Raw genomic sequence first — 57,671 nt, 5'->3', positions numbered from 1 at the left:
GTTTGCAGGAATGATTGAGTGCGTTCCGTCGTTTACTTCATTAGCTGTTTACTACAATGTATACGAAGTATGGAAGAGAAATGAGATAAGTGAAAGGTCATATGATTACGTTCGCCAGTATATAAAGGAGCTGTGTGATTCTTATAAAGAAGAAGTAAAACAGGATGTGAAACATATTTCTATACCAGTGTGCTACGGGGGAGAATATGGACCTGATTTAGAAGAGGTTGCACATTATAAAGGTTTACAAGTAGAAGATGTGATTCGAATACATAGTGAAACTACATATTTTGTATATATGTTAGGTTTTACACCAGGGTTCCCGTATTTAGGAGGACTATCAAAAGAATTAGAAACACCTAGAAAAGAAATACCGCGGTTACAAATCTCACCTGGTTCGGTAGGAATCGGCGGAAATCAAACAGGTATTTATCCACTTGAAACACCAGGTGGATGGAATATTATTGGTCGAACACCAATCTCCTTATTTAATCCGGAAGAAGAAACACCAACCTTTATTCAAAGCGGTATGTATTTACGATTTATCCCAATAACGAAGGAAGAGTACGTATCACTTGAGGGGGCTAAAGAATGGATGTAGAGGTTTTGCATGCAGGAATGTTTACAACAGTCCAAGATTTAGGGCGATCTCATTATCAACAATACGGTGTACCAGTTGGCGGGACTATGGATCAAAGTGCACTTCGGATGATCAATATGTTAGTTGGTAATGAGGAGAATGAAGCGGGACTCGAAATGACGATTATGGGACCTAAATTGTTAATAAAGAAAACGACTTTACTTGCGATTGGCGGAGCAGATATGGAACCGTTATTGAATGGAGAACGTATCCCGTTATGGCGTCCCATTTTAGCGGAAGAAGGTAGTATGCTTTGTTTTGGAAAAGTGAAAAGTGGTTGCAGAGCGTATGTAACTTTTGCGGGTGGTATACATATTGAGCGTACAATGGGAAGCAAAAGTACGTACATACTTGCTGCGATTGGTGGTATAGAAGGAAGAATGCTGAAAAAGGGTGACTACTTCCAAATTGGTGCACGACCAGAAATGGCGAATCGTTTCATTCAAGACTTACAAAAAGATGAGTGTATAAAAACGAAGTGGGCAATTAGCAACAGCGTACTACCAAAGTATAAGAAACATCCTAAGCTTCGTGTCATAGCTGACTTTGAATATAATCAATTTACAGAAGGAAGTAGAAAGGCATTTTTTACGAAAGAGTATAAGGTATCTAATTATGCTGACCGTATGGGCTATAGGGTTGAGGGAGAAGTTTTAAATAGGATTGAAGAAAAAGAGATTTTATCGAGTCCTGTTACATTTGGAACCATTCAAGTTCCTAATGGTGGACAGCCGATTATATTAATGGCAGATAGGCAAACGACAGGTGGCTATCCGAGAATGGGAAATATCATTTCAGTAGATTTACCTCTTCTTGCCCAGCTAAAGCCGGGGGACTATGTTTCTTTTGAGAAAATTACGCTTGAAGAAGCGGAACAATTGTACATAGAACAAGAAGTAAATATGAATCTATTAAAGAAATTCATCGCTTTACGAAGCTGAAATTAGGAGGAATACATTATGACTACAATCGATTTAAACTGTGATTTAGGAGAAAGTTTTGGCGCTTATAAAATGGGGAATGATGATGAAATTCTTCCGTTCGTTTCCTCTATAAACGTTGCTTGCGGTTTTCATGCGGGTGATCCGTCTATTATGCGTCAAACTGTTGAAAAAGCTTTGCAGCATAACGTAGCAGTAGGGGCGCATCCTGGATTTCCTGATTTAATTGGATTTGGTAGAAGAAACATGAATGTTTCAGCAAGTGAAGTATACGACTATGTTTTATATCAAACAGGCGCATTAGACGCATTTGTGAAAGCGGCAGGCGGGAAAATGCAGCATGTAAAGCCGCACGGTGCCTTATATAATATGGCGGCGTCTAATCCGGAAATTGCAGATGCAATTGCAAAGGCAATTTATCATATAAATCCAAGTCTATTACTTTATGGATTAGCAAATAGCGAGGCGTTTATACAGGCTGCAGAAAAATACAAAGTAACTCTTGTACAAGAGGCTTTTGCGGATCGTACATATAAGCAAGATGGTACATTAACGAGCCGTACAGAAGAAAATGCGCTTATAAAAGATGAAGACGAAGCGATAAAGCAAGTACTTCAAATGGTGAAAGAAGGCCATGTAAATGCGGTCAATGGAGAGAAAGTAGCAGTTCAGGCGCAAACAATTTGTTTACACGGTGATGGGGAAAAAGCAGTGCAATTTGCAGAAAGAATATACAGAACATTCAAACTTAATGATATTTCTATTTGTGCACCGAAATAAAAAATAGGGGGAAGTGCTGGGATGATTAAATTAATCGGAATACTACTTGTTGCAGTGGGCTTTTTATTTAGACTAAATACACTTTTAGTAGTTATGGTTGCAGGTATTGTTACTGGTATGGTTTCAGGATTAAGTTTTTATGATGTGATCAGCATGTTCGGTAAATTTTTCATAGAAAATAGATATATGTCTATGCCAATTATATTAACTTTACCGGTAATCGGAATTTTAGAGCGTTACGGTTTAAAAGAAAGAGCAGAAGCACTTATAACGAAATCAAAAGGAGCAACAACTGGAAGAGTATTAATGTCATATTTTACGATAAGAGAATCATCAGCAGCACTAGGGCTTAATATTGGTGGGCATGCGCAAACAGTAAGGCCGCTCGTTGCACCGATGGCAGAAGGGGCCGCGCAAGGTAAATACGGTAAACTTCCTGAAAAATTAAGAGAAAAGATTAAAGCAAACGCAGCAGCTGCTGAAAATACAGCTTGGTTTTTCGGAGAAGATATTTTCATCGCAACTGGAGCTATTTTATTAATGAAAGGATTCTTCGATTCAGTAGGTATGCATGTCGGAGTATGGGATATGGCACTTTGGGGCATTCCGACAGCAATATCTGCACTTATTGTAAGCTGGATTAGATTTAGAAGGTTTGATAAATATATAGAGAAAACAATGAAGGCAGAAGGAAAAGAAGAGAAGGAGGCAATTTAATATGAACATCATCACAATGGATACAATCTATTATGTATTAGGGATAATCGTTGCTTTTATCGCTGTTCGTATCGCATTCGATCGTGAACATCCAAACAGATTCGGTTCTAGTTTATTTTGGGCATTGTTTGCAGTTACATTTTTATTCGGAAATGTAATTCCTTCGTTTTACGTTGGCTGTATAGTGCTCGCTATGGTCGTTTTAGCTTCACTAAATAAAGTAACAAAATCAGAGGAAAAAGAAGTTCCAGTACAAGAACGTGTGAAACATGCTGAGAAATTAAAAAATAAAATTTTTATGCCTGCACTATTAATTCCTATTTTTACAATTATCGGTACGTTGACGTTAGGGAAAATTAAATGGGGAAATGTCTCTCTTGTTGATCCAGATAAAGTAACATTAGTTGCATTAGCGCTTGGTGCATTACTCGCATTCGTTGCGGCGATGCGTATTACAAAATCAAAAATAACAACGCCTGTACAAGAAGGAAGCAGACTATTACAAGCTGTCGGCTGGGCTGTTATTTTGCCACAAATGTTAGCAGCACTTGGCGGTATATTCGCGAAGTCTGGCGTTGGACAAGTTGTTTCAGACTTAGTTGGACAAGTGCTACCGACAGAGTATCCGTTCGTTGCTGTTATGGCGTACTGTTTAGGCATGATGCTATTTACAGTCGTAATGGGAAATGCATTCGCAGCGTTTGCTGTTATTACTGGCGGAATTGGCTTACCTTTAATAGTTCAAATGCACGGCGGAAACCCAGCAATTATGGCAGCACTCGGTATGTTTGCTGGATATTGCGGAACGCTGCTTACTCCAATGGCAGCAAACTTTAATATCGTACCTGCGATGCTTTTAGAGCTAAAGGATAAAAATGCGGTTATTAAAGCACAAGTACCAATTGCTCTTTCAACTTTTATCATAAATATGTTTATTATGTACGGCCTTGTATATCGTTTCTAATTAGGAGGATAAAACTATGAAAACAGTATTATTAACAGGGTTTGATCCGTTTGGCGGAGAAAATATCAATCCAGCTTGGGAAGTAGCAAAAGGTTTGCATGAAAAAACAATTGGAGAATACAAGATAATAAGCAAACAAGTACCAACTGTATTTCATAAATCAATAAGCATATTAAAAGAGTATATAGAAGAACTAGCGCCGGAAATTATTATATGTATCGGACAAGCTGGGGGCAGACCAGATATTACGATAGAACGTGTCGCAATTAATATTGATGATGCAAGAATTGCTGATAATGAAGGGAATCAGCCGGTAGATGTACCAGTTGTAGAAGAAGGAGTGATTGCATATTGGTCTACACTTCCGATGAAAGCAATCGTAAAAAAACTTCGCGAAGAGGGCATACCGTCATCTGTTTCACAGACGGCAGGCACATTCGTTTGTAATCACTTATTCTATGGACTTATGCATGAACTAGAGAAACATGATAAGAAAATAAAAGGTGGATTCATTCACATTCCGTTCTTACCAGAACAAGCGAGTAATTATCCAGGGCAACCGAGTATGTCACTTTCTACTATTCGTAAGGGGATAGAATTGGCAATCGAAGTAACGACGACAGTTGAAGTAGATATTGTAGAGGTTGGGGGCGCAACGCATTAAGTAAAATGAATTGTACAACACCTCCTGTAAACAACTGGTATAATAAGAATAGGAAAATACATAGAGGTGATTTTTGTGCAACAATTTGAAGAAGTACGTTCAATTTTAGAAAAAGCGAAGAAAATTACAGTATTAACAGGCGCTGGTGCAAGTACGGAAAGTGGTATTCCAGATTTTCGTTCAGCAAATGGGTTGTATGCTGATGCGAATGTGGAGATGTACTTATCAAGAGGGTACTATAACCGGAGTCCGAAAGAGTTTTGGAAGCATTATAAAGAAATCTTTCAAATTAATACGTTCCATCAATATAAACCAAATCGTGGCCATCGCTTTTTAGCTGAGCTAGAAGAACAAGGGAAAGATATTACGATTTTAACGCAAAATATTGACGGTTTACATCAATTAGGTGGCAGTAAGCATGTCATCGATTTACATGGAACACTTCAAACAGCACATTGTCCAAAATGTAAATCAGGCTATGATTTACAGTATATGATTAATCATGAAGTGCCGCGCTGTCAGAAGTGTAATTTCATTTTAAATCCAGACGTTGTTTTATACGGAGATACATTGCCGCAATATCAAAATGCAATCAAACGTTTATATGAAACAGATGTGCTTATCGTTATGGGAACGTCACTAAAAGTACAGCCTGTCGCTTCATTCCCGCAAATTGCAAAGAGGGAAGTAGGAGCAACAACTATTTTAGTAAATGAAGAGTTAACAGGACAGGAATATAACTTTGATTTTGTTTTTCAAAATAAGATTGGTGAGTTTGTTGAAGGGTTATCGTCGGTTAAATAAGTTATTATTTTTATGAAAAACTGAGGTGTATAGAGAACACCTCAGTTTTTTGTTTGAATAAAATTCATGTTATGACGTATGAAGGGGAATGGTAATAAATAGGTTATAAAATTAAAAAACTGAAAATTAAATCTTTTATTTCTTTAGTAATTAATATAAAATTCTATATATATCATATAAATAAATTTGATACATAATGATTTTGCGTAGAAATGTTAATAGAATGAAGCGAGGGAGCGAAATGAGACAGAAAAAGGAGCAGAAAAAACAATCGAAAAAGAAAAAGACTCATATTCCATTTCGGTTAAATGTACTATTTTTTATTGTCTTTCTTTTATTTTCAGCTATTATAATTCAATTAGGTAAAGTACAAATCATTGATGGAGAAACGTATAGAAATGAAGTAAATAAAAAGGAAGATGTAACGGTAAGTACTCCCGTTCCTAGAGGGAAAATGTTTGATCGACAAGGTCACGTTATTGTAAATAATAAACCATTACGAACCGTTACATATACGAAAATGAGAGGAGTGGACTCGAAAGAAGTTTTACAAGTAGCAAGAGATTTAGCTAAGCTAATTGAAATGTCGCAAGAGGACATGGATAAGTTAACAGAGACAGATAAAAAAGATTTTTGGATGCAGTTAAATGAAAAGCGGGCAGCAGCGAGAGTAACGAAAGAAGATGAGAGTAAATTTAGAAAGCAAGAAATAGAAGGAAAAGAGTTAGATAAAAAAGTAGAAGAACTGCGCCGGGAAAGAATTACACAAGAAGAATTAAATGAGCTTTCAAAGGAAGATATAGAAGTATTAGTAATTAAAAGCAAAATGAATGCGGGATATAAAATGACTCCGCAAATCGTTAAAAAAGACGTAAGTGAAAATGAATATGCTGTCGTTAGTGAAAGGTTGGCAAGTTTACCGGGAGTGGATACAACAGTAGATTGGGAACGTGAATACCCAAATGATAAAATACTGCGCTCTATACTAGGTAGCGTTTCTAATGAAAATGAAGGGTTGCCAAGAGAACAATTAGATTATTATTTAGTTCGTGATTATAATCGAAACGACCGTATTGGTAAAAGTTACATCGAAAAACAATACGAAGATGCACTACATGGAACGAAAGAACAGTCTAAAAATATTATGGATAAAGCAGGGAAGATTGTTCGAACAGAAAAAGTGACTGAAGGAAAAAGTGGAAATAACTTGATGTTAACAGTCGATATGGATTTACAGAAAAGAGTAGAGGGAAGCCTTGAAAAGAATTTACGAGCCTTTCATGCTGCAGAGCCGATGATGGATCGTGCGTTCGTAGTAATGATGAATCCGAAAAACGGTCAAATTTTATCAATGGCAGGAAAGAAAATTGTAAATAAAGATGGCGGTATGCAAATAGAAGATTATGCATTAGGAACGATGACAAGTTCTTATGAGTTAGGGTCAACTGTAAAAGGGGCTACTTTATTAACTGGATATCAAACAGAAGCGATTAAGCCGTATACACACTTCTTTGATGCGCCAATGTATTTTAAAGGAAGTTCTAAGCCGAAGAAATCGTGGAAAGAATTTGGGGATATTGATGATTTAAGAGCTTTGCAAGTGTCATCGAACGTTTATATGTTTAATACAGCTTTAAAAATGGCAGGCATTAATTATGTTCCAAACAATCCATTAGATATTAAACAAGAAACATTTAATAAAATGCGCTACTATTTTAGACAATTTGGCCTAGGTGTGTCGACTGGTATTGACCTGCCAAATGAATCAATCGGTCAAATAGGTAGAACTGATAACATACCCGGATTTTTACTTGATTACGCGATTGGACAGTATGATACATATACGCCGCTTCAGCTTGCGCAATATATTTCAACCATTGCAAATGGCGGTTACCGAATGAAACCACAAATTGTACAAGAAGTTAGAGAGCAACCGAATAGACCAGAGGATGCAGGAAAAGTCGTTCGGTCGATTGAACCAGTTGTATTAAATAGAGTGGATATGGAAACTTCGTACATTAATCATGTAAAAGAAGGATTTAGAAGAGTTTTTCAAGAAGCTGACGGAACCGGAACCGGAACATTTAAAGGTCTACCATATAAACCAGCGGGAAAAACAGGAACAGCTGAGACAGTATATGGTGGAGAAAGTGATATTGGAAGAGATGAGAACAACAACCGAAAAAAATGTTATAATTTAACTCTTGCCGGTTATGCACCATATGATGCGGATCCGGAAGTAGCTTTTTCAGTTGTTGTACCATGGGTGAATGATGATAAATCAGGAATTAATTCTGCGATTGGTAAAGAGATTTTGGATGCGTATTTTGAATTAAAAACAAATAGATCAAATACAAATTCAATTCCAGTAGAACAACCGAACAAGGCACAGTAAAAATAGTATCACTGCATGGAAACATATTGTGCAGTGATATATTTTTTGAGTTAAAAAGCGCTTTATAAGGTGGGAATGGATATGAAAAAGGAGATTAAGAGAGGCTGGGGAAAGTACATACTATTTATATTGGTGATAGTCATAGGCTACCATTCTTTTACTTTATGTAAGGTGGAAGGGGAATCGATGCAGCCGACTTTATATGAAGAAGACTACGTATTTGTAAATAAAGCGGTAGTACGTCTTTCTAATTTACAACACGGAGAAATTGTCATTATAAAAGAAGAGGATGAATCGAAATATTATGTGAAACGTGTAATAGGGCTTCCTGGTGATGTAATTAACATAACGAACGGAAAGGTATATGTGAACGATAAAAAGCAAGAAGAACCATATACGAACAAAGATTTATTTAACAACACACAAGTGTTTTATAACTTTCAAAAGACAAAAATTCCGCCAAATAAGTTATTTGTAATGGGAGATAACCGCGAAGTAAGTAGAGATAGTCGCAATGGCTTAGGATATATTGAAGAAGATAACATAATTGGCAAGGTGGAATTTGTATATTATCCTTTTTCAAAAATGAAAATGATAGAATAAGTGGGGGATGAGCAAAACCCCACTTATTAAAGTTTCACTTTATTTTCTTTAAAAAACCTTTTGGATTAAATGATATGAAAAATTTATGTTTAGACTCGTCGATTATGAAGTTATTGTTTTTAGTTAAAAACTCTTCCACAGCTTCCATTGGGCCAGGACCCCAATCGGGAAGAAGCGGATTTCCGTTAATGGAGGTATCTTCTACAATTATATAACTGCCAGTAGTGACGATAGATTTATATAGCAAGAGTTCTTTGGAAACATGCTCTTTACTATGATCAGAATCTAAAATAACTAAAATCACATCATCAGGTTTGCGCATACTTACTATTGTTTGGATGGCCTGCACAGAAACAGAAGATGCTGTTAAATACGTAATCCGATTATGTGATGGCCGATTTGGCTGCGGAGTTATATCGATAGTAAGTACGTGACCTTTTCCAATTAAATCTAACATAGAAGCTAAATACAGTGCACTACCACCGTGAAAAGTCCCGCATTCAATAATTAAATCGGGCTTTAATTCATAAATGATTTCTTGATACAAAAAGAGATCAGAGGGAAGTTTACAGATTGGAACTCCAAACCATTGTGTATCGTTTAACCACACGAGGCTGTCGTAATATTGTTTTAGAAATTCATTGCTTATAGTATCGATTTTAAATTCTCCTTTCTAAAAAGGATTCTCTCGTTTGACGTAAAGTGTTTACGCATGAAAGTTGTACTATATATTATGTAGTAAGGAATTGTAAGGCGAGTGTTTTTACTTGAAAATAAGCCAAATAACTCATGTGGAAAATGAAAGGAAATGATCGTATGTACAAATACACAATTTGCTTTATTAGAAAAAGCGATAAAATACTGCTATTAAATAGAAATAAAAAGCCGAATATGGGGATGTGGAATGGTGTTGGAGGAAAAATAGAAGAGAATGAAACGCCATACGAAAGAATAATTAGAGAAACGTTTGAGGAAACGGGCATAGAACTTTCAAGTGTAACGTATAAAGGGACTGTTGGTTTTAAAGGTAAAGGTGAGCCCCAGGCTAGTGAAGGAATGTATGTGTTCGTTGCTGATTTGCCAGATGGAATGCAAATGAATACACCATTACGTACGGCTGAAGGCTTATTAGAATGGAAAGAAATTGATTGGATATTAGATGGTGATAATAGAGGAGTAGTTAGCAATTTACCAAAATACTTACCGACAGTATTAACAGAAGAAAATAAGTTAAAACATATATTCACGTACGATAACCGGAATATTATTAATTACACAACTGCATGTTTGAAAGAAGATGATGCGAACAAGCGATATGAAAAACAACTTGTTTCTCAATAGAAGAGGAAAGTGAAAAATCACGTTTTTGCTCTCGTTATATATGCGAGGTGATTATAAGTTTCAGAAATACAATTCATTGGTCATAATTGTAATATGTATGATATAACTTTTCTTATGGTGAAAGAGTAGAGAACATACGTAAACGGAACAAAAAAGGAGGTGGCTTTGCCACCTCTTTTCCGTTAGTCACGAATCGCCTTAATCATAAATCGATGTTGCTTCACATCAAAATATCCTTTTTGCAAGATAATCTCATGTATACGATATAACTCCTCATAGTACCTTTCGACAGTGAAATCAGGAATTTGCCACGGAATTGCTTTTAAATAATAGACGATAGCGCCAATATCATAAAAGCGTTGGAAAGGGAATTCTTCTTTTGCTTCTAAGATAGTAAATCCGTTTTCCTGTAGTTCATTACATGCCGCTTCAAGCGACCAACTTGCAAATTCATTATTTAGTGGTGTGTCAAATTGGTCATTAAGTTCCGCGCAATCGAGACCGCCAACTTGTTGTGTAAGAAATGTTCCATTTGGAGAAAGGATTCTTTTTACTTCAGAAGCAGCATATGATTCATGTTGGTTTAGGATTAGATTAAACTGACCATCTTGAAATGGCAATGCAGTATCATCGTTCACCTCTACAACAGTAACCCCTAAAGGCTCTAATTTCTTTCGAGCAATTGGCACGTTTGGAGCGTAGCCCTCAGTAGCATAAATAGTTGACGGGAACGGTTGTAACATAGATAAAAACTCTCCGCCGCCAGTACCCATATCGAGCATTGATTCTGCATGTTGCATAAGCTGAAAAGCAGTACTGCCGTACGACCACGATAAAGGCTCACTCTTCATTCGACCCGTTTCTGAAATGAAAGAAAAATCCCAGCCGCTAAAATGTGTATTTGCACGTTCTAATAAAGTTAAAAATAATGGATCACGTTTCATAATTATGTCCTCCTATTTCGTAAATGAATGATATGATGAGAAAAGAAAAAGGGAGGACCTCTTATGAAAGAGAGGCAGTTTTACGTTTCGTGTTCGAATAGATTCATATAGATTCGCTCCTTGTGAGAATGGTTATTTATATATTCGGCATTATAGAGTGAAAATCCTTTGAACTTACATGGGAAGGTGTTGTTTAATGAAGAACTGGATGGAGTTTACAGACAAAGAGGATGATCGAATTTGGAACAAGTTATATAGTGAACTTGAGTTTTCGCCAAGTGTTTCTACATTTCCATCATTTAAGGTGCCAAGTCCTTTTATTACATATAATATTTCTCATTACTTTGGAGAATCGGTAGATTTAGATGTGTATGACGATTTGGAAGATAAAGCGTTACAAGTGTTTAAGGAAAATACAGCATCGAATGAATATATAATGGCACTAGATTGGCAACATGAGTGTTATTGGGTGAATCCTCACTTAGAGTTTGAAAGAAATGAATTTGATGAGTGGATTATACCAATATTTCCGAATGGAGATTACTACTTTTTTATTCAGAAGGACTTTAAGTGGGGTTATTTAGGTCATCCTTGGGAGAAGAGTATAACGATATTTGGAAAAGGACTAATAGAAAGTTTTGAACGAAATAAGCCGGAAATGTTTCAAAATATTTTAAGGCAAGGATAATGTTTGAAAGAAAAAAAGCCCTTTTGCTTCATTTTTGAAGTAGAAGGGTTTTTATTTAAATTACTAAAAACAAAAATCTTTTGGTAAAGTACTATTTTTAATCATCGTTCTTAACCCATGTTTTATAATCCAAGGGTTAACAGGATGCTGTTTATCGCGTAATAGTTGTAACCATTGGAAAACGAGTTCTTTATCTTTTTTCGTAATATCGTTAATATGATTGGCTACAGATTTTTGAACATATTTAGAAGGGTCATTCATTAATGGTTCAAGAAGTTGTAAATTGTACTTAAAATCACCTTTTAGAGCTCCTATTTTTTTAGCCCAAGGAAGCCTTGGTCTTGTACCTTCAGAAACTAATCTCCTAATGTGGCTGTTTTCGTCATGAATCCACTGTTGTAATATGTTTAGTGTATCTTCATGGTATGTTTCAAGAAAGGGCCGAATGGCATATTCAGCAGTATTCCTTTTCGTTATTTCATACATTGCATTAAACGAGATTTTAAAATCGTTAAGCCCATATTTTTCAACGTATTTTGCAACAGGCATGTACATATATCCATTTGTAAATGTGCCTACTTCTGTTGTATTTTCTGGTCCTAATGTTTTCAGTAATATATGTATTGCGGCATTAAAATCTTTTTGTAAAGCATTGTGTAATTCATCTGCAATTACTTCAATACGCTGTTTTAACTCTAAATTTTCAACTTTACAAGCTACAGAATCTACAAAGATGCTTTTAGAGAAACAAGGATCGTGTTTACAAATAGAATCAGCTATTTTTTCTGCTAATTCTTCATTAAATAAAAATTTTAACGGAACATATTTACCCATTTTTTCACCTCGGTGGTCAAATGAAAACAATTTTTATTTTTTAATCGACAATCCATAAACCAAAGTCTCACTCGGAGTCGTAATACTAAAACCTGTCGTCTTATAATCAAGTTTCACCGTATCACCAGTGTAGTCTTTCGTGAATGAATCCATTTGTACGATAAGCTCTGCATCTTCATATACAACATCATCTGCGTTATATGTATCCCAAATTAAATCGACATCAACGAAAATACTACAAGAGTTCGTCATTGTTCCTCTAATGCGAACGATCTTTTTATCTTCAAGTTCTAATCTATGTATAGCTGCTTTCGCTTCATCAGTAATGCGAATGTTCATTGTATCCCAACCTTTATTTATATTTCCTTTATTATTGCAAAAACAGGAGCAATAGGGAAGTAAAGAGGTTTGCAACAAAAAACGAGCAAACAAATTTGTTTGCTCGTTTCACTTTATTTTAGTTCACATTTATCAAGTGGAATCACTTTTGTTTTTTTCGTAAATTTATAACCTAACCATAGTACTAAGAAGAGTGGTAAACCGATGTAAGAAACGAGTACACCGTTCCAATCAATTGCTTCACCCATAAATGCGCCGTAGTTTTGTCCTAAAATTACGATGATACAAAGTGTAAATGCGAAGATTGGACCGAATGGGAACCATTTTGCTCTATATGGTAAGTCATTTAAATCTTTTCCTTGTGCGATATATGCTTTACGGAAACGGTAATGACTAATTGCAATTCCAACCCATGCGATAAAACCAGACATTCCAGATGCGTTTAATAACCAAATGTATACAACACCGTCACCGAATAAAGAAGCAATGAAAGCAATACTACCAACAATTGACGTTACGATTAACGCGTTAACAGGTACACCGCGGCTATCTAATTTACCAAGAAACTTTGGTGCTTTTCCTTGGCGTGCTAAATCCCAAAGCATACGAGTTGATGCATACATACCAGAGTTACCAGCAGATAGTACAGCAGTTAAAATAACAGCGTTCATAACAGAAGCAGCAAAGGCAACGCCCGCTTTTTCAAAAATAAGTGTAAACGGACTTACTGTAACATCACTTGCAGCAAGGCTTTCAGTTGTATAAGGAATTAATAAACCGATAACGAGAATCGCAAGGATATAGAATAAAAGAATACGCCAAAAGATTGAACGAATTGCTTTTGGGATATTACGTTCTGGATCAGACGTTTCACCAGCAGCTACTCCTAATAGTTCAGTACCTTGGAATGAGAAACCAGCTGCCATAAACACACCGATAATTGCCATGATACCGCCGTTAAATGGTGCATCTGCAACAGTGAAGTTTTTAAATCCAACCGTTTCACCGCCCATAATGCCGAAAATCATCATGAAACCAACAATTAAAAAGATAATAATCGTAACTACTTTAATAAGTGCGAACCAATATTCAGATTCACCAAACCCTTTAACAGATAAATAGTTTAAAAGGAAAATAATAGCTAAACATAATCCGCTCCAAATAAGAGAAGGGGTATCTGGGAACCAAAATTTCATAATTAATGTTACGGCTGCAAGTTCAGCAGCAATCGTAATTGCCCAGTTATACCAATAGTTCCATCCAAGTGCAAAGCCAAGTGATGGATCAACAAATTTTGTTGCATACGTGCTAAAAGATCCAGTAACAGGCATGTAAGCTGCAAGTTCAGCTAAGCTTGTCATTAAAAAATAAACCATAATTCCAATTGCGGCGTATGCAATTAATGCGCCACCAGGTCCAGCTGTATGGATGACACCACCGCTGGCAAGAAATAGTCCGGTACCAATTGTACCACCGAGAGAAATCATCGTAAGGTGACGAGATTTTAATCCGCGTTTTAATTCACCTTGTCCTTGTGTAGTTTGCGTTTTAGAGGTAGATTGATTTGTTGCGCTATTCATGTTCAACACTCCTTTTCTTGTAGGTTAGGAAGGAGCGGGGGAGAAAAATACAAAAAACCGCCAAAGGAATTTGGCGGAACGTTTCACAAATAACCACCCCATCATACCCTTCCGTTAAGATAGCACCCCACGTTTACACGGTAATTTTGTAAACGTGACAGTTCTGTTCCTTTCGGAGACAGCCCCAGCTCATATTTCCAGAGAAGAAATATAAACTTCGGCAACTTTTCCTTTCAAACGGAGTCAGCTGACATTCTCTGTGTCTCGTCCGTTTTACTATTAAAAGTCGCAACCTCTACCTCATCGGATTGATGAGGATTTATATATTGCTAAGATTTTTAATATATGGCAATTGTAATGACTTTCTGAATATATTGCAAGATATTTTGTTAGGAAAAGTCAAAAAATATCGGTTATTGTATAGGAAACGCTTGCAAAACTCCACCCGAACCTACTATTATGTAGCAATAAGCAAAGAAAAAATTGTTATACAAATGTTTCGCAAAAAATATTGAAAAACCCTCTAAATTAAAAGAAAATTCAGAAAAATATAATTCGACATTTATGATAAAGTTTTATTATTTGTTATAATTAGAGTAACGTTTAAGCAAAAAGGGGAAATCAAAATGAAATTAGAAACAGAAAGGCTCTATATAGTGCCGTGTACAGAAGAGAGTATTCAAGTCGCTAACGAGCAAGGATATAATAGCGGTCCGCATATTGTAGGGCATGTAGAGAATGTAAAACAAGATGCGGCTTTATTACCATGGGGGCGTGGTATGTTCTTCGGAAAGAAGATGATACCGTTTTAGGTGATATTGGGTTTAAAGGGAAACCAAACGAGGATCAAACAGTAGAAATTGGCTATGGATTCATTGAGAAATATTGGAATCAGGGCTATGCAACAGAAGCTGTAAAAGAACTAATCGATTGGGCTTTCAAAACAGGAGAGGTAGAAACAATAATTGCAGAGACACTTCTAGATAATTATAGTTCGATTCGTGTTTTAGAAAAGTTACATATGAAGAGAGTAAATGCTACAGAAACGATGATTAATTGGAAAATAGAAAAATAAAAAATACCGCTCTAAATTGGGCGGTATTTCTTATAGTTATGGTAGCATTTGCTTCTGATCATTTGGATACTCAGCCGTTGATGCGTTAGGACGATTGGAATGATTTCGAACAGCAATGAAAATAGAAATAATAACGACAAGACCAACTGTAACATAAGAAAGTGAAATAATAGTTGGATCCACTTTAAATGTAGTAAGCAGTGTACGTATATTCGTAAAGATAATAAGACCGCCAACTAATACCCCAAGTAAATGTGCTGGAACGATACGAACTAACCATGCAGCAATTGGAGCTGCGACAATACCGCCAAGCATTAACGCAAATACCCAAACCCAGCTTACTTGTTCCCAGCCAAGTGAGATGAAGAAGCCAATTGTTGCAGCGAGTGAAACAGGAAATTCACTCGTATCTACAGATCCAATAACTTTTCTAGCTTCATTTCCTCTTGCTAGAAGAACGGGTGTCGTAATCGGCCCCCAACCACCGCCACCAGTTGAATCAACGAATCCAGCGAATAAACCAAGCGGCACAAGTTGTTTTGCAGACATACGCTTATTTGAAGTGACAATTTGTTTTTGAATGATGAATCGTAATAAAATATAAACCCCTAAAGTGAATAAAAATATGGAAATGTACGGTTTGATCACATCGCCAGGCAAATTACTTAAAAAACATGCCCCAACAAATGCGCCGATTGCCCCAGGTAATGTAAGCCTGGAAACTGTATATTTATCAACGTTTCCAAATTTGATATGAGATGCGCCAGAAGCTGCAGTTGTAACCACTTCAGCTAAATGAACCGATGCGGAAGCTACAGCCGGTGCAATACCAAACATTAATAATAGTGAAGTAGACGTTACCCCATACGCCATTCCAAGTGCTCCATCGATCAATTGAGCGAAAAATCCAATAATAGCAAAGACAATTAATTTCTGCATAAATAATCCCCCTGTAATAATAAATGAAAAAGACACTTTTCCCGTATGAGAAAAGTGCCTTTGGTTTTTCCAATCAGCAATAATTAAATTTGTTTCATTATAATACATATTAATCGTATAAATCAACTAGGTTTTAAAGTTTTTGAATTGAATGAAAGAAAAATAAAATATACAATAAAAGGATGGAGAGAAAGGGGAGAAAGACATGTTACGATTTGATCATCTCGTTCACACAGTTCATGGTACACCGGAGGAAGCGGCAAAACAAATGCAGGAACTTGGATTTCATACTGTATTAGGCGGAGAGCATACGAATTGGGGTACTTGGAATAGTTTAAGTTATTTTGATTTATCATATATAGAATTTTTAGCAGTTCAACATGAAGAAAAAGCGAAAGAAGCAGAAAATCCATTAGTACAAGAAACAGTGGTGAAACTACAAAATGGAGAAGGAATGCTACAAATCGCGATCCTAACAGATGCAATTGAGGAGCTAGCAGTTAACTTTAAGAAGCACGGCTTACATACGATAGGGCCATTTGAAGGGAAACGCATGAGAAAAGATGGCCGGCTTTTAGAATGGAAAATGTTATTTGTTAAGCAAGAAGAGAACGGACCGAAATTACCTTTCTTTATACAGTGGAATGAAACGGACGAAGAAAGAAGAAACGATTTACGTAACATTGGAACGATTACGGAACATAAAAACAAAGTACAACAAATTGAAACGATCCATTACGCAGTGAAAAACGTTCGAGAAACGGTGCGGAAATGGAAAAAAGTAATGGGACTATCTACAAGCTCAGTTGTGAAAAATGAAAAATGGAATGCTGAGTGTCAAAGTGTAGTGTTTGGAGATATTCATGTACAGTTTTGTGAACCGATTGAAGAAGGGCTAGTGCTAGAACATTTGAATAAGAATGGCGAAAATCCATTTGCAGTAGAGTTTACAGGTGGAAATAAACGAGAGCATGAAGTGCTAGGTAGTTTGTACATATATTAATAGAGGTGAATGTTGTGGAAGAAATCCTTAGAGAGATAGAGAGAAAACTAGAATGGCCTCGTATGTTAAAAGCGACTGTTATTTCAAAAGGCTTTTCATTCGATGAGAAATATAAAATTGAATTAGAGAGTGGGGCCTCGTATTTTATTAAAGTATGCGATTCATCATATTTTGAACGGAAGCAGGAAGAATATGAATATATGCAGCAGCTAGATTCTTTACATATTCCTATGCCAAAATTAATTCATTTTATTAGTCTTACTAAATTCAATAAATGTGTACAAGTTTTTGAATGGATTGATGGATTAGATGGTGAAGATATATTAAGAACGTTGTCTACAGAAGAGCAGTATAGGGCTGGAAAAAAGGCTGGAGAAGTACTAAAAAAGATTCATTTAATTGAAAAAGAAGATAAAAGTAATTCATGGGAAATGTCTATATGGAGTAAATATGAGAGATACTTAGAAGCGTTGAAAGAATATGAAGTAGACTTTTTTCGTTTAAATACAGTGATAGATTTTGTAGGAAATCATAAAGATTTATTAAAAAATCGTCCCATCGTATTTTTACATGACGATTTTCATCCGGCTAATATAATGATTGACCAAAATGAGTTTCGGGCTGTCATTGATTTTGCTAGATTCGATATTGGTGATCCTATTCATGATTTTTATAAAGTAGCACTATTTACAACGAATATAAGCAAACCATTTGCGGTTGGACAAGTTCACGGCTATTGCGGAGGAGAACCTGATCTACATTTTTGGAAACTGTACTCATTATATGCAGCAATGATATTCCCGGCTGATATCGTATGGACAAACCGAAGCACACCATATTTATTAGATGATATGAAGGAAAGGTTAAATGGAATTTTAGAAGATCATAATGATTTTTCATCCTATATTCCAAAATGGTATCAATCAAGCGAATTTAATAAATAAAGGAGTAATTTATATGGATAAAATAGCAGTAATTTCAGATATTCACGGTAATATTCAAGCATTAGAATCCGTGTTGAATGATATTAAATTAAGAGGAATCGAGCGCATTATTTGTCTTGGAGATTTAGTAGGAAAAGGACCTCATTCCAGTGAAGCAATTGAAATCATTCGTAAAGAATGTGAAGGAGTTGTAATGGGGAACTGGGATGATTTCATTACAAAACCGACTGAATTTGAAGCGTTAAAATGGCATCAAAAACAATTATCAGAAGAACAAAACAACTATTTAAGAAGTTTACCATTTTCAATCGAATTTTTTATGAGCGGCAAACTCATTCGTATGTTCCACGCCTCACCGAGAAGTTTATATGAAAGAATTCAACCACACGCTTCAAGAGAAGAACGTATTAGTATGTTCGAAAATAGTGAGCTCACAGAGAATATAGAAGGGGAAAGAAAACCCGATGTCGTTTGCTACGGTGACGTTCACCAAGCGTTCGTTCAAAATTTCAGAGGGAAAACGTTATGTAATGCTGGTAGTGTAGGTAATCCTCTTGAAATTACACAAGCGTCCTATTTAATATTTGAAGGAACTTACAATGAAAAAGAAGCAACGAGCTTTTCTATTCAACTCGTACGTGTACCGTATGATATTGAATTGGCAATTCGGTTAGCTGAAGAACTAGAAATGCCCGAAATCGAGGAATACAAACAAGAGTTACGGACTGCATTGTATCGAGGGTTTAAGGGGAAGTAAGCCAATCATAATATATCAATGATTTTTCAAATATATCTATCGTAACTTAAAATATATCAACGATTTTTTCGATATATCAACGATTCGAAATAGGATATCGACTTACCGACAAATAATGATATGAAATGTTACCTGTAATTATGTTATGTAAACTGATTGTAGGAGGAAATATCATGAACCGAATACAACGCATGAAAGAAATTGTAGATCATATTTTAAAATTAAACTTAACTCATCCAACAAGAGTTGGAGTAAGTGGTATTACAGCTTCAGGAAAAACAACAATTGCAAATGAACTAGCGGAAGAAATAAAAAAACGAGGGTTACCAGTAACATGCGCTAGCATCGACGATTTTCATAATTCAAGAGTGATTCGCTATGCACAAGGTAAAGAATCTGCAAGAGGGTATTACGAAGATGCACACGATTATACAGCTTTCAAAGAAAGGTTATTAAAGCCTTTAGGACCAAACGGGAATTTACAATATGAAACGAGTTCTCATAATTTAAAAACGGATATGCCTGTACATAATGAGCCACTAGTGGCCACGCAAAATATGATATTAATAGTAGATGGAACGTTTCTATTGAAAAAAGAAGTTGAGCATTTATTTGATTACAAAATCTTTGTAGATACAGATTTTGAGATTGCGAGAAAACGTGGCGCAAAGCGTGAGACGGAGGCTTTTGGAAGTTATGAAGAAGCAGAGAAAATGTTTTTAACCAGATATCATGCGGCCTGTAAGATGTATATAGATGAGCATAATCCGATAGAGTGTGCGGATGTTGTATTTCAGAATAGTGATTTAGAAAATCCAGAAGTTATATTTCATGAAAGAGCGTAATACATAATCAGAAATATATGTATAGCCTTTTATTTATTGTTATAATTAAATTAATTTTATGAAGCAAATAAAAGGGGATAAGACAATAAAAAACGCAAAAAGGGGACAGGAAATTTAATGAATGAAGTACTAGAATTAAAAGAAGAACTACTACAAATTAAAAATAATAATTATGCTGTACCAGAAGATGTGGATGCATATCCATATGCGCAGTGGATGTTAGATTATATCGGATCACCTGATGCTGAATTACGTGATGATTTAATTTATAGTACGCTTCACACATGGATTACAAATGATGTATTTAGACAAAAAGAGTTACGAGGATTAATGTTACAAGCGATTAGTCCTGATTATTTATTTTATAAAATTGGTGAAAAGGGAACAGACTCTGTATTTAAACGTGCGTTCTCCGTATTAATTCCGCCACTTATTTTATCTGTTCATGAAAGAGAACCACTGTTATCTGAAGAACAACTGTACAGTGTGGCAGAACAAGTGCTGGAATATGTATATTTAGAAGAAGATGTAAGAGGCTACGTAGAAGGAAAAGGCTGGGCACACTCTACTGCACATGCAGCAGATGCGCTTGATGCTTTAGCGCGTACAATCCAAAATCGTGAGTTCTCATATGCAATACTAGCTGCCGTTCGTCAGAAGGTACGCTTACATGACTACGTATACATTCACTTTGAGGATGAGAGATTAGTAGCGCCAATTATGTCGTTACGTAACCAAAATCTTTTAACTGAAGAAGAGTGGAGCAACTGGTTACATAGTATAGCAACTGTTGAAGACATCCGACATCCGCAGCATGCTATTTTAGTACAAAATATTAGAGCTTTCTTAAGAAGTTTATATTTTAGAGTTTTAGAGACAGAGGGTAGTACAGCATTTACAGATGATATATTGGAGACTTTGAAGGGGTTGCGTAGGTATTAAAAATAAGTTTTTCTAAGAGAAAAGTACATAAAACCACTACATCCCAACCATACTAATAAAATGTGTTGGAGGTGAGTTTAATGGACAAAAAAGACTTTGAAAAAGTGTATAATGATTATTTACATCAAGGAGAAGAGCAAGCTCAATTTGAAATAGCTCAGGAAGTTACTTCAGGAGCAGAACAAATTGTTGCCGTTCGTAAAAATGATGATGGAGATTTAATAGCGTTTAAAACAAGTAGCGGGAGAGAGTTAGATTATATGACTGCTCTTAATGAAGCAAAATCAGGGAAGTTAGCTCATGTGGACGTATTTCATAAGTATGGCAGAGATATTATACGTAGTGAACCGGATGGTATAAAGGAAAATAACTTAGATAATTTACCTTCATTTTAAACGGGTAAACCTCAAGAAGAGAATGTTCATTACGATATTCTCTTCTTTGTTTTGCGAAGTTTTCCTAGCAAATAGACGATTCATTTTTAAAGTGAGATCATACTTTTAAAGAGTGCTCTAAATTTCTCTTTATCTTCTGCTGTAAATGGTTTCGGTCCCTTTGTACGTTTACCACTTTTTCGAACCATTGCACTTAAATATCGTGTTTGTAACAATTGTTCAATGTTATCATTCGTATACTTGTACCCTTTATGATGAAGAACGATACAGCCTTTTGCTAAAGCGAGCGAAGCAAGACCGTAATCTTGTGTTACGATTAAATCTTCTTTTTTTGCTAACTGCATAATTCGGTAATCTGCAGCATCTGCTCCAGAATCAACATAAATTGTTTCGACACCTTTTGGCTGTTCTGCATTAGAATAATGTGAAAAACTAGTAACGAGGGTAACAGGAATTTCCACATTCGTAGCCTCAAAAATAATCACATCTTTTACAGGACAAGCATCTGCATCAACGTAAATCTTCATTTTATCACTCCTATAAATAGGTTCGAGTAGATAATAATGGTAGATTTAGGTTTTGTCAAACGAGAAAGCTTTATTTAAAGTTATTTTCACATACCAAAATAGCCTCGCGTAAACGAGAAATACCTTCCGCAATTTGATCAATATCCACTTTTCCATAAGATAAACGTATATAACCATCTTTCGCACCGAAAATACTACCTGGCATAAAAGCAATTTTTTGTTTTAAACTTTGCATAATGAGTTGTTTTTCGTTTATAGGTTCTTTTAATTTCCCCCAAATGTATATACCACCAGTAGGGTTTGAAAAAGAGATTTTATCATGAAGTTGCTCGTTTAGGGCACGAACGATAACGTCTCTTTTTTCTGCTAATTGTTTTCGTAACGGTACGATATGAGACTGAAATGGTACGGTTTCGAAAAATTGCTGCATAAGCCACTGCGGGAAAATACTCATTCCTAATTCCATTTGGTGCCGTGCGTCTGACAATCGCTCTACGACAGACTGCGGGGCGACAAGCCAACCGACTCGTAATCCTGGCGCAATCATTTTTGATAAAGAATGTACATAAATGACAGTTCCGTTTTCATCTATTGATTTCAAAGTAGGACAAGGTTGTTTCTTTTCTAGCGTCAGCAAACTAGATGGATCATCTTCAACGATTGCAATTCGTAAATCTGCGCAAAGTGATAATAGTTTTTTTCTACGGTTTGGATGAAGCATCGTCCCCGTCGGGTTTTGGAAATTTGGATTTAAAAAAATCATTTTAATGCGGTGCTTTCTGTATAGCTCTTGTACATCGTCTGGATTAATACCATGTTCATCGACAGGTAACGGGAAAATACGAATACCTGCTGATTGGAATAACGGCAAGGAATAACAGTGTGAAGGACTTTCGAAAGCAACAGCATCACCTGGATTTAATAAACATTGCACGATAAGGTGAAGTGCTTGCTGTGCGCCAGATGTAATCATAATGGATTGTTCAGTCGCCTCAACTTTTAAATATTCCTTCATATATTTTACGACCGCTTGTCTTAGCGGAAGATAGCCTTGCGGATGATCGTAACTTAATGAATGCGTTAACGGTTGTTCACGTAAAATCGCTTGTAGTTGATCATGAGGATAAAGATTACAACCGAGTTCTCCATTAGCGAAATCTATAATATTTTCATTTTGTTGTACTTCTGCCCGAATATGGCGAAGTAGTGGTAAGTTTGGTAAAAAAGTACCACCTTCTACGAAATTTCTCCAGTTCGGCGTTAATGTTGGAGAAACGCCCCACATATGTGTACTCACACGTGTACCTTTACCAGTCGTACTTTCTACAATTCCCATAGCACGTAGTTCATTATAAGCAGTCGTTACTGTACTTCTGTTTACATTTAACTGCGTAGCTAATTTCCGTTCTGAAGGGAGGAAGCTTCCTGGAGGAAGTTCTCCATATGTAATACGTTTTTCAATAAAGTCAACAACTTGCTGATAAATAGGGATTTTACTGTCACTATCTAGCTTCCATTCCATAAAAAACGCCTCCGTATCTCTTATATACATCCAGTATAGCAAATTGGCTGGGTAAAAAAACAGCCAATTGGACGGTGTTATATCCAGCCAATTTTACTATGCTAAATAGGGAAGGGGAGATTCGGATGAAACGATGGCAAATGGAATGGCTCCTAGTATCAGTTGCATTAGTATGGGGAGCAAATTATACAATAGGAAAGTATGGCGTGGCATATATGTCATCCATTCAATTTAATAGTTTACGATTTTTAGTAGCATCACCGGTATTATTACTTATTACTTTTATAATGGAACGCTCATTACGTATTGAAAGAAAAGATTGGTTACGATTAGTAGCAGTCGGTATCGTTGGTACGACAATGTATCAAACGATGTTTATGCTATCTGTGAAATATACTTCAGCAACGAACGCCTCATTATTAATTGCGATGTCACCTATTTTTACAGGGATATTAGCAGTATTGCACAAACAAGAACGTTTTTCGATGAAGGTACAAATTGGTTCAATAGTAGCGTTTATTGGTGCAGCATTCGTTTTATTAACAGGACATACAGAAGGAACTACTTACGAATATGCGTGGCTTGGAAACATAATTGGATTAGTCGCAGCGATTGCGTGGGGATGGTATCCAATATTAGCGCAACCTCTTATAACAAAATATTCCGCAATGAGAGTCACATCTTGGTCAACTTTAATTGGAATTGTACCTCTCGTTGTATATTGTTTATTCAACGTAAATACATTAACGTGGCCAGTAGACATGCCAAGCTGGGGGTCTCTAGCATATTCAATCGTCTTCGCGACAATCTTCGGACTTGCAATGTGGTATGTCGGTATTAGTAAAATAGGCTCAACGAAAGTAATGGTTTATATGTATCTTGTACCATTGTTCGCAGTTATCTTCGCGGCAGTAACTATCGGAGAGCAAATCAACATGATGCAACTCGTTGGCGGACTTATAATCTTTATCGGCTTATATGTTGTAAAAAAGGGTGGAATTCAAAAGCCAGCTCTCAATTTGAAAAAAGTAAGTTAACAATAAAAAGGATCTCTTTCATATAGAAGGAGATCCTTTTGGTTTTTGTAATAAAAGCGCTTGTTCAACAGCCCATTTTTGATGATCATGAATGAGAAGCTCTACAGCAAGTAAAGGAGACATCCACCGCAAAACATGATCTTCCTCACAGTTTTCAGTTTGTGTCTGCACCATGTTCGCAATATAAAAGAACCCATCGTTTAAATAATAAGTATCTTCTTTTTCCGCATAAAAATATCGCATTGCATTACCGATATATTGATTAATTTCAATTGCCCATCCTAATTCCTCTAGTAGTTCACGATGTAAGCATTCATCTTTTGTTTCGGTACCTTCCATACCGCCACCAGGTAAAAAATAACGGTCTCCTTTTTGGATAATAGCAATGTTTGAAGAAGTTGAGTTAAAAATAATTGCATAACAACTAGGCCGTAATACATATTGCTCAGTAGGCTTTTTATAACCAAAAATAAGTTTAGATATCATAAAACACGTCACCTCTCTATAAAATACACAAAAGGAATAATAAGGTAAAAATAGAGTTGTATAAGTATAATCTTACGAGATTGGAGTGATAACAAAATGATAAATCGAAAGTGTTCGCGCTGTAAAGAAATTACAGGTACATTGCACGGTGGTAAAAAAATTAAGGAAGAATTTCTATGTGAGGACTGTTTACAAAAAGGAATTGCGAGTGGAGAAATCGAATTATCACAAGTGGAAGAAAAACAAACTTCGTATCTTTCTATAAAAATATTAAAAATAATGAGTGTGATTTATTTAATAGCATCTATTTTAATGGCTTTTTCAACTGGTCCATTTATACATAACCTGGGGTTTGATGAAATGTCCATTTCAGGATCAGAATTAGGTTTAATAAGTATTGTTATGCTAGGTTCTATATTTCAGTCAGTTCTCGTATTTTGCGGGATATGGGTATTCATCCTATTAGTAGAAACAGTCATTAAAATTTATGAAAAAATGAAGTGAGTGAGAGGGAGAAACATATGCGAGTAAGAAACATCCAAGGGGAAGATTATGTAAAGATTCATTCTGTTTTAAATGATTGGTGGGGCGGGAGAGACATGGCTGCCATGTTGCCAAAATTGTTCTTCATTCACTTTCAAGAAACGAGTTTTATTATTGAAGAAGAGGGAGAAACGTTAGGTTTCTTATGCGGATTCTTCTCACAAACGCATAAAGAGGAAGCGTACGTTCATTTTATCGGTGTCAATCCGAAGTATAGAAGAAGAGGAATTGCATCGACATTGTATTCGTATTTCTTTGATGTCGCACGTGCAAATAACCGTAAAGTTGTAAAAGCAATCACGTCACCAGTTAATAAAAAATCGATACAGTTTCATAGGGAGATTGGCTTTCAAATTGAGGCTGGGGATGATGAGATAGAGGGTGTATCGGTACATACAAATTATGATGGGAACGGCGGGAGTAGAGTGTTATTTTTGAAAAATGTGTAAAGAGAGGCTAACGTGTTGTTAGTCTTTTTGTGATGAGGAGGTATTAGTATGGAAAATAAACAAAGCAGAAATGAGTATGTAAGACGCATACATACAGTTCAAGATTATATAGAATCAAACATAAATAGTTCACTATCTATTGAAGAGCTAGCCGAGGTAGCAGGATTTTCAAAGTTTCATTTTCATCGAATTTTTAAAGGAATAGTAGACGAGCCGTTATCACGATATGTAAATCGATTGAAGTTAGAAAGGGCAACAAACCTTCTTACATATCGATTGGATATGACGATTACGGATATCGCTTACCATTTTGGTTTCACAGATTCAGCAGTTTTCTCCCGTACATTTAAAAATTATTACGGAGTAAGTCCGTCTCAATATCGAAATCACAATAGCAAGAATTGCAAAGACGTAAGGGGAATTCCTCAATACAATGAATGTAAGAAGGTTCGAGGTAATGTTGAAATTGTAACAGTGGATGATATAAACGTCGCATACATAAGACATATAGGTACATATGAAGAGTTAACTATAGCTTTTCCAGAAATGATAGAGAAACTATTTCATTACGCAGCTAAGCAAAACTATCATGTATTTGATGATACGAAAGTATTAACCATTTACCACGATCATCATGAATTTACTGAGGACTATCATTTAAGAACAAGTTTATGTATAACAATTCCGGAGGCGTCCGCAATAGAAACGAACGACATAGGAATAATGGTAATACCTTCAGGCAAGTATGTAGTAGGACATTTTGAAATATTTCAAAATGAATATAAAGGAGCATGGGACTTTATATACGGTGAGTGGCTTCCAAATAGCGGATATAAACCGAGAGATTCGTATCCTTTTGAAGTATATAAAAATGATCCAAAGCATAAACATATAGTTGATATATATGTACCTATCGAACCTTTTTAATTATAGGTTAAAGGGGAAGGAATAATGAAAACTGCTGAAAAGTTAGATCAGATTATAAAAGAAGAATATGAAAATATGAATGGTATGTTAGTAGTGCAGAAAGGTAATGTTATTTTTGAAAAATATTATAACGGTTACGGTCCAGATGATGCATTTCACATAGCGTCAGTCACAAAAACGATAATCTCTGCGCTAATTGGGATATGTATAGATAAGGGCTATATAAAAAGCGTTGATCAAAGAGTAATAGAATTTTTCCCGGAATATAACGTTAATTCATCTGAAGTAACAGTAAGCCATCTTCTAACGATGACAGCTCCACATCCATTCGTAGACTGGCAGGAACCGTTAGAAGAACTATGTACACAACAAGATTGGATACAATATACGTTAAATAGGATAGGAAACGGCGGAGAAATTGGATCTTTTAAATATTCATCTGCAGGAGCTCATATACTATCAGCGATCATAACGAACGCAACAGGAAAAAATGCGCGTGAATTTGCGAATGAATACTTATTTCAGCCACTCGGCATGAGAGAAATTCCAAACTATAATATGAAAGCATTTGGATTTGATGACTTATTCGGAAAAGATGTGAAAGGATGGGTTCACGATCCAAATGGTATTTCGACGGGCGGCTGGGGACTAACGTTAACGGTTAGAGATATGGCGAAGTTTGCACAGATGTATTTGAATGAAGGTATTCATAATGGAAAACAAATACTATCAAAATCATGGATAAAAGAATCGACAGAAATGAACCAAAATCAATATGGTTATTTATGGTGGTTACGAGAAGAAGAGGGTGTCTATTCGTATTGTGCAATGGGTGATGGTGGGAATATGATTTGTTGTATTCCAGAGAGAGAATTGTTAGTGGTGATTGCTTCAGAGGTTATACCGAATGCACGGGATAGATGGGAGCTAATTAAAGGGTGCATACTTCCTTATTTAAAAGATTAATATGGTTATTTTTATCAAAATAAGAATGAAAGGTTTAGTTAAACTTGTTTTGTTCTCCATGATAGAATAAAGTGTCGTGATTACAAAGTTTTGTAACTAAGACTATAAAACTTCAACACCTATACGATTATTAAATAATTGCAAGGTGTTGAAGTACTTTTTAATCTATTAAAGCTGCTTTCAACTAAAAGAAGAAACATCTTTTTTCTTAGCTGTTTAACTATTTTTTAACTTTGTGAAGTATAAGATACATCGTGCCCAGCACAATTGCTAGTAAGGTAAATTTAATTAATTCTATTAGGCTGGCATCCCATTTGTTTTGCGCTACATCTGTTAAATAAAATACATTAAACATACCATGTAAAATTGCGGGTGATATTACAGAACCACCATATTCTCTCGTGTACGTCAAAATTAAAGACAATATAAATAATAAAGAGAGATAACTTAATATTCCTACAAACTGAAACTCATATTTTTTATAAAAGATAGCTACTGGTAAATGCCATGAAGACCAAAGCAAAGCTATAATAATAGCTGTTTGCATAAATGAATATTTTTTTCGTAAATAGTAATGAAAATTCCCTCGCCATATAATCTCTTCTAATAATGCAGATAAAAATCCAATTGTAAGACCAACGAGCAAGAGAAATCCTAATTCATTCCAATTATAATATAATAACTTTATATCATAATTATAAAAATAGAAATGGAGACATAGTCCTAGAAGTAGTGGCAATAATATAGAGAAAATAAGTGTTTTTATTTTTGGACGTGAAAATCCAAATGTATGAACTATTTTTTGTTTCTTATATAATGTTTGATATGAAATAACTGCTAAAAGCGGAACAACCATTGTAAACCCCAAATAATTACGACCATTTTCTATGTTCAGCAAGATGATATTTACAAGTGATGTAAGAAAATAAATACATAATGTTGAATGATAAACTATGTGTTTATTAATATTTTTCACCTGCCTAAGTATGTATAAGTGGTTAATCGAATATCCGATATTTTAATTATATATGAAATGGAAATCGACAGAATGAATATTTCCATATTATTGTTTTTAAGATAGAAAAAGTGTCGAAATTACATATATTGAATTTATAGAAAAATTAAATTATCCACCGTAACTTTTCACAACAAAAAATCGTTAAACAAAAGAATAGATTTTTTATCACGAATGGGGGAGAACCATGAAAATTCTAATACTAGGCGGTACACGATTTTTAGGAAGAGCTTTTGTAGAAGAGGCTTTGAAAAGAGGGCATGAAGTTACAATATTCAACCGTGGAACAAACAATGAAATTTTTCCAGATGTGGAACATTTAATCGGTGACAGAAATGGTGATGTATCAAGTTTAGAGAATCGAAAGTGGGATGTTGTCGTAGATACGTGTGGGTTTTCTCCGCATCACATTAGAAATGTTGGAGAAGTACTTAAAGATAATATTGAACACTATATATTCATCTCAAGCCTTTCCGTATATAAAGATTGGATTCCGCATGACATAAAAGAAGACTATATATTACAACCTGAACCAACTGAAGAGCAAATAAAGGCTGTAGAGAATGGTGAAATATCTCCTTATGAGCATTATGGTGCGCTGAAAGTATTATGTGAAAAAGAAGCAGAGAAGTATTGGCCGGGGCGTGTTTTACACGTAAGAGCAGGACTTCTTTCAGGAATGTTTGATTATACAGATCGACTAACATACTGGATCGGGCGTGTAGCAAAAGGAGGTAAAGTGTTAGTACCAGGCAGAAAAAATCGTCCAGTGCAATTAGTTGATATAAAGGATGTCGCGAGCTTTGGACTCAACATGGCAGAAAATAATAAAGTAGGTACATTCAATATAACAGGTCCGAATGATGAATTGACGATGGAAGAACTATTATATACGTGTAAAAAGGTTACGAATAGCAATGCTGAATTCATTTGGGTAGATGAGTCATTTATGAAGGAACAAAAAGTAGAGCCTTGGACAGAGATGCCTTTATGGATTCCGGAAACTTTTCCATTAGAAGGGGAAACGAAGCCGTGGAAAGGTGGATTTTCAATTAGCATTGAAAGTGCTGTTAAAGAAGGGCTTACTTTTAGAAGAATAGAAGAGACAGTTACAGATGTGTATGGGTGGATGGAGAGTACGGAAGAATGGGAATTAAAAGCAGGTATTTCAGGCGAGAGGGAGAAGGAATTGTTAGAAAGATGGTATCAATAAATTTAGCGGAGTCCTTTGAATATACTTGATTGCACATAAGGAGGAGAAAAGGTGATGTGGAAAGACACCATTCACAGTATCTCATCAAACTTAAGCTTAAAAAATCCGGCTACGAAGGAGGAACTTACTGATATACAACAATGTTTACATGTGGAGTTACCGAATGATTTATATCAATTATTACAAGAAACAAACGGTATAGAAGGTGAGTACGGGGACTTTATATGGTCTGCTTCAAAAATTAAAACTGAAAATATGAATATGAGAAATATAGCTGATTTTAAGGATCTATATATGCCTTTTGGCTGTTTATTATTTTTTGCTGATGGCGGAAATGGTGATTTGTTTGGCTATTCCATTTTGAATGGAAAAGTGCAAAGAGATGATATATACGTATGGAACCATGAAAATGATAGTAGAACGTGGATTGCTCCTTCGTTAGAAATTTTTATGGAGTGGTGGGAGAGCGGAAAGATAACAATTTAAACATAGTATTAAGAAAAAACGCCTTGTTACTAAAGAAACAAGGTGTTTGTCGTATGTAAATTTATAACTCAATTGGTTCTTCCCCATACATTTCCCACAGCTTAGAAAACATATTTTTCAGTCCTTCTTCGTCATCCTCATCCTAGTCTAACTTGATATCAACTTCCTCAAATTTTTCTTCTATTTCAAACTCTTTCTCTTTCACACTATCAGTTGTGCCAATTTTTCTGTAAAACACAACGAAGTCTTTATCGTGTATTAGCTAGTAGCAAGACCTCCACCTCAAAATCCGGCTAATACAAGGAAGGCCCGTATAAATAAGTTGTATTAATTACATTATTAGATTGTGTTTGTAACTATATTTCGGGAATTTTCTGTTGATTTAAAATGTGCGATAGTATATATTGTATATAAAGTATATATACAATATTTTTCAAAAGAGGTATTTGCATGCAAATCATTATTAAGAACACTTCAAAGGAACCCATTTACGAACAAATTGGACTCCAAATAAAAAAACTTATTTTACTAGGTGATTTAAAACAAGGAGATGCCCTTCCTTCAATGCGTCAGTTAGCAAAAGATTTACGAGTAAGTATTATTACAACGAAAAGAGCATATGAAGAACTGGAAAAAGACGGTTTTATTAATTCAATTGTCGGAAGAGGGTCCTTTGTAGCAGAACAAAACATTGAAACTATGAAAGAAGAAAAATTAAAAACAGTTGAAGAAAAGTTATGTGAAGCGATTCAAAATGCTAAGCAAATGGATGTTTCTTTAAATGAGCTAAAAGAAATGCTTACAATTTTATACGAGGAGGAAAACTCTTGGAAAACGTAATAGAACTTCAAAATGTCAGTAAATCTTTTAAAGGGTTTCAAATAAACAATTTTTCGATGGAAGTAAAAAAAGGATTTGTTACGGGTTTTATTGGAGGAAATGGATCAGGTAAATCTACAACGATTAAAATGATTATGAATCTAATAAACCCGGATAGTGGAAACGTCTCCTTATTTGGCATGAACTATTCCACTGATGCGAAACGAATTAAAGAAAGAATTGGCTTCGTTTATGACGATAATGTGTTTTATGATGAACTCACATTAAAGGAAATTACTAAAATTATTGCGCCTGCTTATAAGAAATGGGATTTTAACCAATTTACATATTATAAAGACCTGTTCGAATTACCATTAAATAAAAAAATGAAAACATTCTCCAAAGGAATGAAAATGAAAGCCTCTCTCGCAATTGCCCTTTCACATCATGCTGAACTAATTATTATGGATGAACCTACATCTGGACTTGATCCTGTATTCAGAAGAGAATTATTGGATGTTCTACAAAATATTATGCAAGATGGAGAGAAAACTATCTTTTTCTCATCACATATTACAACGGATTTAGACCGCATTGCCGATTATATTACATTTATTCAAAATGGGAAGCATATTTTCACAAAAGATATTTATGCCATTGCAGAGGATTATGTTTTAGTCAAAGGAACACTAGATTTGTTAAAGTTTGATACTGAGCGTGAATTTATTTCTGTACGTAAAGCAAATACAGGTTTCGAGGGATTGATTGAAAATACAGATTCTATCGAAAACTTATTTGATAAGGATGTGGTGATTGAAAAACCAAGTTTAGAGGATATTATGTATTTCATGAAAAAGGGGGATTCAAGATGCTTAATTTAATTAAAAAGGATTTGATTTTACAAAAAACTTTCTTGCCTGCTTATCTCTTATTTCTAGTTACCTATTTGTGGGCCGGCATGGATGTAGCATATGTCATAATTATTTGTAGTGCCGTTTTTGTAATTAACACATATCAATCTGATGATAAAGATAATGCTAATATTTTAGTAAACTCATTACCGTATACTAGGAAGGAAATTATAAGTTCAAAATACGTTGGAACCTTACTTTTTACAATAGTAATCATCCCATTTTGTTTAGTTGGAAAATATTTCATTTTAGACAGCATGGAATTTCAACTTTCCTTAGAAAGTTACATACTAGGCTTCTTGGCAGTCATGCTGATAACAGCATTTTACATCCCATTTTTTGTTGCATTTAAAGTGAAAACACTTGTACCAGTTTTTATATTTTTATCTATTGGAGTTATATATTTAATGCGAAATACTCCATATCTATTAAATAAATATGCTAATGGCGTACTGACCTTTTTAAAAGAGATTTCAGATTTGAAATTATTTCTTTTATTTGCTGTCATAGCAGTGGGGTGCTATGGGGGTTCATGGATATTATCTATTCGTATCTATCAGAACAAGGCTCTTTAATAGCAAGTTCTAAAAGGAGGATGGTTTAAATGACATCAAAAAAAGAGCGTCCTAGTCGAATACGAAATTGGCTGAAAACTATTGGAGCATTTTTCGTTATGCAACTAATTTTTATCATCCTTGATATGAATTCGTGGATACCGAACTTCAAGGAAGGAGGAGTTGGGGAACGTCTCGTTAATTCAGAGTTCTTTACGGAATGGTTCGCTCCTTATAAAACAAAGCAATTTAATGTACTAACGGCAGTTATGGCTATTTTATTATTCCTAAATGTAGTAACAAGTGCAATAAAAGACGCTTTTTCTAGAAAAAGAATTAATTAGCACATAAGTTGACCTTGCGTCTTTTTAATAATGTCTTAACTATATTTAAAAACAACAGGAAAAAGATAAAAACTCCACTTATTGATGTTTCACTTTATCTTTTACAATGATTTCTTGAAACTTATTTGATTTTTCAGTTTTGTGTATTGATAGAGATGCATTCGTCCCCCATAATGCTTCCAAAGTGTGCGCAGTAATTTTGACATATGTATTTATACTTGTGATGACAAATGATGTGTATCGTTTTTGGAAAGTTCGAAAATTATTGAACGAACTAGAGAAATTTAGTAATCTTATTTGTACAGCACATACATATTAGTTTTGTAATGGTTCGTTATTTAAAAAATATGTAAGGGGGAATGGGTGTGGATCTTACGTTTAAAGTTGAGGAAACATGTTTTAATTACCGAGTCGGAGCAATTTGTAAACAGAATAATAAAATACTTATTCTTCAAAACAAAGGGGAAGATTATTGGTATGTACCAGGCGGTAGAGTAAAAATGCTAGAAAATAGTGAAGCTGCGTTAAAACGAGAACTTGCAGAAGAACTAGCTGTTCCTATGAAAGGGAAGAGATTAATATGGACAGTAGAAAATTTCTTTACACTTTCTGAGCGAAAGTTTCATGAGATTAGTTTTTATTATGAAGTAGAGCTACATGAATTACCTGCGAATGGAGCGGATCAATATATTTTGGAAGAAGAGGGTAGAACGTATTTGTTTAAGTGGGTGCCGGTAGAAGAGTTAGATGCATATAACTTACAGCCTGCATTTATAAAAGAGAAAGTAAAGGATATAGCAGTTCATACAGAACATATCGTTTTACAAAATTAAATGTATTCGGAGGGGAAAAGGGTGAAGGGGACTAAAAAAGAAATACATATAGATGATAAAGTAATTCGTTACACACATATCGAAAAAGGTTCTAGTAGGATTTGCTTTATGTTCTCAGGTTCAGGATACAATTACGATAAACCGTTATTTTATTATGCAACGATGTTAATGCTTGAACATAAAATAGATGTTATACATATTCATTATTCCTTTGATGGACAATTAATGAATAAACCGATGGAAGAAGTAACGAAAGTAATGATGGATGATATTCATCCTATAATGAAAGAAGTATTAAAAGATGAGCAATACAACGAGACTTTGTTTTTAGGGAAATCACTCGGAACAATTCCGATTGCAAATGATTTAATGAAGAGAGAAGAATTCGCGCAGTCAAAAATGATGCTACTTACACCTTTACTGACGTTTGATACAATTTTTGATTCTATCTTACATAGTAGTCACGAAGGGCTTTTAGTTATTGGGGATAAAGATCACCAATACAATGCAGATCAAATTGATCAGTTATATAAAACAACTTTAACGATTGATGTTGTTAAAAACGCAAATCATTCTGTAAATGTTGGGGAATATGAAACAAAGAATTCAATTGAAGCGATAGCAAATATAATAGAAAAGCTTAAAGAAGTTGTTAGGAAAAACTAATTCATCAATACATGCAAAAAGAGGTGCGAATTGCACCTCTTTTACTTTTAATAAGCCTTCAACACATGAAGCAAATAATCTTTCCGGTTCAGCGGATTATAATCAACACGTTTTCGAGTAGGGAAGGGAGCCATAAGCTTTGTGAAACCAGCTGGCTTCGTTGTAAATATGCCTTCTCCTTCTGTAAATGAATGTAGTATTCGTTTGAAACTCTCTGTTTTCGCAACAGGTAATGATCCTGTTAACTGATAAGAATTGTAATTGAATATAGGCTCTGCAAAAGTTGCTGGAACGGCAGCGAGTTTATACATTGCAGTACTAATTGCGTGCTCCGGTACAGTTAATTCAAACTCATTTACTGGTTCATATACATATGTTTCAGCTTGCTTTAAAGCATCCATTAATACGATCGGTGTCAAATTTCTAAAGTCACTTGCTGTTGTAACAGGACTAGCATAACCAGTATGTGTTAACGTGACGATAATATCTGTAACTTCCCATCCATATAATCCTTGTTTTAACGTTTGAAATACCGTATCTTCAATCGCTTTATGGAATGCTAAAGGTAGTGATCCGAGTTCAACTCCTAAGTGATATGTTACGCCAGAGTTAAGTTCACCACGTTCAACTTTGAATCCGACTGTTGCGTAAAATGGATTCTCTTTTTCACCCATTACTTCAACAGAATTGCCTAAGCCAATTGGTTTCTCGATACATACAACTCGCGTATTTGAAAAAGTAACTTGCAAATTATATTTCTCATAAAGTGTTGTTTCAATTACTTCTTTTTGTACCTCACCGAAAAGGCGAATGTATAGTTCATTATGAACATCATCTTTCCACACTTTAATAAGTGGATCTTCTTCACATAGCTCCATAAGTGCAGCGTATAAATCATGAATTCTTTCTTTTGATACTGCATCAATGGAAGCTTCCATTTGTGGTTCGGCAAAGTGAATATCTTTTATATAATCCGTACGTTCACCAATAATATCACCAATTTTAATATCATTCAGTCCCCACACTTTACAAAATTCACTACTAGAAACGGTAGTAGTTTGAACGGCATCTCCATTATGAAATAGGCACAGTTTTTTAATCTTTTCTTTATGGGATAGAGATTTACAGCGCTGTATATCAACATATTTTCTAACGTGTAAGCTACCTGAAAAAACTCTTACATAAGCAACCTTTTCTCCAGAAGGTTCACGTTCAATTTTAAAAACAACACCGGATAATAGTTCCTCTTGAGCCGATGCATGAGCTGGCATTAGGGCCGGAAGTTTTTCGAGTAGTTCTGTTACTCCTATACCTGTCATTGCTGAACCGAAAAAGATTGGATACACACTTGCTTGCTGTATTTGCTGTTCTAATTTTTCTCTTAATAGTGCGTCCGGTATTATTTCGTTATTTACATATGACTCAAGTAATGATTCATTAAATAGTGCTAACAGTTCCATACAATCGTCATATGATTTATATTCAATGATCCGGGCTTCTTTCGTTCCTTCGTTTAGAACAGAGTAGAAGGGGAATGCTTCATTTGAAAGAACCTCTATTATTTGTTTCATAACTTTTTCAGTGTTTGCTCCACTACGATCAATTTTATTAACGAATAAAATTGTCGGTATGTTTAGTTTCTGTAATGTTCGCATTAAAATTTTTGTTTGTGCTTGCACACCTTCAACGGCAGAGATAACTAAAATCGCACCGTCTAGAACGCGGAATGATCGCTCCACTTCAGCGATAAAATCAGCGTGTCCAGGTGTATCAATGACATTTACTTTTACATCATCAATAAAGAAAGAAACGACAGATGCTTTAATCGTAATTCCGCGTTGTCTTTCTAATTCCATTGAGTCAGTTTGTGTATTACCACTATCTACTCGGCCAATTTCTTTAATCACATTCGTTTCATAAAGAATACGCTCAGTCAAACTCGTCTTGCCAGCGTCTACGTGCGCGACAATCCCTATATTTATTGTTGTCATATATCAATATCCTCATTTCATTTTCCATTTTCATTTCCTCATTTCTATTTGTGTATTGCCGCATTATCAATCACTCTCCAGTTCTTTAAATGAGTATTATTATAGTGCAATTAACATTATTTGTAACGCTACAAAGCGCCTTAATTTGGAAAAAATAAAATGAAAACAAAATGCTTGCATTCTAAATCGATATAGATTATATTAATTGACATATCAACTATTGATGCATCAAATGTTTTTATTTTGATTGTAAAGGAGGGGTAATTTGACAAGTTCATGCTCAAAAGAAGCGATTATTTTATATAAATTACACTTTCTAAATAAAGAAGTAAGTTCGAAATTTGAAGGGTGTACGGGTATGAGCCAGTCTCGATTAGAGCTTATACTTCAGTTATATGAAGTAGGTGAAATTAGTCAAAAAGCACTTCAGCAAGAAGTGAATATTGATAATGCTGCGATAACGAGGCATTTAAAGCAGCTTGAGGCCAATGAAATGATTGTAAGACGTAAAAATCCAGATGATAACAGAATTACGTTAGTTTCTCTTACTGAAGAGGGACGAAATAAAATTCAAGCGTTTCAAGAGGAAAAAGAACGTTTTGCAGCATCTGCATTTAAAGGATTAAGTGAAGAAGAACGCGACAATCTTTTAAATATGTTAAACCACATTCAAGAAAATATAAAAGAATTATAAAAAAGGGAGAATACAACTATGACTAACTCAGTAAAAACAAATGATTTTAACGAAATTTTAACAGGACGTCGTTCAATTCGTAAGTACGACCCTTCAGTGAAAATTAGCAAAGAAGAAATGACAGAAATTCTTACAGAAGCAACACTTGCACCATCTTCAGTAAACATGCAACCATGGAGATTCGTAGTGATTGAAAGTGACGAAGCGAAAGCAACACTTGCGCCACTTGCGAAATTCAATCAATCTCAAGTAGAAACATCTTCAGCAATGATCGCTTTATTCGGTGACTTAAACAACTTTGATAACGCAGAAGAAATCTACGGTACAGCAGTAGAGCGTGGTTTAATGCCAGCTGAAGTAAAAGAAGATCAAATGAAAAAACTTTCAGCTTACTTCTCAATGGTTACACCAGAAGTAATGAAAGATACAGTATTAATTGACGGTGGTCTTGTAGCGATGCAATTTATGCTAGCAGCTCGTGCTCACGGTTATGATACTTGCCCAATTGGTGGATTTGAAAAAGACCAAATCGCAGAAGCATTTGGATTAGATAAAGAACGCTACGTACCAGTTATGTTAATTTCAATCGGAAAAGCTGCTGATAGTGGTTACCAATCAGTACGTCTTCCAGTTGAAAAAGTTGCTGAGTGGAAATAATTTTATAAAAGAACTTCAATAAGTGAAAGATGAGAGGGGAAGCACCATGATTATTATTCACGCAATATTTCAAGTAGATCCAGCAAAACAACAAGCATTTTTAGAAGAAATTCAGCCACTCATTCACGGTTCAAGAGAAGAAAGTGGAAATGTATCTTATGACTTATATAAAGATACAGAAAAAGAAAGTGTTTATACGATGGTAGAAGTATGGAAAGATGAAGCAGCAGTTGCGAGCCATAATACGAGTGAACACTTCACATCTTTCGTTAGTAAAGCAGCACAATTTTTAACTGCTCCGCTTAATATAAAAGCTTATAATGGAGAGTTAGTAAAATAAGAAGGTAGAAAAAGATGACTTTAGCGTGTGGCTGAGGTCATCTTTTTTTATTTCAATTTAAGGTTGAAATGGTTATATTAGTTAATGCTGTTACAATTTTTTAATCAACATTATTATTCTTCTTCATGTATGTAATCACCTTTAAATAAGTGAAGTAAATTAAGTGTAAATTAATTTGTTTTACTTATACTTAATTTTGTGTTAATGTATATTTAATTTTTTAATGTATTTATCCTTGTTTTATTAAAATAGAAAGAAAAAGAAATGTATTAGAGTTAAAAGTTACACGGCCAGTATGTAAATAATAACTTATAATTTATTTTTAAATTTTTTAAGGGTGTGAACTATAATGAAATCGGTATTAAAAAGCATACTTATTTCCTTTGTTTTTTCAGCAGTAGGTATGTGTTGGTTGCTGTTCTTATTATTTCAAGGGGACGGTGATTGGTTATTATCTTGGATAGGCGTATTAATGTCATATTTATCTTTATATACTTTAATAGATTTATACTGTAAAAATACATACGATAAAAAATTAAATAAATGGCTTATAAAAACAGCGGTGACTAGCTTTAGTTTTGCAGTATTAGGAATCTCATTTTGCATCATACATGAGCTATTAACACCATGGAGTCTTAGTTTAATGGTGTGGTATTGGTTGCTAATGTTAGTATTATTTTTAACGACTATAATATCATTAATCAGTTTAGTATTTGTTAATCGTAAAAATCACAATTTCACCGTTGGATATAGTATGCTCATACTTCTAAATGTATTTCTTACATTTAGAAGTATTATGGCCGTTATTACTTTCTATTATTGGAAATGGTATGAATGCTAGTGCAGGCTGGTAAAAAGGAATTTAGATTAGTTGTGTAAAGAATAGGATGAAAAGCTGATATAGAATTTTAAATGTTTATGAGAACATGTTTACATAAAAAGTGAAAACATGTTCTCTTTTTATTTGCATGCATAACTCTACCTCAGTTTACCCTATTTAAATTTAAACGTAAGTATTTTGTAAGGAATGAATAAGAAAAAAGAGAGATTTATCGTATAGGATGAAAGTATAGCTTGAATCAATACGATATTAATAGAGGAGAGAAAGCCTTATGAAAACACGTAATCAAATTAAGTTGGCAAGTTTAGCAGTTTTATTAGCGGGTACTACTCTATTTACACCTGGTTTTACTGTGAAAGCAGAGTCTACTCAAAATATTTCTAATTCGTCACAAGAACCTAATCAAAAGAATCGGAATGGATGGAAACAAGTAATGCAGGAAACAATACAAATTGGGGCACCAGGGGTATTAGCTAAGACGTCTAATGAAGGGAAAGTTAATAGTTATACTGCTGGCGTGGCGGATTTAATTACAAAGAAACCGGTGAAATCGGATTTTCGCTTTCGGATTGGTAGTGTGACGAAAACTTTTACCGCCACGACTGTTCTTCAATTAGTAGGAGAAAATCGCGTACAACTTGACGATCCAATTGAAAAGTGGCTGCCGGGTCTCGTGCAAGGAAATGGGTATGATGGAAATCAAATTACGATACGACAACTTTTGAATCATACGAGTGGTATCGCTGAATATTTAAAGTCAAAAGACGCTGACGTAATGAATTCGAAAAAAACGTATACAGCAGAAGAAATAGTGAAAATAGGCCTTTCTCTGCCTCCAGATTTCTCGCCGGGCAAAGACTGGTTGTATTCAAACACAGGATATGTAATATTGGGAATGCTTATTGAAAAAATAACTGGTAATAGTTATGCGGAAGAAATTGAAAAGCGAATTATTGAACCTCTGGACTTGCCAAATACGTTTTTACCAGGAAATTCACCCGTCATCCCAGGAAAGAATCATGCTCGTGGATATGTGAAAATGGAAGAAACAGGCGAGTTGAAAGACATTACGTATTATAATCCGAGTTTAGCTAATGCAGCTGGAGATATGATTTCTAATGCGGATGATTTAAACAAATTCTTTTCATCTTTACTCGGTGGTAAGTTACTGAAGGAACGCGAGCTAAAAGAAATGCTTACTACAGTTCCTGTAGAAGGAAAAGGGGTTGGGGATGGATATGGTCTTGGAATCTATGAGACTAAACTTCCAAATGGTGTCTCAGTATGGGGGCACGGAGGATCAATTCCTGGGTTTATGACTTTTGCTGGTGGAGTAATTGGAGGCAAGCATACATTTGCTGTCAATGTTAATTCTTTAGGTCCGGTTGATATTCTTACACAGTTTGATAAAATGGTGCAGGTTGAATTTAATAAATAGATGAAGAAAAAGCGAATAGGTTTCTGCAATAGCTGTAAATAAAAGAGATGCTTTTTAAATTTCACAAATAAGAACAGTATTAACATTCATGATATGGTATTAAGTATATGTAGAACATAAATATGATATAAGTGTATTTCAAAGTGCAATTCAATCTTATAGTTTAGTATAAAAAGGATGTCAGTTGCATGACATCCTTTTTGTTGTGGGACAAAGAGGTGTTGTTTGTTTTGAAAATTGTTATTTTTGAGAGTATTCCATATAATGAGATGTATAGGGGCTATACAGGGGAGTTATGAATGGATAATACTTTAGTTTGTTAATTATTTTGTTTTAATAAAAAAAGTAAATTGATTTGGAGTGAAATACATTGGGACAAAATCAGTTTAGATGGAGTAACAAGCATTTACGAGAACATGTTGAAATAATAGACGGTACAAGAAGTCCACACAAATTATTAAAGAATGCAACATACTTAAATTCCTATATACGTGAATGGATGCAAGCAAATATTTGGATTTATGATGACCGTATTATATATGTAGGAGAAAAGTTGCCAGAGCAACTATATAAATGTGAAGTCATTGATTGTGATGGAAAGTATGTCGTTCCCAGTTACATAGAACCGCATGCACATCCATATCAGTTGTATAACCCAGAGACGCTAGCAAATCATGCGATGCAATTTGGGACAACGACTTTTATTAATGATAATTTAACTCTATTTTTCACATTAAAACGTGAAGAATCATTTCGTTTATTAGAGGAATTTAAAAAGATTCCAGCTACTATGTATTGGTGGTGCCGTTTTGATGGACAGACTGAATTGCAAAACGGGGAATCTTTGTTTAATAGTAAAGAAATAATAGAATGGCTGAAACAAGAAGCTGTTCTTCAAGGTGGGGAGTTAACAGCATGGCCAAAATTATTACATGGTGATGATGAAATGTTAACTTGGGTGCAGGAAACGAAGCGATTGCAGAAGAAAGTAGAAGGCCATTTTCCGGGTGCATCTGAAACGACTTTAGCGAAGTTAAAACTGTTAGGTACAGATTGTGATCATGAAGCGATGACAGGGCAGGAAGCTTTCACTCGTCTTATGCAAGGTTACACCGTTTCTCTTAGAAATTCTTCCATTAGACCGGATTTAGAAGTTTTATTAAAAGAATTGTTGGAATTAGGCGTGAAACAGTTTGATAGATTTATACTTACTACAGACGGCTCACATCCTTCGTTTTATGAAAATGGAATGACAAACGTAATGATTTCTACCGCGATAAAACAAGGAGTGCCAGTAATAGATGCATACCATATGGCAAGTTATAATATTGCTCGCTATTATAATATGGAACATGTACATGGTTCGATTGCGACAGGTAGAATTGCTAATATCAATATTTTAGTAAGTAAAGAAAACCCAGTACCAATTAGTGTCCTTGCAAAGGGAAAATGGGTGAAGTGTGACGGTGTAAATACGCATGAAGCATTACATATAGACTGGAGTAAATATAAAGTAACTCCATTATCATTAGATTGGTCAATAGAAAAAGAGGATATGATTTTCTCTAATAAAACGGGGATACACTTATTAAATAACGTTATTACAAAACCATATACTAGTGAAATCAATATAGACTGTGATGAATTATCCACAGATCATGATGAATGCTTCCTCATGATGATTGCTCGTGATGGTAATTGGCGAGTAAATACAGTTGTAAAAGGTTTTGCGAAAGAATTAGGTGGTCTTGCTAGTTCTTATTCCGGCACAGGTGATATGATTCTCATTGGAAAAAGTAAAGAAGATATGCTTACAGCTTTTCGTAGAGTAAAAGAGATCGGTGGTGGAATGGTCGTAGCAGAAAACAATGAAGTGTTACACGAAATAGCATTACCATTGCTCGGGATTATGTCTAATTTAAAAATGAGTGAATTAATACAGGAAGAGAAACAGATGGTGAAATTACTACAAGAGCGTGGCTACGCGTATGATGATCCAGCATTTACAATTTTATTCTTTTCTGCGACGCACTTGCCTTTTATACGAGTAACACCTATAGGATTATATGATGTGAAAAGTAGTAAGGTAGTTGCCCCGCCCGTGAATTTGATAAAGCAATATTAAAAGGAAAGATCCTATAAAAATTTTATTTTATAGGATCTTTCTTATTATTAGCATAAGAATATTGTAAGCCTCAAATGATATAGTATCTAAATCATTTGAGGTGATATGTAAATATGAAAAAAATATTTTACATTTTAAGCGTATTTATTCTGTGTGTATCGATACAACACGTTGTACATTCCCAATCAGATGCACCAAAGTTATCTTCGGATTGTCTCGAAGAAAGAAAAGTTCGAGACGAAAAGTATGTGAAGAATATAATACAGGACATTAAATCCACATTTAATTTAAATATTGATAAACATAGTTTTTGGGAAGTAAGTAAAAGGGATCTGGAGGCTGCTCATTTGATGTATGGTGGAAAGGAAAATGATTCTTATTATAATTCGCTAACTAAAATTTATGATAGTGGTGGATTTAGCGAGCAGCCCAGCTTATTTGTGAGGGCGCAAGAAGCATTTTTACTTTATAAAGAAAACGATAATATCAATGTAATGAAAAGCCTAAAACTAGACGTTGAAAAAGGGGAATGGCTCGTTATAAAAACGAAAAAGAAGAAAGGGAAAAAAGTGAAATTCAAGCCGTTGCAATGTGAAAAAGATTATATGAAAAAGAGAAATGAATAACAAAATACGTATTCATGCTGTTTTTATTCAACGATATTTTGCTGTTGATTTGAAATAGAAAAAGGTAAACGAACATATTAGCTTTATGGAATATGTTTGTTTACCTTTTTTTGAAAGATTTAAAAATTGGGGATGTAGTCAGTTGGAAATTACTTACTGGATAATGAACTTATATTATTCAATGAATTTGTTCTTCATAAACATTAGATTTTGTGTCAAATGATTTATACATTGCCGAACCACCTATGTATATTTTATTCTACAGTATTTATAAAAGAATATTAGCCATGCATAAGAAATATGATTGGCACAGTTTTTGCTTGTATTAAATGTAAGGAAGGGAGATTGTATGTAAGGAATCTGTACTCGTAATAGTATAAAACAAGCTACTATTGCATTATTAATCATAGTTGTATTTATAGCGGAACTGTAAATACATACAAATAAGTAGGTTTTCGGTTTGAAAATTCTGAATTTTCTTTTAAATTATTAGGGGGCAATGGTATGGTTAAATATTCGAAAATTTCTAAGTGGATTCTTGGTGTTGGACTAGTGACAATAACATGTAATGGTTTGCAAATTCAAGCAGAGACAAAAGAGAAAAATGTGAAGAACGTATTACAAATGGAGCCGGTAGGAATACAGAAATCTGTTGATGAATTGGCGCACCCTTCAAAAGTACAAGAAAATGCATCTTTTACAAAACGGTTAAAATTAGCGGATTTATCGCAGCGTCCACTAGCACCAAACGATAATATTAAACCGTTAGTTGAAGAAAAAAAGTATTCAATGGCTGAGTTAAATCAATTAAATAATAAACAATTAACTGATCTTCTTGTGACAATTAAATGGTATCAAATTCCAGAATTATTTCAGTTTAATAGTGATAGTCTTAAATTCTATCAAGATGATAGTCGAATGCAAGCAATTATTAATAAACTAGCAGAACAAGGACAAGCTTATACGAAAGATGATTCAAAAGGGATTGAAACATTAGTAGAAGCTCTACGTGCAGCATTTTATTTAGGTTTTTACCATGATGAATTAAGCAAACTAAATGAGCGTAGCTACCATGATAAATGTTTACCAGCTTTAAAAACAATTGCAAAAAATCCAAATTTCAAACTTGGTACATCAGAACAAAATAAAGTAATTGCATCATATGGAAAATTAATTGGAAATGCATCAGCAGATGTTGAAACGGTTTTATATGCAGGTGAAATTTTTAAACAATATAATGATAATCTTGCAACTTTCATTGAAGACCGAACAAAAGGAGACGCTATATATGAGTTGATGAAGGGAATTGACTTTGATATTCAGACGGATATGTACACGACTGGAAAAGAGCCAAAAGATACGATGTGGTTTCGAAATATTGATAACTTTATTAATGAAGTAAATCGTTTTGCACTACTTGGTACAGTAACAAATAAAAACGGATGGTTAATTAATAATGGAATTTACTATGCTGGACGATTGGGCAAGCTTCATAGCACGCCGACAAAAGGACAACAAGTTGTTACAGATGCAATGCGAATTTATCCATATTTAGGAGAGCAATACTTTGTTGCGGCAGAACAAATTACTACAAATTATGGAGGAATAGATGCGAACGGAAAAACTGTAAATTTAGATCAAATTCGAGAAGAGGGTAAAAAGAAATATTTACCGAAAACGTATACGTTTGATGATGGAGCAATTGTCTTTAAAGCTGGGGATAAAGTTAGCGAAGAGAAAATTAAACGTCTATACTGGGCGGCAAAAGAAGTGCGTTCTCAATTTTATCGTACAGTTGGTAGCGATAAACCACTTGAAAGTGGACATGCTGATGATGTGTTAACGATGGTTATTTATAATAGCCCAGATGAGTATCAATTTAATCGTCAACTGTACGGATATGAAACGAATAATGGTGGGATTTATATTGAAGGGACAGGGACTTTCTTTACATATGAACGTACACCAGAGCAAAGTATTTATAGTTTGGAAGAATTGTTCCGCCATGAATTTACGCACTACTTACAGGGAAGGTACGAAGTTCAGGGATTATGGGGACAAGGAGAAATGTATCAAAATGAAGGTTTAACATGGTTTGAAGAAGGAAACGCAGAGTTCTTTGCAGGTGCAACGCGATTAGATAGTGTAGTACCGCGAAAAAGTATAATTGGTGGGTTATCTAATGATCCTGCAAAACGTTATACAGCATCACAAACATTAAATGCGAAATATGGAACGTGGGATTTTTATAATTATTCATTTGCGCTGCAATCATATATGTATAATAAGCGCCCTGAAATGTTCGATAAAGTGCATGATTTGATTCGCGCAAATAATGTTTCAAGTTACGATGCATACCGTGCTACATTAAGCAAAGATAATAAGTTAAATGAAGAATATCAATCTTATATGCAAATGCTTATTGATAATCGCGATAAGTATACAATTCCACAAGTATCAGATGAGTATTTAACTCAGCATGATCCAAAATCGCTTTCGGACATTACTTCAGATATTACGAATGAAGCGAAATTAAAAGATGTGAAAGTAACAAAGAATAAATCACAATTCTTTAATACATTTACACTACAGGGGACATATACAGGAAGTGCGGCTAAAGGAGAAGTTGAGGACTGGAAAGTGATGAATGAAGCAACAAATGATATGTTGAAACGTCTTTCAGGAAAAGAGTGGACTGGATATAAAACATTGACTGCTTATTTTGTAAATTACCGTGTAAATAATGCTGGGCAATATGAATATGATGTTGTGTTTAGCGGAGTGAATACGGAAGAAGGTACGGCTGTAGAAAAAGAACCAAATAATTCATTTGAAACAGCAAACCCACTATCTTTGAATATTTTGTTAAGAGGAACCTTGAGCGATCAAGATCAGGGGGATAAATTTGTTATTGATGTAAAGGATCAAAAAGATTTACAAATTTCTGTTACGAACGAACAAAATCTTGGACTGAACTGGGTATTATATTCTGAATCAGATCTAAATAATTATGTAGCTTATGCAACAAAACGTGATGGAAACAAATTGCTTGGAAATTATAATGCAAAGCCAGGGAAATATTACTTAAGTGTATATAAGTATGGTGGTGGAACAGGGAATTATACGGTACAAGTAAAATAATTTACTATAATTTATTTTGAAAGGAAACTTATTGCATTTTTTAGCAAAATAAAGTATGTAATGTTAAAAATTAAACTATATCAATATATCCCTGTTCTAATTATAGAACAGGGATATATTGGCTTTATATTTTTAAATTAAATAATCTCATTGGATTTTGACAAGAAAATAATTAATATAGATTTGAATTCTCATTCGTAAAGAATACTTTAATCTTCTTAATGCTCTTTCATTTTTGTCTCAATGCTTGTTTTCAAATCAGTTGATACTTGATTGAAATACCCCAAAACGATCTCCCTAATATCATCGGATATAACTTTCAAATCACTAGCTAAGTTCTCAGCGAGATGTTCTTTTTCTATCGGTTTTAACTTCGTATAAAATTCACCAGCCTGCGTAAAGTCATTCTGTTTTGTTATAGAAGTTCTTTCAAGTTTACCTTCAACGTACCTTCCGTCACCGCTTGTAATTTGATTAGCGGGTGTCCAATCTTGCTGTTGGTTAATCGTTAATTTGCGAAATTCGGGACCAATTCTTCTTCTTTGTGAATCACTGTAAATGTTAGCGCGCCCTTGCAGCATTTTATCATCTGATAGTTCTGCACCATCCAGTAAATTAGAAGGGGAGAATGCGACTTTCTCTACTTGTTCCATAAAATTTTCAGGATTTTTATTTAATACCATTTTCCCGACTGGTATGAGAGGATACGTCTGTTCATCCCATACTTTTGTGTCATCTAAAGGATCATAAGATAGGTAAGCTTCATCTTTCGGATCCATGAGCTGGACGTATAAACCATACTCCACTGGTTTACCATTTTCAATAGCATCATATAAATCTTTCCCGCTATAATCAGGATTTTCAGCAGCTAGTTTAATTGCTTCTTTATTAGTAATGTACTGTACACCTTCAAATGGGTACCAATGATACTTTACATACTTTCGATTACCTTCCGCATTTCTCCATACATATGTATTAACACTATGTCCTGGAATGTGGCGAAGACTTTTGGCCGTACCATTATTAGAGTATAAACGGACAACAAAATGAATAGATTCAGGTGCTTTAGCGACAAAATTCCAAAATCTATTAGGGTCTATTAAGTTATTTTTAGGTGAAGGCAATAATGCTTGAATCGTTTCAGGGAAACGCATTGGGTCACGAACAGAAAAAACAGGAATGTGATTACATAAAAGGTCAAAAATTCCTTCTTTTGTATAAAATTTTGTAGAAAAACCGCGTACATTTCTAGCAGTATCCGGTGTTCCTTTCGTACTAACAGCTAACGAAAATCGCACCATAACAGGAACTTTCTCATTAGAATTTTGTAAAAAACTTAATTTAGTATGTTCAGACATCGAATATATCGTTTGAAAATAACCGAACGCACCAAATCCTTTTACATGAACAGGTCTTTCTAAAATTTTTTCATGAATAAATTCTTGTAATGACTCATGCAGTACACTATCTTGCTCTAGTACGGGTCCACGTGAACCAACTGTTTGAGAGTGAAGTTTAGCTTGTTCATTACGTTCGTCATTTTCATTAAAGTCTTTCCCTAGTATAGATTGCCCCTGTTTATCATAGTTTTCATCCATCGATATAGCCTCCAAATCTTTTTTGTCCATTGTTACTAAATATGATTCTATAGCCTTAATTATGTATGACACGCACAGTTCAAAGCAGTAACATACCGCTAGATGAAAAAAACACATATGTAGTGGACCTGTTGAAATAGAAGAAATTATGGAAAAATGAATATCGGGAAGAGAAAGCACACGTTTTACTAAAAATGTGGAAGAAAACCACTATTAAAATTTCAATCTTAAAACTTAATTTATAAACGATTATATAGAGAATGAACGTTAAAAAAGGGAAAATAACTAGGAGGAATTTAACATGTCGAATTGGTTTCAATTAGATAAAGAATATATGATGTCTACATATTGTCGTACAGAGGTTGCAATGGAAAGAGGAGAAGGGTGTAAACTGTATGATGTAGATGGTAAAGAGTATTTAGATTTATTTTCTGGCGTAGGAGTAAATGTATTAGGATACAATCATCCTAAAATTGTACAAATGACAATGGAGCAAGTTGCGAAATCGTTGCATTTACCGTTTCATTTTTTAAACCCAGTTGCAATTGAGTATGCAAAAAAATTAGTAGATTGTACTTTAAAAAGCGGAAAAGTCTTTTTTACAAACTCTGGTACGGAAGCGACAGAAACAACGTTGAAATTAATTGATAAATATAGAGCTAATAAGGGTGAAGAACGTGAAGGAATTGTAGTACTGAAGAATAGTTTCCACGGGCGTACGTTAGGAGCACTTCATTTTACGAGACAGGAAAGTGTATATCAAAATTTCCCTAAAACATCTATTCCTGTATATGAAGTAGAGCGTGAGAATATAGACCAATTAGAAGAAACCATTATTAAAGAAAATCCAATTGCGATTATGCTAGAGCCTGTTTTAGGTAGCGGGGGGATTTATCCTTTATCAAGTGAATATTTACATGGTGTTCAAAATTTATGTGAAAAATATAATGTACTTCTTGTCGTTGATGAAGTTCAAAGTGGTATGGGTCGAACGGGAAAATTATTTGCTTATCAAAATTTTAATATCACACCGGACATTATTCAAATTGGTAAAGGAGCAGGAGGCGGGATACCGCTAGGAGGAATTATTGTAGGTGAAAGGTTATGTGATGTATTTTCACCAGGAGATCACGGGACAACATTTGCTCATTCATCAATGGGAACAGCTTTAGGTTTAACTGTATTAAATACATTACTTGATGATGGGTTAATGCAAGAAGCTTATGAAACGTCACTATATTTGAATGACAAACTGCAAGATATTCAGAAAGAAAATGCTTATTATATTCAGGAAGTACGTCATGCGGGGATGATGTTTGGGATAAGTGTGAATGACACGAATGAAAATGTGAAGAAATTACAGATTGAGTTAATGAATAAAGGGATGTTAGTCGATCTAACACAAGGGAATATTATTCGATTACTTCCGCCGTATATTATTACGAAAGAGGAAATTGACGCATTCACTTATGAGTTTATTTCCTGTGTTCATAACATAGCTGCTACAGCAAGTATTTAAAAAAATATAAAAAAATATAAAAAGCTGAAGAAGGCGCTATTTTAGCGGCTTCTTCAGCTTTTTAAAATAGTAAATTACTTAACCTAGAGAGCATCTCATTGGACAAATAATTAATTATGTGAAACAATAATAACAGATAAGGAGACGTTAATTTTCCTTAAGTGCTTCGAATTAATTTTATTCAATAAGAGAAGGTGTGCTTAAAGAAGTTAAATTAAAAAGGAGCTGTTTTATTATATGCAACAAAATAATGATTTAAATTTTGAACCTCAAGACGTTAATATTGTCAATCCTAAACAAGCCAGGAAAGCAGTAATTGCTACTGGTATAGGAAACGCAATGGAGTGGTTTGACTTCGGATTATACGCGTATTTAGCGGTTATCTTAAGTCAATTATTCTTCTCAGGTGTTGATAATAGTGGATTGCAACTTGTACTTACATTCGGTACATTTGCAGCAGCCTTTCTCGTTCGACCAATCGGAGGTGTATTCTTTGGTAGAATAGGAGATAAGTACGGCCGAAAAATCGTGTTAAGTACTACTATTATTTTAATGGCACTTTCTACATTATTCATCGCATTACTACCAACCTATGAACAAATTGGTGTATGGGCACCAATACTACTTTTAGTTGCCCGAATGATTCAAGGCTTCTCTACAGGCGGCGAATATTCAGGAGCAATGGTTTATATCGCAGAATCTTCTCCAGATAAAAAGCGTGGTATACTCGGTAGTGGTCTTGAAATTGGAACACTCTCAGGTTACATTGCTGCATCGGTAATTGTTACCATTTTGACGTTATTGTTAACAGATGAGCAAATGCTCAGCTGGGGATGGCGTATTCCGTTCTTAGTAGCTGCACCAATTGGTTTGGTCGGTTTATACTTACGCCGTCATCTAGATGAATCTCCAATCTTTGAAGAGATGGAAAAAGCACAAGAGGAATCTGAAGACAATGAACAATTTTCATTTATGGATATTATTAAATATCACAAAAAAGACTTCTTATTAAGCACAGTAATTGTCGCCTTCTTTAATATTACGAATTATATGATTCTTTCGTATATTCCTTCTTATCTAACTCAAGTACTTAAAGTCAAAGAAACAACGGGCTTATTAATTATTTCTATTACGATGGCACTTATGATTCCACTAGCACTATATTTCGGTAAATTAAGTGATAAAATTGGTAATAAACGCGTCGTGCAAATTGGTTTACTTGGTTTAACTGTATTTGCAATTCCAGCATTTTTACTAATAGGTAACGGACATATTGCAGCTATATTTGCAGGTATTTTCGTACTAGGTTTCTTCTTAAGTGTATATGAAGGAACATTACCTTCATTATTACCATCACTCTTTTTCACTGATGTACGTTATCGAGCACTTTCGATCTCATTTAATATTTCTGTATCGATATTCGGTGGAACAACACCGCTTGTATGTTCATACTTAGTTCATGCAACTGGTAACCCGCTTGCGCCAGCATTTTATTTGACGGGTGTAAGTATTATTGGATTAGTTGTATTTAGTGTATTATTTGTTACGACTTCAGGGCGTGCGCTAAAAGGTTCATATCCTACAGTAGAAACGAAAAAAGAAGCACACCTAATCGCTAAAGAAGACCCTGAAGAAACACTTTGGTGGCATGAAGAGTCATTAGAAATTGAAGCAGGGAAGAATGCTTCAATTTAAAAAGCAACGTAGAAGTATAAAAAGACTCCTATGAATATAGGAGTCTTTTTGTTACGTTATTTCTTTCGTTTCTTCAAACTTTTCTGATAGGCATAAAGCTTATGAATCTCTTCCTTAAATTCATGCAGAAGTACAATGCTTTTACCATTTGAATAACGCACCGTATTATAAGCATCTATAATAATATCACTTTGAATATTTACATCTTCTTCATCATTTATTCTTTCTAGCCAAGCTTCAACAGTTTCTCCCCGTTTTCTATTTAAAGGAGGGGTTAACTTACTCTCTAGCTTGAAAATTTCCTTCCGAATTTCGTTATGCGGCGGTTTATTTCGTTTAAAACGATTTTGGTTTGTTCCTTCTTTATTAGTAATAATAGTAGATTCGAAGGCGGGCATATTTGGTAAACTGAATTGTTTTCGTTTTTTTACTATTTTCCAAACGACGTAAATAGCGATAGCTGTACATGCTATTATGGTAATGCTATTTATGAGTGTGGGGTCAAAATCAGGAAGTTTTTCCCCATTGTCTTCAATTTTAGGTTTTAAGAGATGCCCTTTACTTGCCCAAACCCCTTCAGTATCTTTCAATTCAGCTGCTATGAGAAATGGATTTATAACATAACCGACTCCTAACGCGACTACTTCTGTGATAAAGCTAAAAATAAGACGAATAAAAGGAAAAACTAAAACAAGTACTATACTCATTACACCAATCGTAATGATAGAAATGAAACGTAATAACTGTTGATTCCGATTTGCCCCAGTTAACCAAAATGTAATCATAATGTGTATAATTAATAGTAACAGCTTCCACAAAGGTGGAAAGGGCGCATAAAATATGGCTGAAATACTAAACCAAACAATACCGCCTAACGATTTTTGAACTGGATATCCTGGTCCGACTACATGTACGATAAAGAAGAAAAGCGGTAACATAATTGTGCCGAATAGAGAGAATGGGAGAAGGAAAGAACAACCAATTATTTGAGTAATGAACAGTATGACAAATCCGGTTGTTTTTTTATTCATAAATTTATGAATAAGAAATACGCCTATATAGCCTGTTGCTAAAAATATGGCAATAGCAACAAGGTCATCCCTTTCTGTTAATAATGAAAGGAGGAGAAGCAAAATAAAGTCATTAACGTGATAGAGCCAAGTTTTCAACCGATTCCACCATCCCTTCGCTATTAATGAGGAACGTTGGCTGAGAGAGAAGAGGGAGTTCATTTTTCTGTAAACCAATGTATATCATTGTAGACGAACGTTCTCTCTTTCTTGTTACATAATGAAGGAATCCTTGTTTCGGAAGTAACGTACTATAATCTGAAATACGTGCTAATTCTTCTAAAGCTTTTGCATATTGTGTTTGCCCTTCATGTAACGATAAATGTAATGCACCACCTTCTGCTAATACACTAATAAATAATTCAAACGGTATGTGATGCTTCGTTGCATATTGGCAAATGTATGTTGCGAATGAAATTAAATCTTCAACATTATCTTTCCAACCAAATCCACGATCGGCAGCTAAAGAAAGACAAATCGTCCAACTATAATTTTTTACAGGTTCAAATTGCTTCGCTTGTAATTCTTGCATTTTAGCAGATGCCTTCCAATGAATAGAGCGGAAAGACTCACGCTCATATCGCTTTACACCGATAATAGATGTTTCATCATTGTAAAAAGAAAAATTAGTTCGATAAGAACCAGTTAGAAGTTGCTGAAGTTCTTGCAAACCTGCTACTTCTTTAGGAGAAGGATACACAATAATTTCAGTTTTTAACTTATCGAAAACAGGTAAGTATACATTTAATAAATGAAAAGGATCTTTTAAAACACATTCGAACTGTTCAATTTGAAACACACCACGTTTCGTTGCGGTTAATGTTAAATCCCATTTTTGCGCCGAATGTGCAGGTTGTGAAAATGGAAAAGAGAATAACGTTTTTGATATTCGTTCAATTCCTTGATCTTTATGCTGTATAAGAGACGCATCTAAATGAAAATAACAAACACCATTAACGAGAGGGATATGTGCACCGTTTTTCAAATGAATAAAAAACTTTCCAGATTCATCAGGGAAAAGCCGAGTTGTTTGTCTCTCGTTTATAACTTCAAATTTTTTCTCTATGTAAGCGACATATTTATAAATGAAAATCGCAAATAAATAATAGGAGAAAAAGAGAAACATTATAATTCGTTGCGGCATAAAAAACGTAAATAGTATAGCGCCTGGCACAGTTAGTTGAATAATATGGAGTTGAAAAAATAAAGGTACAGTTACAACACGCTGTCCATTCATGCTTGCTCAATCTCCACAGGTACGTCAACTTCTTTTAAAATACTTTGCATTATATCATTTTTAGTCGTGCGCAGGGCACCTTCCATTGATAAGACAATACGGTGATTCCAAACAGAAGGAGTTAAAAATTGTATATCTTCAGGGGTGCAATATTCTCTCCCGCGTAAGAAGGCTAATGCTTGAACTGCGCGCACTAAAGAAAGTGTGGCACGTGGGCTTACACCGTTAGCGATGTAATCGTGATTTCGAGTAGCTTGTGCAAGTTTAATTATGTAATGTTCTAACGGTTCTGATATGAAAATTTCTTTTATTCGTTTCTGTGATTCTAATATATCTTCTAAAGAGATAACAGGTGTGACACGTTCTAGCGGTATATCGTTACGAAAACGTCGCATCATTTGTAACTCATCTTCAGGAGTTGGATAACCGATTGAAATCGTCATTAAAAAGCGATCAAGCTGTGCATCTGGAAGAGGGAAAGTCCCTTGTGATTCAATTGGGTTTTGCGTTGCAATAACAAAGAACGGTTTTGGGAGAGGAGTAGACTGTTTTTCAAGCGTCACTTGTCGCTCTTCCATCGCTTCTAACAAACTAGATTGTGTTCTCGGCATTGCACGGTTAATTTCATCTGCTAGCAAAATGTTTGTCATAACGGGTCCAATTCTTAACTCAAATTCACTTGTTTTTGGGTTAAAGTATTCAATACCTGTTACATCACTTGGAAGTACATCAGGGGTAAATTGAACACGAGAAAAACTACCGCCAATACTTTTTGAAATGGTTTTCGCCAGTAACGTTTTCCCAGTACCAGGCACGTCTTCGAGTAGTACATGTCCATCAGCAAGCAGTGAAACAAGCAGTAGATCAATAACATTTTCTTTACCAACAAACACAGATCCTATGTTTTCTTTCAATTTATTTATCATATGTACCATTCCTTTCAGTATAAAAGAGCTAATATTTCTATATTTTAACAAATTATTCAGAAAATTAGTATGATTTTTTAATTCAAAGAAATAGATATTTAATTATTAAATTAATCTTGCATATTTTGGAATATGAATATACAATATCGGTATACGATGTATCGTTAGTCGATATATCATAAGGCGATGTATCGGAGGTAGTTATAATGAATGCGAAGGCGCAAAAATATATTCCGTTAACTGAGGCGACATACTACATATTATTGTCACTTGTAAAGCCAATGCATGGTTATGGAATTATGCAAATGGTAGAAGAGATGACAAATGGAGAAGTAAAACTCGGTCCTGGTACGTTATACGGGAATACGACGAAATTACTTAAAGAAAAATTAATTGTTGAAGTTGCCTCTACAGATAGAAAGAAGTGCTATGAGTTAACGCTGTTTGGGAGAGAAGTGTTAGAGCTCGAGTATAACAGGTTACAGAGATCTGTAAGGAATGGGAATAGTATATTAGGGGAGTGAATGGAATATGGAGACAAAGAAGGTATTCAAACCTTTCGCGATATGGAGCTTGGAAAAAGAAGAAGCTTTTTTAAGAAAAATGCATCAAAAAGGATGGGCTTTACAAAAGTATAATGTAATGTATACGTTTAAGAAAACTGAACCGAAAGATGTAATATATAAAGCGGATTTTAGACTGGATTATAAAGATTCGAAAGAAAAACAACTAGAATATATTGATATATATGAAATGTGTGGCTGGAAACATGTAACGAGTTTTGCGAAATGGAATTATTTCTGTAAAGAAGTAGACGAGGAAAATGAGTTACCTGATATTTATTCAGACAAAGAAACGAAGATACAAAAACTTGTTGAATTGATACAGTTCGTTGCAATTATGTTTGTAACGTTAATTCCAGTGCTTTACTTATGTTTTCTTGGAGTATCAGAATCAGGATTATATAGAGGTATGGTAGGGTTTTTAGTTTGTATATATTCATATGCGTTTATTAATTTATTTAGAAAGCTTAAAAAAATGAAAAAGGAAATATTTTAACAAAGAGTGATATTCTTAGAGAAGATATATTGGGAAATCATCTTCTCTAATCTTTATATATATTTATTTTGTTCATTCTTTTTTACATAATAAAAGACTACCTTGTTAATTCATAGAATTAACAGTTACAAAGATAATACCAGTAACAATACCTAAAAAATCATAAATGAAGAAGAAATAATTAATAATAAAGAATTAGCAATAAATATCACTTTATTAGATTTTTGATTTTTAAAATGGTAATAAAGTAAAAGACCACAAATAGTAGAAACAATCCATATTGTTAGACCGTAAGGAGTCGTTATTTTTTCAAAATCGAAGATCCAAAAGTAAAAGATGACTATGTGGCAAGTTACTAGTAGAAATGTTGATGGAAGCATTATCTTTTTATTTAAAATCATTTGTTATCCCCCCCTTATGTAAATATTACCAAAAGGGTGTGGGTTTTAATATATAATAAGGAAGAAATACATCTTTAATTAACTTATTAAATGGAAAAATCCCTTATAGAAAAATCTATTTCTACAAGGGATAATAATGTTTTTATTAGAAAGACTGATTTTGAGCAGGTTTAATAAATTGTTCAGGGTTTTCAACAAGCCCACATACAGCGCATTGGACGCGGTATGTAGGTCCTTGATAGGCCATATGAAAAGCATTCATCGTTTCATTTGTGTATTCTTCTTCTACTTGACCAGTTTGTGGATTTAATTTGACTGGTTTTACTTGTTGTTCAAGAATATTAAAGCGAGTACGGTTCGTTTTACAGCTTGGACATAGCATTGGTTCCATATGTATACACCTCCATTTGTATCATTTCTTAAAATCTTTAATTTTATGCAAGCAAAAAACTTTCTCAATATAAATAGGTGTTTAATGTATTTAAAATTCAGAAAAAATAAAATATAATAAAAGTACGAACTGGTTATGTCCAAACCAAATCTCCTGTTTTATGCCAATAAGCTGGGGGCCGAGAAATCGGCCTCATTTTTTTTGCTCATTACTACAAGGAACAAGGTTTTTGTGAGACTTTTGTCGAAATTTTAGGGATAGATATAAAGGGGGATGTAAAATGGATTTGAAAATGAAGTACATCATTTTATATGTAGAAAAGTTTGAGGAATGTTTAAAATTCTATAAAGATATTTTACAGTTACCTATAAAAGCAGAGCACGGTACATATATTGAATTTAATACTGGAACTACCATTTTAGCGATGAATACGCGGCAAGATGTGAAAGAATTAACAGGACTACCGCTTACAGAAGGTGAATTAAAGTCTTCTCATTTCGGATTAGGATTCGTTGTTGAGAATGTACAAGAAACGATTGAGCAATTTAGAGAACAAGGAATCAAGATTTTAGTTGAACCTATTGTAAAACCGTGGGGACAAACAATTGCCTACATTGCTGATCCAGATGGAAATTATATTGAAATTTGCAGTTCATTAGAATAGAGGGAGAAAGAGAGATGGGATTTCCAAAACTAGAAACAGAACGTTTACTCTTAAGAGAACTTACACTATTAGATGCAGAAACGATGTTCCAATATTTTTCGAAAGAATCAGTTATACGTTATTTCGGAATGGATTCTTTTGAAAATATTGAGCAAGCGAAAACAACGATTCAAACGTTTAAAAATCGTTATGAAGAGGGCAGTGTATTTCGCTGGGGAATCGAGAAAAAAGGGACGGGCCAATTAATCGGAACGTGCGGATTTCATTTAATTAATAATAATCATAAACGAGCTGAAATTGGTTATGAATTAGATGATACATATTGGGGACAAGGATATGCATCGGAAGCATTACAAGCGATTTTAGCTTACGGATTTGAAATGTTGCAACTGATAAGAATCGCAGCGGTTGTATATGTAGAAAATAAATCTTCTCAAAAGTTGTTAATAAAAGCAGGATTTCAAGAAGAAGGATTACTTCGAAAACATATGATTCAAAATGGAGTTGCTCATGATACCATTTTATATTCTTTATTAAAAGAAGAGTGGAAGAAGTAATGAGTACAAACGAACTTATAACGATTACGAAGAATCATAGGGAAAATAGATTCATTTTAGGTATAGATGGTTTAAGTCGTTCAGGAAAAACAACATTCGTAGCAAATTTAAAAGAAAATATGAAACAAGAAGGCATTCCGTTTCATATTTTCCATATTGATGATCATATAGTGGAGCGTAATCGACGCTATTATACAAACCATGAAGAATGGTATGAGTATTATTGTTTACAGTGGGATATTACATACTTGAGGCAGAAGTTTTTTCAG

The 57,671-nt window shown here is 34.5% G+C and carries 60 protein-coding genes, 4 pseudogenes and 1 riboswitch (2 of these 65 running past the window's edge); of the genes and pseudogenes, 46 read left to right on the top strand and 18 right to left on the bottom strand.

Annotated elements, in window-relative coordinates:
- The 9 genes from pxpB to lepB form a co-directional block, all read left to right on the top strand.
- Window positions 1-601, top strand: partial view of a 5-oxoprolinase subunit PxpB gene (pxpB, locus tag ACS2FK_RS13315; RefSeq protein WP_063547786.1) — the 3' portion only. 113 nt of this gene lie to the left of the window's left edge; 601 of the gene's 714 nt are visible here — the last part of the coding sequence; its start codon lies off the left edge, out of view; it ends in the stop codon at window positions 599-601.
- The gene (locus ACS2FK_RS13310) at window positions 592-1,581 is read left to right on the top strand and encodes a biotin-dependent carboxyltransferase family protein (protein ID WP_063547784.1); all 990 of its coding nucleotides are present in this window, start codon (window positions 592-594) and stop codon (window positions 1,579-1,581) included. Before pxpB ends, ACS2FK_RS13310 begins: the two co-directional genes overlap by 10 nt.
- A gap of 18 nt (window positions 1,582-1,599) precedes the next feature.
- Window positions 1,600-2,361 carry a 5-oxoprolinase subunit PxpA gene (gene pxpA / locus ACS2FK_RS13305; RefSeq protein WP_063547782.1) on the top strand — a complete coding sequence of 254 codons (762 nt, stop codon included), beginning with the start codon at window positions 1,600-1,602 and terminating at the stop codon, window positions 2,359-2,361.
- A gap of 21 nt (window positions 2,362-2,382) precedes the next feature.
- Window positions 2,383-3,078, top strand: a complete 696-nt coding sequence (locus ACS2FK_RS13300; protein ID WP_000593392.1) for a DUF969 domain-containing protein — start codon at window positions 2,383-2,385, stop codon at window positions 3,076-3,078.
- 1 nt (window position 3,079) lies between these two features.
- Entirely contained in the window at window positions 3,080-4,042 is a 963-nt protein-coding gene (locus tag ACS2FK_RS13295; RefSeq protein WP_063547780.1) for a DUF979 domain-containing protein, read from the top strand.
- Between the two features lie 16 nt (window positions 4,043-4,058).
- Complete coding sequence (gene pcp / locus ACS2FK_RS13290; protein ID WP_063547778.1) at window positions 4,059-4,706, top strand: pyroglutamyl-peptidase I; 648 nt, start codon at window positions 4,059-4,061, stop codon at window positions 4,704-4,706.
- A gap of 75 nt (window positions 4,707-4,781) precedes the next feature.
- Window positions 4,782-5,510, top strand: coding sequence for an NAD-dependent protein deacylase (locus ACS2FK_RS13285; protein WP_063547776.1), 729 nt, complete (start codon window positions 4,782-4,784; stop codon window positions 5,508-5,510).
- Between the two features lie 241 nt (window positions 5,511-5,751).
- On the top strand, window positions 5,752-7,905 hold the full coding sequence (locus ACS2FK_RS13280) for a peptidoglycan D,D-transpeptidase FtsI family protein (protein ID WP_063547774.1): 2,154 nt from the start codon (window positions 5,752-5,754) through the stop codon (window positions 7,903-7,905).
- Window positions 7,906-7,986: 81 nt separating this feature from the next.
- Window positions 7,987-8,508 carry a signal peptidase I gene (lepB, locus tag ACS2FK_RS13275; protein WP_002094069.1) on the top strand — a complete coding sequence of 174 codons (522 nt, stop codon included), beginning with the start codon at window positions 7,987-7,989 and terminating at the stop codon, window positions 8,506-8,508.
- Window positions 8,509-8,542: 34 nt separating this feature from the next.
- Here lepB and ACS2FK_RS13270 read toward each other — a convergent pair whose 3' ends face one another.
- Window positions 8,543-9,166, bottom strand: coding sequence for a cephalosporin hydroxylase family protein (locus ACS2FK_RS13270; protein ID WP_265736949.1), 624 nt, complete (start codon window positions 9,164-9,166; stop codon window positions 8,543-8,545).
- Window positions 9,167-9,324: 158 nt separating this feature from the next.
- Here ACS2FK_RS13270 and ACS2FK_RS13265 point away from each other — a divergent pair, with 158 nt between their 5' ends.
- Window positions 9,325-9,849, top strand: coding sequence for an NUDIX hydrolase (locus ACS2FK_RS13265; RefSeq protein WP_063549332.1), 525 nt, complete (start codon window positions 9,325-9,327; stop codon window positions 9,847-9,849).
- Between the two features lie 182 nt (window positions 9,850-10,031).
- Here ACS2FK_RS13265 and ACS2FK_RS13260 read toward each other — a convergent pair whose 3' ends face one another.
- On the bottom strand, window positions 10,032-10,793 hold the full coding sequence (locus tag ACS2FK_RS13260) for a class I SAM-dependent methyltransferase (RefSeq protein ID WP_063547772.1): 762 nt from the start codon (window positions 10,791-10,793) through the stop codon (window positions 10,032-10,034).
- Window positions 10,794-10,989: 196 nt separating this feature from the next.
- Here ACS2FK_RS13260 and ACS2FK_RS13255 point away from each other — a divergent pair, with 196 nt between their 5' ends.
- A complete protein-coding gene (locus tag ACS2FK_RS13255; RefSeq protein ID WP_000800539.1) occupies window positions 10,990-11,481 on the top strand; it encodes a DUF2716 domain-containing protein in 492 nt (163 codons plus the stop codon).
- Between the two features lie 63 nt (window positions 11,482-11,544).
- Here ACS2FK_RS13255 and ACS2FK_RS13250 read toward each other — a convergent pair whose 3' ends face one another.
- From ACS2FK_RS13250 to ACS2FK_RS13240, 3 genes are all read right to left on the bottom strand, one after another.
- Window positions 11,545-12,315, bottom strand: coding sequence for a DNA alkylation repair protein (locus ACS2FK_RS13250; RefSeq protein WP_063547770.1), 771 nt, complete (start codon window positions 12,313-12,315; stop codon window positions 11,545-11,547).
- 33 nt (window positions 12,316-12,348) lie between these two features.
- Complete coding sequence (locus tag ACS2FK_RS13245) at window positions 12,349-12,654, bottom strand: iron-sulfur cluster biosynthesis family protein (RefSeq protein ID WP_001026167.1); 306 nt, start codon at window positions 12,652-12,654, stop codon at window positions 12,349-12,351.
- A 113-nt stretch (window positions 12,655-12,767) separates the two neighbouring features.
- Window positions 12,768-14,234: an amino acid permease gene (locus ACS2FK_RS13240; protein WP_001083396.1), complete on the bottom strand. Its 1,467-nt coding sequence runs from the start codon at window positions 14,232-14,234 to the stop codon at window positions 12,768-12,770.
- A gap of 112 nt (window positions 14,235-14,346) precedes the next feature.
- Window positions 14,347-14,540, bottom strand: a riboswitch (Lysine riboswitch).
- Between the two features lie 320 nt (window positions 14,541-14,860).
- Between ACS2FK_RS13240 and ACS2FK_RS13235 the strand changes: the two are divergent.
- Window positions 14,861-15,309: pseudogene (locus ACS2FK_RS13235) on the top strand (GNAT family N-acetyltransferase).
- A gap of 36 nt (window positions 15,310-15,345) precedes the next feature.
- Here ACS2FK_RS13235 and ACS2FK_RS13230 read toward each other — a convergent pair.
- A complete protein-coding gene (locus ACS2FK_RS13230) occupies window positions 15,346-16,248 on the bottom strand; it encodes a sulfite exporter TauE/SafE family protein (protein WP_023522339.1) in 903 nt (300 codons plus the stop codon).
- A 205-nt stretch (window positions 16,249-16,453) separates the two neighbouring features.
- On the opposite strand from ACS2FK_RS13230, the gene ACS2FK_RS13225 reads away from it, so the two are divergent.
- From ACS2FK_RS13225 to ACS2FK_RS13200, 6 genes are all read left to right on the top strand, one after another.
- Entirely contained in the window at window positions 16,454-17,251 is a 798-nt protein-coding gene (locus ACS2FK_RS13225; protein ID WP_063547768.1) for a VOC family protein, read from the top strand.
- 14 nt (window positions 17,252-17,265) lie between these two features.
- A complete protein-coding gene (locus tag ACS2FK_RS13220) occupies window positions 17,266-18,195 on the top strand; it encodes an aminoglycoside phosphotransferase family protein (protein WP_023522337.1) in 930 nt (309 codons plus the stop codon).
- 13 nt (window positions 18,196-18,208) lie between these two features.
- Window positions 18,209-18,952, top strand: a complete 744-nt coding sequence (locus ACS2FK_RS13215; RefSeq protein WP_063549330.1) for a metallophosphoesterase family protein — start codon at window positions 18,209-18,211, stop codon at window positions 18,950-18,952.
- A gap of 173 nt (window positions 18,953-19,125) precedes the next feature.
- Window positions 19,126-19,797 (top strand): AAA family ATPase, encoded by a 672-nt coding sequence (locus ACS2FK_RS13210; RefSeq protein ID WP_063547766.1) that lies wholly within the window; start codon window positions 19,126-19,128, stop codon window positions 19,795-19,797.
- Window positions 19,798-19,914: 117 nt separating this feature from the next.
- A complete protein-coding gene (locus ACS2FK_RS13205) occupies window positions 19,915-20,739 on the top strand; it encodes a DUF2785 domain-containing protein (RefSeq protein ID WP_063547764.1) in 825 nt (274 codons plus the stop codon).
- An 80-nt stretch (window positions 20,740-20,819) separates the two neighbouring features.
- Window positions 20,820-21,134, top strand: coding sequence for a DUF3892 domain-containing protein (locus ACS2FK_RS13200; RefSeq protein WP_000358159.1), 315 nt, complete (start codon window positions 20,820-20,822; stop codon window positions 21,132-21,134).
- 86 nt (window positions 21,135-21,220) lie between these two features.
- On the opposite strand, the gene ACS2FK_RS13195 is transcribed toward ACS2FK_RS13200, so the two are convergent.
- Together ACS2FK_RS13195 and ACS2FK_RS13190 are read right to left on the bottom strand one after the other, a co-directional pair.
- The gene (locus tag ACS2FK_RS13195) at window positions 21,221-21,661 is read right to left on the bottom strand and encodes a YaiI/YqxD family protein (protein WP_000708772.1); all 441 of its coding nucleotides are present in this window, start codon (window positions 21,659-21,661) and stop codon (window positions 21,221-21,223) included.
- A 70-nt stretch (window positions 21,662-21,731) separates the two neighbouring features.
- Window positions 21,732-23,183: a PLP-dependent aminotransferase family protein gene (locus ACS2FK_RS13190; protein ID WP_023522332.1), complete on the bottom strand. Its 1,452-nt coding sequence runs from the start codon at window positions 23,181-23,183 to the stop codon at window positions 21,732-21,734.
- 125 nt (window positions 23,184-23,308) lie between these two features.
- Between ACS2FK_RS13190 and ACS2FK_RS13185 the strand changes: the two genes are divergently transcribed.
- Window positions 23,309-24,220: a DMT family transporter gene (locus ACS2FK_RS13185; protein ID WP_063547762.1), complete on the top strand. Its 912-nt coding sequence runs from the start codon at window positions 23,309-23,311 to the stop codon at window positions 24,218-24,220.
- An 18-nt stretch (window positions 24,221-24,238) separates the two neighbouring features.
- Here the strand turns inward: ACS2FK_RS13185 and ACS2FK_RS13180 are convergent, their stop codons facing one another.
- Entirely contained in the window at window positions 24,239-24,706 is a 468-nt protein-coding gene (locus tag ACS2FK_RS13180; protein ID WP_000623966.1) for an NUDIX hydrolase, read from the bottom strand.
- Window positions 24,707-24,802: 96 nt separating this feature from the next.
- Here ACS2FK_RS13180 and ACS2FK_RS13175 point away from each other — a divergent pair, with 96 nt between their 5' ends.
- From ACS2FK_RS13175 to ACS2FK_RS13160, 4 genes are read left to right on the top strand one after another with little or no spacing between them, the layout of a single operon-like run.
- Window positions 24,803-25,210, top strand: a complete 408-nt coding sequence (locus ACS2FK_RS13175; protein ID WP_023522330.1) for a DUF3980 domain-containing protein — start codon at window positions 24,803-24,805, stop codon at window positions 25,208-25,210.
- Between the two features lie 17 nt (window positions 25,211-25,227).
- A complete protein-coding gene (locus ACS2FK_RS13170; protein ID WP_001266040.1) occupies window positions 25,228-25,698 on the top strand; it encodes a GNAT family N-acetyltransferase in 471 nt (156 codons plus the stop codon).
- A 48-nt stretch (window positions 25,699-25,746) separates the two neighbouring features.
- Entirely contained in the window at window positions 25,747-26,625 is an 879-nt protein-coding gene (locus tag ACS2FK_RS13165; RefSeq protein WP_063547760.1) for an AraC family transcriptional regulator, read from the top strand.
- A gap of 24 nt (window positions 26,626-26,649) precedes the next feature.
- A complete protein-coding gene (locus tag ACS2FK_RS13160) occupies window positions 26,650-27,591 on the top strand; it encodes a serine hydrolase domain-containing protein (protein WP_063547758.1) in 942 nt (313 codons plus the stop codon).
- A 220-nt stretch (window positions 27,592-27,811) separates the two neighbouring features.
- Here ACS2FK_RS13160 and ACS2FK_RS13155 read toward each other — a convergent pair whose 3' ends face one another.
- Window positions 27,812-28,567 (bottom strand): CPBP family intramembrane glutamic endopeptidase, encoded by a 756-nt coding sequence (locus ACS2FK_RS13155; RefSeq protein ID WP_080469830.1) that lies wholly within the window; start codon window positions 28,565-28,567, stop codon window positions 27,812-27,814.
- Between the two features lie 226 nt (window positions 28,568-28,793).
- Here ACS2FK_RS13155 and ACS2FK_RS13150 point away from each other — a divergent pair, with 226 nt between their 5' ends.
- A complete protein-coding gene (locus ACS2FK_RS13150) occupies window positions 28,794-29,819 on the top strand; it encodes an SDR family oxidoreductase (RefSeq protein WP_063547754.1) in 1,026 nt (341 codons plus the stop codon).
- A gap of 54 nt (window positions 29,820-29,873) precedes the next feature.
- Window positions 29,874-30,305, top strand: coding sequence for an SMI1/KNR4 family protein (locus tag ACS2FK_RS13145; protein ID WP_063547752.1), 432 nt, complete (start codon window positions 29,874-29,876; stop codon window positions 30,303-30,305).
- 61 nt (window positions 30,306-30,366) lie between these two features.
- Here ACS2FK_RS13145 and ACS2FK_RS13140 read toward each other — a convergent pair.
- Window positions 30,367-30,453: pseudogene (locus tag ACS2FK_RS13140) on the bottom strand (DUF4240 domain-containing protein); the annotation flags it as partial.
- A gap of 302 nt (window positions 30,454-30,755) precedes the next feature.
- Here ACS2FK_RS13140 and ACS2FK_RS13135 point away from each other — a divergent pair.
- The 6 genes from ACS2FK_RS13135 to ACS2FK_RS13110 all read left to right on the top strand — a co-directional run bounded on the left by ACS2FK_RS13135 (window position 30,756) and on the right by ACS2FK_RS13110 (window position 34,432).
- On the top strand, window positions 30,756-31,145 hold the full coding sequence (locus ACS2FK_RS13135) for a GntR family transcriptional regulator (protein WP_001165710.1): 390 nt from the start codon (window positions 30,756-30,758) through the stop codon (window positions 31,143-31,145).
- On the top strand, window positions 31,133-32,005 hold the full coding sequence (locus ACS2FK_RS13130; RefSeq protein WP_063547750.1) for an ABC transporter ATP-binding protein: 873 nt from the start codon (window positions 31,133-31,135) through the stop codon (window positions 32,003-32,005). The genes ACS2FK_RS13135 and ACS2FK_RS13130 overlap by 13 nt, the downstream gene beginning before the upstream one ends.
- A complete protein-coding gene (locus ACS2FK_RS13125; protein ID WP_063547748.1) occupies window positions 31,993-32,610 on the top strand; it encodes an ABC-2 transporter permease in 618 nt (205 codons plus the stop codon). Before ACS2FK_RS13130 ends, ACS2FK_RS13125 begins: the two co-directional genes overlap by 13 nt.
- Window positions 32,611-32,639: 29 nt before the next feature.
- Entirely contained in the window at window positions 32,640-32,933 is a 294-nt protein-coding gene (locus ACS2FK_RS13120; protein ID WP_063547746.1) for a YfzA family protein, read from the top strand.
- Between the two features lie 365 nt (window positions 32,934-33,298).
- Window positions 33,299-33,766, top strand: a complete 468-nt coding sequence (locus tag ACS2FK_RS13115; protein WP_063547744.1) for an NUDIX hydrolase — start codon at window positions 33,299-33,301, stop codon at window positions 33,764-33,766.
- Entirely contained in the window at window positions 33,767-34,432 is a 666-nt protein-coding gene (locus ACS2FK_RS13110) for an alpha/beta hydrolase (protein WP_109737082.1), read from the top strand.
- A gap of 47 nt (window positions 34,433-34,479) precedes the next feature.
- Here the strand turns inward: ACS2FK_RS13110 and ACS2FK_RS13105 are convergent, their stop codons facing one another.
- Window positions 34,480-36,423: an elongation factor G gene (locus ACS2FK_RS13105; RefSeq protein WP_063547740.1), complete on the bottom strand. Its 1,944-nt coding sequence runs from the start codon at window positions 36,421-36,423 to the stop codon at window positions 34,480-34,482.
- Between the two features lie 265 nt (window positions 36,424-36,688).
- Between ACS2FK_RS13105 and ACS2FK_RS13100 the strand changes: the two genes are divergently transcribed.
- The 8 genes and pseudogenes from ACS2FK_RS13100 (at window position 36,689) to colA (ending at window position 46,285) form a co-directional block, all read left to right on the top strand.
- A complete protein-coding gene (locus tag ACS2FK_RS13100) occupies window positions 36,689-37,117 on the top strand; it encodes a MarR family winged helix-turn-helix transcriptional regulator (RefSeq protein ID WP_000204172.1) in 429 nt (142 codons plus the stop codon).
- An 18-nt stretch (window positions 37,118-37,135) separates the two neighbouring features.
- Window positions 37,136-37,774, top strand: coding sequence for a nitroreductase family protein (locus ACS2FK_RS13095; RefSeq protein WP_063245372.1), 639 nt, complete (start codon window positions 37,136-37,138; stop codon window positions 37,772-37,774).
- Window positions 37,775-37,820: 46 nt separating this feature from the next.
- Window positions 37,821-38,114 carry a putative quinol monooxygenase gene (locus ACS2FK_RS13090; RefSeq protein WP_000583805.1) on the top strand — a complete coding sequence of 98 codons (294 nt, stop codon included), beginning with the start codon at window positions 37,821-37,823 and terminating at the stop codon, window positions 38,112-38,114.
- A 349-nt stretch (window positions 38,115-38,463) separates the two neighbouring features.
- Window positions 38,464-38,968 (top strand): annotated as a pseudogene (locus tag ACS2FK_RS13085) (DUF3902 family protein).
- A gap of 258 nt (window positions 38,969-39,226) precedes the next feature.
- On the top strand, window positions 39,227-40,393 hold the full coding sequence (locus ACS2FK_RS13080) for a serine hydrolase domain-containing protein (protein WP_063547738.1): 1,167 nt from the start codon (window positions 39,227-39,229) through the stop codon (window positions 40,391-40,393).
- Between the two features lie 370 nt (window positions 40,394-40,763).
- Window positions 40,764-42,518, top strand: a complete 1,755-nt coding sequence (locus tag ACS2FK_RS13075) for an adenine deaminase C-terminal domain-containing protein (protein ID WP_063547736.1) — start codon at window positions 40,764-40,766, stop codon at window positions 42,516-42,518.
- A gap of 113 nt (window positions 42,519-42,631) precedes the next feature.
- Entirely contained in the window at window positions 42,632-43,144 is a 513-nt protein-coding gene (locus tag ACS2FK_RS13070; protein WP_063547734.1) for a hypothetical protein, read from the top strand.
- A 504-nt stretch (window positions 43,145-43,648) separates the two neighbouring features.
- Window positions 43,649-46,285, top strand: coding sequence for a collagenase ColA (colA, locus tag ACS2FK_RS13065; protein WP_063547732.1), 2,637 nt, complete (start codon window positions 43,649-43,651; stop codon window positions 46,283-46,285).
- A 218-nt stretch (window positions 46,286-46,503) separates the two neighbouring features.
- Here the strand turns inward: colA and ACS2FK_RS13060 are convergent, their stop codons facing one another.
- Complete coding sequence (locus ACS2FK_RS13060; protein ID WP_063547730.1) at window positions 46,504-47,883, bottom strand: catalase; 1,380 nt, start codon at window positions 47,881-47,883, stop codon at window positions 46,504-46,506.
- Between the two features lie 301 nt (window positions 47,884-48,184).
- On the opposite strand from ACS2FK_RS13060, the gene ACS2FK_RS13055 reads away from it, so the two are divergent.
- Both ACS2FK_RS13055 and ACS2FK_RS13050 read left to right on the top strand, forming a co-directional pair.
- Complete coding sequence (locus ACS2FK_RS13055; RefSeq protein ID WP_023522312.1) at window positions 48,185-49,402, top strand: aspartate aminotransferase family protein; 1,218 nt, start codon at window positions 48,185-48,187, stop codon at window positions 49,400-49,402.
- A 237-nt stretch (window positions 49,403-49,639) separates the two neighbouring features.
- Window positions 49,640-51,097: an MFS transporter gene (locus ACS2FK_RS13050; protein WP_001186932.1), complete on the top strand. Its 1,458-nt coding sequence runs from the start codon at window positions 49,640-49,642 to the stop codon at window positions 51,095-51,097.
- Between the two features lie 56 nt (window positions 51,098-51,153).
- Here ACS2FK_RS13050 and ACS2FK_RS13045 read toward each other — a convergent pair whose 3' ends face one another.
- The 3 genes from ACS2FK_RS13045 to ACS2FK_RS13035 are packed head-to-tail and all read right to left on the bottom strand — an operon-like array spanning window position 51,154 to window position 54,330.
- Window positions 51,154-52,266: a DUF4018 domain-containing protein gene (locus ACS2FK_RS13045; RefSeq protein WP_063547728.1), complete on the bottom strand. Its 1,113-nt coding sequence runs from the start codon at window positions 52,264-52,266 to the stop codon at window positions 51,154-51,156.
- The gene (locus ACS2FK_RS13040; RefSeq protein WP_023522310.1) at window positions 52,241-53,404 is read right to left on the bottom strand and encodes a DUF58 domain-containing protein; all 1,164 of its coding nucleotides are present in this window, start codon (window positions 53,402-53,404) and stop codon (window positions 52,241-52,243) included. Before ACS2FK_RS13040 ends, ACS2FK_RS13045 begins: the two co-directional genes overlap by 26 nt.
- Window positions 53,401-54,330 carry an AAA family ATPase gene (locus tag ACS2FK_RS13035; RefSeq protein WP_053564135.1) on the bottom strand — a complete coding sequence of 310 codons (930 nt, stop codon included), beginning with the start codon at window positions 54,328-54,330 and terminating at the stop codon, window positions 53,401-53,403. The genes ACS2FK_RS13040 and ACS2FK_RS13035 overlap by 4 nt, the downstream gene beginning before the upstream one ends.
- 206 nt (window positions 54,331-54,536) lie before the next feature.
- Between ACS2FK_RS13035 and ACS2FK_RS13030 the strand changes: the two genes are divergently transcribed.
- Window positions 54,537-54,854 carry a PadR family transcriptional regulator gene (locus ACS2FK_RS13030; protein WP_023522308.1) on the top strand — a complete coding sequence of 106 codons (318 nt, stop codon included), beginning with the start codon at window positions 54,537-54,539 and terminating at the stop codon, window positions 54,852-54,854.
- 79 nt (window positions 54,855-54,933) lie between these two features.
- Window positions 54,934-55,389, top strand: a complete 456-nt coding sequence (locus ACS2FK_RS13025) for a DUF2812 domain-containing protein (RefSeq protein WP_306795453.1) — start codon at window positions 54,934-54,936, stop codon at window positions 55,387-55,389.
- 105 nt (window positions 55,390-55,494) lie between these two features.
- On the opposite strand, the pseudogene ACS2FK_RS13020 reads toward ACS2FK_RS13025, so the two are convergent.
- Window positions 55,495-55,790, bottom strand: a pseudogene (locus tag ACS2FK_RS13020) (hypothetical protein).
- A 145-nt stretch (window positions 55,791-55,935) separates the two neighbouring features.
- A complete protein-coding gene (locus tag ACS2FK_RS13015) occupies window positions 55,936-56,181 on the bottom strand; it encodes a hypothetical protein (protein ID WP_000433609.1) in 246 nt (81 codons plus the stop codon).
- A gap of 280 nt (window positions 56,182-56,461) precedes the next feature.
- On the opposite strand from ACS2FK_RS13015, the gene ACS2FK_RS13010 reads away from it, so the two are divergent.
- The 3 genes in view from ACS2FK_RS13010 to ACS2FK_RS13000 are tightly spaced (at most 14 nt apart) and all read left to right on the top strand, a layout consistent with a single transcriptional unit that may run on beyond the window.
- Complete coding sequence (locus ACS2FK_RS13010) at window positions 56,462-56,845, top strand: VOC family protein (RefSeq protein ID WP_063547726.1); 384 nt, start codon at window positions 56,462-56,464, stop codon at window positions 56,843-56,845.
- A 14-nt stretch (window positions 56,846-56,859) separates the two neighbouring features.
- A complete protein-coding gene (locus tag ACS2FK_RS13005) occupies window positions 56,860-57,402 on the top strand; it encodes a GNAT family N-acetyltransferase (protein WP_063547724.1) in 543 nt (180 codons plus the stop codon).
- Window positions 57,402-57,671: the start of a kinase gene (locus tag ACS2FK_RS13000; RefSeq protein ID WP_063547722.1), read on the top strand. The gene runs 312 nt beyond the window's last position; the window shows 270 of its 582 coding nt (coding positions 1-270); its start codon is at window positions 57,402-57,404; the stop codon falls past the right edge of the window. The genes ACS2FK_RS13005 and ACS2FK_RS13000 overlap by 1 nt, the downstream gene beginning before the upstream one ends.

The organism is Bacillus cereus group sp. BceL220 (assembly GCF_051776965.1).
GTDB lineage: Bacteria > Bacillota > Bacilli > Bacillales > Bacillaceae_G > Bacillus_A > Bacillus_A cereus.
Note: the sequence above shows the minus strand (reverse complement) of the source record. Positions and strands in the feature narration are given on the sequence as shown.

Bases quoted from the DNA above. Each gene is read 5' to 3' on its own strand.
- ACS2FK_RS13310 (WP_063547784.1), top strand. From the start codon at position 592: ATGGATGTAGAGGTTTTGCATGCAGGAATGTTTACAACAGTCCAAGAT.
- pxpA (WP_063547782.1), top strand. From the start codon at position 1,600: ATGACTACAATCGATTTAAACTGTGATTTAGGAGAAAGTTTTGGCGCT.
- ACS2FK_RS13300 (WP_000593392.1), top strand. From the start codon at position 2,383: ATGATTAAATTAATCGGAATACTACTTGTTGCAGTGGGCTTTTTATTT.
- ACS2FK_RS13295 (WP_063547780.1), top strand. From the start codon at position 3,080: ATGAACATCATCACAATGGATACAATCTATTATGTATTAGGGATAATC.
- pcp (WP_063547778.1), top strand. From the start codon at position 4,059: ATGAAAACAGTATTATTAACAGGGTTTGATCCGTTTGGCGGAGAAAAT.
- ACS2FK_RS13280 (WP_063547774.1), top strand. From the start codon at position 5,752: ATGAGACAGAAAAAGGAGCAGAAAAAACAATCGAAAAAGAAAAAGACT.
- lepB (WP_002094069.1), top strand. From the start codon at position 7,987: ATGAAAAAGGAGATTAAGAGAGGCTGGGGAAAGTACATACTATTTATA.
- ACS2FK_RS13265 (WP_063549332.1), top strand. From the start codon at position 9,325: ATGTACAAATACACAATTTGCTTTATTAGAAAAAGCGATAAAATACTG.
- ACS2FK_RS13260 (WP_063547772.1), bottom strand. From the start codon at position 10,793: ATGAAACGTGATCCATTATTTTTAACTTTATTAGAACGTGCAAATACA.
- ACS2FK_RS13255 (WP_000800539.1), top strand. From the start codon at position 10,990: ATGAAGAACTGGATGGAGTTTACAGACAAAGAGGATGATCGAATTTGG.
- ACS2FK_RS13250 (WP_063547770.1), bottom strand. From the start codon at position 12,315: ATGGGTAAATATGTTCCGTTAAAATTTTTATTTAATGAAGAATTAGCA.
- ACS2FK_RS13245 (WP_001026167.1), bottom strand. From the start codon at position 12,654: ATGAACATTCGCATTACTGATGAAGCGAAAGCAGCTATACATAGATTA.
- ACS2FK_RS13240 (WP_001083396.1), bottom strand. From the start codon at position 14,234: ATGAATAGCGCAACAAATCAATCTACCTCTAAAACGCAAACTACACAA.
- ACS2FK_RS13230 (WP_023522339.1), bottom strand. From the start codon at position 16,248: ATGCAGAAATTAATTGTCTTTGCTATTATTGGATTTTTCGCTCAATTG.
- ACS2FK_RS13225 (WP_063547768.1), top strand. From the start codon at position 16,454: ATGTTACGATTTGATCATCTCGTTCACACAGTTCATGGTACACCGGAG.
- ACS2FK_RS13215 (WP_063549330.1), top strand. From the start codon at position 18,209: ATGGATAAAATAGCAGTAATTTCAGATATTCACGGTAATATTCAAGCA.
- ACS2FK_RS13210 (WP_063547766.1), top strand. From the start codon at position 19,126: ATGAACCGAATACAACGCATGAAAGAAATTGTAGATCATATTTTAAAA.
- ACS2FK_RS13205 (WP_063547764.1), top strand. From the start codon at position 19,915: ATGAATGAAGTACTAGAATTAAAAGAAGAACTACTACAAATTAAAAAT.
- ACS2FK_RS13200 (WP_000358159.1), top strand. From the start codon at position 20,820: ATGGACAAAAAAGACTTTGAAAAAGTGTATAATGATTATTTACATCAA.
- ACS2FK_RS13195 (WP_000708772.1), bottom strand. From the start codon at position 21,661: ATGAAGATTTACGTTGATGCAGATGCTTGTCCTGTAAAAGATGTGATT.
- ACS2FK_RS13190 (WP_023522332.1), bottom strand. From the start codon at position 23,183: ATGGAATGGAAGCTAGATAGTGACAGTAAAATCCCTATTTATCAGCAA.
- ACS2FK_RS13185 (WP_063547762.1), top strand. From the start codon at position 23,309: ATGAAACGATGGCAAATGGAATGGCTCCTAGTATCAGTTGCATTAGTA.
- ACS2FK_RS13180 (WP_000623966.1), bottom strand. From the start codon at position 24,706: ATGATATCTAAACTTATTTTTGGTTATAAAAAGCCTACTGAGCAATAT.
- ACS2FK_RS13175 (WP_023522330.1), top strand. From the start codon at position 24,803: ATGATAAATCGAAAGTGTTCGCGCTGTAAAGAAATTACAGGTACATTG.
- ACS2FK_RS13170 (WP_001266040.1), top strand. From the start codon at position 25,228: ATGCGAGTAAGAAACATCCAAGGGGAAGATTATGTAAAGATTCATTCT.
- ACS2FK_RS13165 (WP_063547760.1), top strand. From the start codon at position 25,747: ATGGAAAATAAACAAAGCAGAAATGAGTATGTAAGACGCATACATACA.
- ACS2FK_RS13160 (WP_063547758.1), top strand. From the start codon at position 26,650: ATGAAAACTGCTGAAAAGTTAGATCAGATTATAAAAGAAGAATATGAA.
- ACS2FK_RS13150 (WP_063547754.1), top strand. From the start codon at position 28,794: ATGAAAATTCTAATACTAGGCGGTACACGATTTTTAGGAAGAGCTTTT.
- ACS2FK_RS13145 (WP_063547752.1), top strand. From the start codon at position 29,874: ATGTGGAAAGACACCATTCACAGTATCTCATCAAACTTAAGCTTAAAA.
- ACS2FK_RS13135 (WP_001165710.1), top strand. From the start codon at position 30,756: ATGCAAATCATTATTAAGAACACTTCAAAGGAACCCATTTACGAACAA.
- ACS2FK_RS13125 (WP_063547748.1), top strand. From the start codon at position 31,993: ATGCTTAATTTAATTAAAAAGGATTTGATTTTACAAAAAACTTTCTTG.
- ACS2FK_RS13120 (WP_063547746.1), top strand. From the start codon at position 32,640: ATGACATCAAAAAAAGAGCGTCCTAGTCGAATACGAAATTGGCTGAAA.
- ACS2FK_RS13110 (WP_109737082.1), top strand. From the start codon at position 33,767: ATGTATTCGGAGGGGAAAAGGGTGAAGGGGACTAAAAAAGAAATACAT.
- ACS2FK_RS13105 (WP_063547740.1), bottom strand. From the start codon at position 36,423: ATGACAACAATAAATATAGGGATTGTCGCGCACGTAGACGCTGGCAAG.
- ACS2FK_RS13095 (WP_063245372.1), top strand. From the start codon at position 37,136: ATGACTAACTCAGTAAAAACAAATGATTTTAACGAAATTTTAACAGGA.
- ACS2FK_RS13090 (WP_000583805.1), top strand. From the start codon at position 37,821: ATGATTATTATTCACGCAATATTTCAAGTAGATCCAGCAAAACAACAA.
- ACS2FK_RS13080 (WP_063547738.1), top strand. From the start codon at position 39,227: ATGAAAACACGTAATCAAATTAAGTTGGCAAGTTTAGCAGTTTTATTA.
- ACS2FK_RS13070 (WP_063547734.1), top strand. From the start codon at position 42,632: ATGAAAAAAATATTTTACATTTTAAGCGTATTTATTCTGTGTGTATCG.
- colA (WP_063547732.1), top strand. From the start codon at position 43,649: ATGGTTAAATATTCGAAAATTTCTAAGTGGATTCTTGGTGTTGGACTA.
- ACS2FK_RS13060 (WP_063547730.1), bottom strand. From the start codon at position 47,883: ATGGATGAAAACTATGATAAACAGGGGCAATCTATACTAGGGAAAGAC.
- ACS2FK_RS13055 (WP_023522312.1), top strand. From the start codon at position 48,185: ATGTCGAATTGGTTTCAATTAGATAAAGAATATATGATGTCTACATAT.
- ACS2FK_RS13050 (WP_001186932.1), top strand. From the start codon at position 49,640: ATGCAACAAAATAATGATTTAAATTTTGAACCTCAAGACGTTAATATT.
- ACS2FK_RS13040 (WP_023522310.1), bottom strand. From the start codon at position 53,404: ATGAATGGACAGCGTGTTGTAACTGTACCTTTATTTTTTCAACTCCAT.
- ACS2FK_RS13035 (WP_053564135.1), bottom strand. From the start codon at position 54,330: ATGATAAATAAATTGAAAGAAAACATAGGATCTGTGTTTGTTGGTAAA.
- ACS2FK_RS13030 (WP_023522308.1), top strand. From the start codon at position 54,537: ATGAATGCGAAGGCGCAAAAATATATTCCGTTAACTGAGGCGACATAC.
- ACS2FK_RS13025 (WP_306795453.1), top strand. From the start codon at position 54,934: ATGCATCAAAAAGGATGGGCTTTACAAAAGTATAATGTAATGTATACG.
- ACS2FK_RS13015 (WP_000433609.1), bottom strand. From the start codon at position 56,181: ATGGAACCAATGCTATGTCCAAGCTGTAAAACGAACCGTACTCGCTTT.
- ACS2FK_RS13010 (WP_063547726.1), top strand. From the start codon at position 56,462: ATGGATTTGAAAATGAAGTACATCATTTTATATGTAGAAAAGTTTGAG.
- ACS2FK_RS13005 (WP_063547724.1), top strand. From the start codon at position 56,860: ATGGGATTTCCAAAACTAGAAACAGAACGTTTACTCTTAAGAGAACTT.